47 protein-coding genes (1 of these 47 running past the window's edge) are annotated in these 57,671 nt (G+C 66.2%); 31 read left to right on the top strand and 16 right to left on the bottom strand.

The annotated features are described in order from the left end of the window. Window positions 1–15: 15 nt before the first annotated feature. A complete protein-coding gene (locus J7I89_RS11640; RefSeq protein WP_214970264.1) occupies window positions 16–963 on the bottom strand; it encodes a J domain-containing protein in 948 nt (315 codons plus the stop codon). A 421-nt stretch (window positions 964–1,384) separates the two neighbouring features. Between J7I89_RS11640 and J7I89_RS11645 the strand changes: the two genes are divergently transcribed. Further along, entirely contained in the window at window positions 1,385–1,981 is a 597-nt protein-coding gene (locus J7I89_RS11645) for a hypothetical protein (protein ID WP_308159879.1), read from the top strand. A gap of 61 nt (window positions 1,982–2,042) precedes the next feature. Here J7I89_RS11645 and J7I89_RS11650 read toward each other — a convergent pair whose 3' ends face one another. Beyond that, entirely contained in the window at window positions 2,043–2,459 is a 417-nt protein-coding gene (locus J7I89_RS11650) for a hypothetical protein (RefSeq protein ID WP_214970267.1), read from the bottom strand. Between the two features lie 90 nt (window positions 2,460–2,549). Between J7I89_RS11650 and J7I89_RS11655 the strand changes: the two genes are divergently transcribed. Beyond that, window positions 2,550–3,224: a metalloregulator ArsR/SmtB family transcription factor gene (locus tag J7I89_RS11655; protein ID WP_214970632.1), complete on the top strand. Its 675-nt coding sequence runs from the start codon at window positions 2,550–2,552 to the stop codon at window positions 3,222–3,224. Window positions 3,225–3,286: 62 nt separating this feature from the next. Here J7I89_RS11655 and J7I89_RS11660 read toward each other — a convergent pair whose 3' ends face one another. Continuing rightward, window positions 3,287–3,661 (bottom strand): DMT family transporter, encoded by a 375-nt coding sequence (locus J7I89_RS11660; protein ID WP_308159880.1) that lies wholly within the window; start codon window positions 3,659–3,661, stop codon window positions 3,287–3,289. A 115-nt stretch (window positions 3,662–3,776) separates the two neighbouring features. On the opposite strand from J7I89_RS11660, the gene J7I89_RS11665 reads away from it, so the two are divergent. After that, window positions 3,777–5,006: a cysteine desulfurase family protein gene (locus J7I89_RS11665; RefSeq protein ID WP_214970270.1), complete on the top strand. Its 1,230-nt coding sequence runs from the start codon at window positions 3,777–3,779 to the stop codon at window positions 5,004–5,006. Here the strand turns inward: J7I89_RS11665 and J7I89_RS11670 are convergent. After that, window positions 4,985–6,238, bottom strand: a complete 1,254-nt coding sequence (locus tag J7I89_RS11670) for an NAD(P)/FAD-dependent oxidoreductase (RefSeq protein WP_214970273.1) — start codon at window positions 6,236–6,238, stop codon at window positions 4,985–4,987. The two genes, J7I89_RS11665 and J7I89_RS11670, sit on opposite strands and share 22 nt — an antisense overlap. Window positions 6,239–6,487: 249 nt before the next feature. Here J7I89_RS11670 and mnmA point away from each other — a divergent pair, with 249 nt between their 5' ends. The 5 genes from mnmA to J7I89_RS11695 all read left to right on the top strand — a co-directional run bounded on the left by mnmA (window position 6,488) and on the right by J7I89_RS11695 (window position 13,470). Continuing rightward, complete coding sequence (mnmA, locus tag J7I89_RS11675; RefSeq protein ID WP_214970276.1) at window positions 6,488–7,627, top strand: tRNA 2-thiouridine(34) synthase MnmA; 1,140 nt, start codon at window positions 6,488–6,490, stop codon at window positions 7,625–7,627. A 253-nt stretch (window positions 7,628–7,880) separates the two neighbouring features. Continuing rightward, a complete protein-coding gene (locus tag J7I89_RS11680; protein ID WP_214970279.1) occupies window positions 7,881–9,506 on the top strand; it encodes an ABC transporter substrate-binding protein in 1,626 nt (541 codons plus the stop codon). 132 nt (window positions 9,507–9,638) lie between these two features. Next, window positions 9,639–10,730, top strand: a complete 1,092-nt coding sequence (locus tag J7I89_RS11685) for an ABC transporter permease (protein ID WP_214970282.1) — start codon at window positions 9,639–9,641, stop codon at window positions 10,728–10,730. Window positions 10,731–10,732: 2 nt separating this feature from the next. Beyond that, window positions 10,733–11,758 (top strand): ABC transporter permease, encoded by a 1,026-nt coding sequence (locus J7I89_RS11690; protein ID WP_214970285.1) that lies wholly within the window; start codon window positions 10,733–10,735, stop codon window positions 11,756–11,758. After that, window positions 11,755–13,470 carry an ABC transporter ATP-binding protein gene (locus J7I89_RS11695; RefSeq protein WP_214970289.1) on the top strand — a complete coding sequence of 572 codons (1,716 nt, stop codon included), beginning with the start codon at window positions 11,755–11,757 and terminating at the stop codon, window positions 13,468–13,470. Before J7I89_RS11690 ends, J7I89_RS11695 begins: the two co-directional genes overlap by 4 nt. Before the next feature lie 83 nt (window positions 13,471–13,553). Here the strand turns inward: J7I89_RS11695 and J7I89_RS11700 are convergent, their stop codons facing one another. After that, entirely contained in the window at window positions 13,554–14,210 is a 657-nt protein-coding gene (locus tag J7I89_RS11700; protein WP_214970292.1) for an NADPH-dependent F420 reductase, read from the bottom strand. 147 nt (window positions 14,211–14,357) lie between these two features. Between J7I89_RS11700 and J7I89_RS11705 the strand changes: the two genes are divergently transcribed. Further along, a complete protein-coding gene (locus tag J7I89_RS11705; RefSeq protein ID WP_251045211.1) occupies window positions 14,358–14,822 on the top strand; it encodes a chorismate mutase in 465 nt (154 codons plus the stop codon). Between the two features lie 3 nt (window positions 14,823–14,825). Beyond that, complete coding sequence (locus J7I89_RS11710; RefSeq protein ID WP_214970295.1) at window positions 14,826–15,872, top strand: hypothetical protein; 1,047 nt, start codon at window positions 14,826–14,828, stop codon at window positions 15,870–15,872. 25 nt (window positions 15,873–15,897) lie between these two features. Here the strand turns inward: J7I89_RS11710 and J7I89_RS11715 are convergent, their stop codons facing one another. The 6 genes from J7I89_RS11715 to J7I89_RS11740 are packed head-to-tail and all read right to left on the bottom strand — an operon-like array spanning window position 15,898 to window position 22,231. Continuing rightward, window positions 15,898–16,626 (bottom strand): DUF4166 domain-containing protein, encoded by a 729-nt coding sequence (locus J7I89_RS11715; protein ID WP_214970299.1) that lies wholly within the window; start codon window positions 16,624–16,626, stop codon window positions 15,898–15,900. Between the two features lie 48 nt (window positions 16,627–16,674). Continuing rightward, window positions 16,675–17,967, bottom strand: coding sequence for a DUF58 domain-containing protein (locus J7I89_RS11720; protein WP_214970302.1), 1,293 nt, complete (start codon window positions 17,965–17,967; stop codon window positions 16,675–16,677). A 4-nt stretch (window positions 17,968–17,971) separates the two neighbouring features. Next, window positions 17,972–19,009, bottom strand: a complete 1,038-nt coding sequence (locus tag J7I89_RS11725; protein ID WP_251045212.1) for a MoxR family ATPase — start codon at window positions 19,007–19,009, stop codon at window positions 17,972–17,974. Further along, window positions 19,006–20,229, bottom strand: coding sequence for a DUF4350 domain-containing protein (locus J7I89_RS11730; protein WP_308159881.1), 1,224 nt, complete (start codon window positions 20,227–20,229; stop codon window positions 19,006–19,008). Before J7I89_RS11730 ends, J7I89_RS11725 begins: the two co-directional genes overlap by 4 nt. Next, the gene (locus tag J7I89_RS11735) at window positions 20,226–20,936 is read right to left on the bottom strand and encodes a DUF4129 domain-containing protein (protein WP_214970304.1); all 711 of its coding nucleotides are present in this window, start codon (window positions 20,934–20,936) and stop codon (window positions 20,226–20,228) included. The genes J7I89_RS11730 and J7I89_RS11735 overlap by 4 nt, the downstream gene beginning before the upstream one ends. Further along, complete coding sequence (locus J7I89_RS11740) at window positions 20,933–22,231, bottom strand: hypothetical protein (RefSeq protein WP_251045213.1); 1,299 nt, start codon at window positions 22,229–22,231, stop codon at window positions 20,933–20,935. Before J7I89_RS11740 ends, J7I89_RS11735 begins: the two co-directional genes overlap by 4 nt. A 247-nt stretch (window positions 22,232–22,478) precedes the next feature. Between J7I89_RS11740 and mtrA the strand changes: the two genes are divergently transcribed. The 7 genes from mtrA to secA all read left to right on the top strand — a co-directional run bounded on the left by mtrA (window position 22,479) and on the right by secA (window position 32,861). Next, complete coding sequence (gene mtrA, locus J7I89_RS11745) at window positions 22,479–23,153, top strand: MtrAB system response regulator MtrA (RefSeq protein ID WP_214970307.1); 675 nt, start codon at window positions 22,479–22,481, stop codon at window positions 23,151–23,153. Next, window positions 23,125–25,203 carry an MtrAB system histidine kinase MtrB gene (mtrB, locus tag J7I89_RS11750; RefSeq protein ID WP_308159882.1) on the top strand — a complete coding sequence of 693 codons (2,079 nt, stop codon included), beginning with the start codon at window positions 23,125–23,127 and terminating at the stop codon, window positions 25,201–25,203. Before mtrA ends, mtrB begins: the two co-directional genes overlap by 29 nt. Then, entirely contained in the window at window positions 25,200–26,918 is a 1,719-nt protein-coding gene (locus tag J7I89_RS11755; RefSeq protein WP_214970310.1) for an LpqB family beta-propeller domain-containing protein, read from the top strand. Before mtrB ends, J7I89_RS11755 begins: the two co-directional genes overlap by 4 nt. Window positions 26,919–27,024: 106 nt before the next feature. Continuing rightward, window positions 27,025–27,858, top strand: coding sequence for a phosphoribosyltransferase family protein (locus tag J7I89_RS11760; RefSeq protein ID WP_308159883.1), 834 nt, complete (start codon window positions 27,025–27,027; stop codon window positions 27,856–27,858). Window positions 27,859–28,062: 204 nt separating this feature from the next. After that, a complete protein-coding gene (hpf, locus tag J7I89_RS11765) occupies window positions 28,063–28,788 on the top strand; it encodes a ribosome hibernation-promoting factor, HPF/YfiA family (protein WP_214970313.1) in 726 nt (241 codons plus the stop codon). A gap of 29 nt (window positions 28,789–28,817) precedes the next feature. Continuing rightward, a complete protein-coding gene (locus J7I89_RS11770; RefSeq protein WP_214970316.1) occupies window positions 28,818–30,044 on the top strand; it encodes a winged helix-turn-helix domain-containing protein in 1,227 nt (408 codons plus the stop codon). Between the two features lie 84 nt (window positions 30,045–30,128). Continuing rightward, window positions 30,129–32,861, top strand: coding sequence for a preprotein translocase subunit SecA (secA, locus tag J7I89_RS11775; RefSeq protein WP_214970319.1), 2,733 nt, complete (start codon window positions 30,129–30,131; stop codon window positions 32,859–32,861). A 75-nt stretch (window positions 32,862–32,936) separates the two neighbouring features. Here the strand turns inward: secA and J7I89_RS11780 are convergent, their stop codons facing one another. Then, complete coding sequence (locus tag J7I89_RS11780) at window positions 32,937–33,365, bottom strand: Rv3235 family protein (RefSeq protein WP_251045214.1); 429 nt, start codon at window positions 33,363–33,365, stop codon at window positions 32,937–32,939. A 68-nt stretch (window positions 33,366–33,433) separates the two neighbouring features. Beyond that, complete coding sequence (locus tag J7I89_RS11785) at window positions 33,434–34,231, bottom strand: LysM peptidoglycan-binding domain-containing protein (RefSeq protein ID WP_251045215.1); 798 nt, start codon at window positions 34,229–34,231, stop codon at window positions 33,434–33,436. Window positions 34,232–34,381: 150 nt separating this feature from the next. Here J7I89_RS11785 and J7I89_RS11790 point away from each other — a divergent pair, with 150 nt between their 5' ends. After that, entirely contained in the window at window positions 34,382–34,945 is a 564-nt protein-coding gene (locus J7I89_RS11790; RefSeq protein WP_214970322.1) for a hypothetical protein, read from the top strand. A 15-nt stretch (window positions 34,946–34,960) separates the two neighbouring features. On the opposite strand, the gene J7I89_RS11795 is transcribed toward J7I89_RS11790, so the two are convergent. Then, complete coding sequence (locus J7I89_RS11795) at window positions 34,961–35,176, bottom strand: helix-turn-helix domain-containing protein (protein ID WP_214970325.1); 216 nt, start codon at window positions 35,174–35,176, stop codon at window positions 34,961–34,963. Window positions 35,177–35,330: 154 nt separating this feature from the next. Here J7I89_RS11795 and J7I89_RS11800 point away from each other — a divergent pair, with 154 nt between their 5' ends. From J7I89_RS11800 to J7I89_RS11815, 4 genes are read left to right on the top strand one after another with little or no spacing between them, the layout of a single operon-like run. Further along, complete coding sequence (locus J7I89_RS11800; RefSeq protein WP_214970328.1) at window positions 35,331–35,975, top strand: SAF domain-containing protein; 645 nt, start codon at window positions 35,331–35,333, stop codon at window positions 35,973–35,975. Continuing rightward, a complete protein-coding gene (locus tag J7I89_RS11805; protein ID WP_214970331.1) occupies window positions 35,972–37,315 on the top strand; it encodes a chromosome partitioning protein in 1,344 nt (447 codons plus the stop codon). Before J7I89_RS11800 ends, J7I89_RS11805 begins: the two co-directional genes overlap by 4 nt. Window positions 37,316–37,372: 57 nt before the next feature. Further along, window positions 37,373–42,226, top strand: a complete 4,854-nt coding sequence (locus tag J7I89_RS11810; protein ID WP_214970334.1) for an NAD-glutamate dehydrogenase — start codon at window positions 37,373–37,375, stop codon at window positions 42,224–42,226. A gap of 32 nt (window positions 42,227–42,258) precedes the next feature. Then, entirely contained in the window at window positions 42,259–43,728 is a 1,470-nt protein-coding gene (locus J7I89_RS11815; protein WP_214970336.1) for a sensor histidine kinase, read from the top strand. Window positions 43,729–43,820: 92 nt separating this feature from the next. Here J7I89_RS11815 and J7I89_RS11820 read toward each other — a convergent pair whose 3' ends face one another. After that, window positions 43,821–44,069 carry a WhiB family transcriptional regulator gene (locus tag J7I89_RS11820; protein ID WP_003804966.1) on the bottom strand — a complete coding sequence of 83 codons (249 nt, stop codon included), beginning with the start codon at window positions 44,067–44,069 and terminating at the stop codon, window positions 43,821–43,823. A 245-nt stretch (window positions 44,070–44,314) separates the two neighbouring features. Here J7I89_RS11820 and J7I89_RS11825 point away from each other — a divergent pair, with 245 nt between their 5' ends. Next, window positions 44,315–44,812 carry a hypothetical protein gene (locus J7I89_RS11825; RefSeq protein WP_214970339.1) on the top strand — a complete coding sequence of 166 codons (498 nt, stop codon included), beginning with the start codon at window positions 44,315–44,317 and terminating at the stop codon, window positions 44,810–44,812. Window positions 44,813–44,818: 6 nt separating this feature from the next. Here the strand turns inward: J7I89_RS11825 and J7I89_RS11830 are convergent, their stop codons facing one another. Beyond that, window positions 44,819–48,910, bottom strand: a complete 4,092-nt coding sequence (locus tag J7I89_RS11830; protein WP_214970341.1) for an FtsK/SpoIIIE domain-containing protein — start codon at window positions 48,908–48,910, stop codon at window positions 44,819–44,821. Between the two features lie 242 nt (window positions 48,911–49,152). On the opposite strand from J7I89_RS11830, the gene J7I89_RS11835 reads away from it, so the two are divergent. The 8 genes from J7I89_RS11835 to J7I89_RS11870 form a co-directional block, all read left to right on the top strand. Continuing rightward, a complete protein-coding gene (locus tag J7I89_RS11835; protein WP_214970343.1) occupies window positions 49,153–50,442 on the top strand; it encodes a nucleotide sugar dehydrogenase in 1,290 nt (429 codons plus the stop codon). 63 nt (window positions 50,443–50,505) lie between these two features. Continuing rightward, a complete protein-coding gene (locus J7I89_RS11840; protein ID WP_214970345.1) occupies window positions 50,506–51,105 on the top strand; it encodes an acyltransferase in 600 nt (199 codons plus the stop codon). Continuing rightward, on the top strand, window positions 51,102–52,193 hold the full coding sequence (locus J7I89_RS11845; protein WP_214970347.1) for a DegT/DnrJ/EryC1/StrS aminotransferase family protein: 1,092 nt from the start codon (window positions 51,102–51,104) through the stop codon (window positions 52,191–52,193). Before J7I89_RS11840 ends, J7I89_RS11845 begins: the two co-directional genes overlap by 4 nt. Further along, window positions 52,193–53,188 carry a Gfo/Idh/MocA family protein gene (locus J7I89_RS11850; RefSeq protein ID WP_214970349.1) on the top strand — a complete coding sequence of 332 codons (996 nt, stop codon included), beginning with the start codon at window positions 52,193–52,195 and terminating at the stop codon, window positions 53,186–53,188. The genes J7I89_RS11845 and J7I89_RS11850 overlap by 1 nt, the downstream gene beginning before the upstream one ends. Continuing rightward, window positions 53,185–54,363, top strand: coding sequence for a glycosyltransferase family 4 protein (locus J7I89_RS11855; protein WP_214970352.1), 1,179 nt, complete (start codon window positions 53,185–53,187; stop codon window positions 54,361–54,363). The genes J7I89_RS11850 and J7I89_RS11855 overlap by 4 nt, the downstream gene beginning before the upstream one ends. A 10-nt stretch (window positions 54,364–54,373) precedes the next feature. Next, entirely contained in the window at window positions 54,374–55,444 is a 1,071-nt protein-coding gene (locus tag J7I89_RS11860; RefSeq protein WP_214970355.1) for a glycosyltransferase family A protein, read from the top strand. Window positions 55,445–55,640: 196 nt separating this feature from the next. Then, window positions 55,641–56,825, top strand: a complete 1,185-nt coding sequence (glf, locus tag J7I89_RS11865; protein WP_214970358.1) for a UDP-galactopyranose mutase — start codon at window positions 55,641–55,643, stop codon at window positions 56,823–56,825. Continuing rightward, window positions 56,822–57,671, top strand: partial view of a glycosyltransferase gene (locus tag J7I89_RS11870; protein ID WP_214970361.1) — the beginning only. It continues 1,184 nt past the right edge of the window; only the first 850 of its 2,034 coding nucleotides appear in the window; it begins with the start codon at window positions 56,822–56,824; its stop codon lies off the right edge, out of view. The genes glf and J7I89_RS11870 overlap by 4 nt, the downstream gene beginning before the upstream one ends.

The following is a 57,671-nucleotide window of genomic DNA, read 5'->3' on the forward strand; positions in this document are numbered from 1 at the left end:
ACAGGGCATGCCCTGTCAGTGCATGCCCCTGAGCAGCCGGGCCAGCACGGGCACATTGACGGTATTTGGCGCCGGGCCCGCCGCCAGGAATTGTTTGAGGCCCCTTGCCAGCCCCGCTGCATTGACCACCTGTACAACGTCCGATGCGCCGCGGGACCGGCGGTGGTGATCGATGACCGGTTCATGAAGGTTGCCGTCCGGGCTGTGGACCACGGTCCATCCGGTCACGTTCAGTTCCGGGAAAATGTCCTGCATGCGCCTGACCACGGGGGCGAGCTGCGGGGGAGCGATGGACCTGCCGCCGTGGTTCAGCGTGTTGCCGTCCCACGCGTAGGCACCCTTGGGCAGGAGCATGGATCCGATCAGCGCCAGCCGGTAGCCGGAGAGCAGGGCGTGGTCGATGTGGCTGTTGTCGGCGGGAGACTGCAGTCCATTGATCAGCCGGGCCGCCGGGATGGCCGGGAGAACCTGCCTGTCGATGAGCTGAACGGTACGCATCTCGCGCTGGATCCTGGCTTCGGCGCCGAAGATGCCGCGTTTCCTGGGCATTCCATGGACCTGTTGGCTGGCCAGATCGCGCGGGATCAGCGGCACGGTGCCCGGAACGTCAAACGGCGGCACGTAGATCGGTGCGTCACCCGAGGTATTCCGGGGAGTCCCGGGCCGGTGGATCGTGGCGGAGGCATGGCTGCCGGCGGCCGGAGCGTCGAAGTGCGCCTCGTCAGCGCCCGGCGGGTTCCTGTGGCGCGGCCCGCCCGCATAGGAGCGGTCGTAAGCAGCCCGTCGCCGGGGATCGATCAGCGTTTCGTAGGCCAACGTAACCTGTCGGAAGGTTGCGGCGTCGCCGCCGTGATCCGGGTGCGAGGCGCGGGCGGCCCTGCGGTAGGCCACCTTGATCTCCTTTTCCGTGGCAGTCACGGCGACGCGGAGTACCTCGTAGTGGGAACTGCTGCCCTCGGTCAAGCACGGTCCTTCGGTTGTCGTTGCCAGCGCAGTCTTGCTGCCCGGCATGCCCAGCATATCGGCCGTTTCGCCGGGCTAGTCAGACAACGTCCGGGGCGGTGTCCCGGGTTCCCGGTGCGCGGCTGCCGGGCCCGGACGGCACGCCGTGTGCCCGGCGGTCCGGCGGAGCAGCCCGGACGTCTAGACTTTTCGGGGGACCGGGGCCGGCTTGGCCGGGTGTCCCACGGGCGTCCCGGTGATTGCCCGGTGTTTGAATGACTGGCCAGTGTCCAATTAACTGCATAGTGTCCAATCACCGCCCAGTGTCCGCGTTTCAAGTAGTGAGGTGTGTATGGCTGCCCGAACCCGGAGTGGAATGCGCCGTCGCGGGCTGCCGGCCGTGGCCGCAGCGGCGGCAGTAGCCTTCCTCGGAGGTTGCAGTGTGGGGATCCCCGATCCGGCTGTCCCCGACACGCAGCCCGCCACCCGGCAGCTCGCCACTCCCACCATCACGCCGGGCCACGACGCCGCGGCGGTCGCCGCCCGCAATATGACTTTCTCGGCCGGGACCGCGCTCGCCCGGGGTGTTCCCGTGGGCCTATCGGAGGGCCTGGCCGATGCGCCGAAGTGGAGGCAGACGGGCAACAATGCAGGCGGCACTACTCTTTACCTGAAGTCCGACGGCTGCCAGGCTGCGGCGAAGGTCCGGGTGAATCAGTGGCCGCTGGCCAAGGGTGATGACCAGGAATCCACGGCCGGGCTGTTCGCCTACCTCGACCCGACGATCCTGCCCAAATACCTCAAACGGGCGGCACTGCGATGGGGCGGAGAACCGGGCAAACCCGGCCCGATGGTGGACGTCCTTGTACTAGAACGGGCGGCCCGGCCCGCAGGCAAGGCCGCCGTTGTGCTGGCGAGGGTATTCGGAACAGCCGGTTCCTCCGTGTATGTGTCAGTCTCGTGCCCGTCGGCCCCAGCGCTCGCCGCCGCAAGGGCCGACGTCGAGCGCTGGCTGACCGTGGTTCCGCCGCCTAATTAGCGGCACGCGCCCGGCCGGCGCATGCCGGTCCTGTGCGCGGGCGTTGGAAGCTACTCTGCTGCTACCGTTTTGCCGCCGTCGCGAGCCGGTTGAGGGCCAGTGCGCCCACGAGCAGCCCGAAGTCCCGCAGGGCTACGTCGTAAAAACTGCCGAGGATCATCAGGTTCACGATGATCCCGAACAGCCAGGCGGCGACGACCAGCGAGCCGATCCGCGGGCGGAACGCGACCAGCAGCCCGGCAAGTATTTCGATGACGCCGACGCCGTACATGATGGTCTGCCCGGGCAGCGGAATCACGGACGGCACCACCGGGGCAAGGTAGCTTGTCCAATCCGTGAGCATGTTGGTGAACTTGTCCAGGCCGAACAGGACGGGGGCCACCGTGAAGACGGTGCGGAGGAGAAGGAACGCCTGTCGGACCGTTTCCGGAGCCAGCGTTTCCGTGCGTCCGGGCTCCTTCAATGCTGAGGTTTTCATGATTGCTCCTTCTAAAAGTGGATATCTTGATTTTAGACCCGGCCAGGCTTCTTTAGCAACGAATCTTGTTTTTAGAGATAGGCTGGAGTCATGACCCGTCAACCCGGCACCAGGCTTTCGTGGCCAGGCCGCCTCGCCGCCCTCGCGTCGCTGGGGGATGACACCCGGCGGCGGCTGTTCGAATTCGTCGCCGCATCGGCCTCTGCGGTGGGACGCGACGACGCCGCGGAAGCCCTGGACCTGCCGAGGAGCACTGCCTCATTCCACTTGGACAGGCTGGTCCGTGAGGGTCTGCTTGCCGTTGAGTTCAGAAAGCTTGGCGGGAAGGGCGGCCCGGGTTCCGGCCGGCCGGCGAAGCTTTACCGCCCGGCACTGGAGGAAGTGGGGGCGTCAGTCCCGGAGCGGAGTTATGACCTGGCCGGCGAGCTCATGGCCTCCGCGATCGAAGAATCGATGTCCGGCCATGGGCCTGTCCGTGAAGCGCTGGTGGCCACGTCCTACGCCCGCGGCCGCTCTGCTGCCGCCGGGGGAGCGTCGTTCGAGGAACTGCTCTACGGGATCGGGTACAGGCCCGCGCCCGACGGCAACGGCGGACTCGTCCTCATGAACTGTCCCTTCCACCGGCTGGCGGACGGGCACGCAGACGTGGTGTGCGCGATGAACGGCGCCTTCCTGAGCGGGGCCGCCGCGGCCTGCGGCGTGCCTGAAGACAAAGTGGAAGAGGACCGGACCGCCGGACGCTGCTGCGCCCGGATTCGGCCATAGCTGGAGAACCTGCTGCATGTCGCCACCGGTGAGCACAAGCAGCACACCGAACAGGCCCAGCGCTATCCCAGCATGCCCACTGGGCCGGGCCTGTCTCCGAGCATGAACATGGCCATCACCACGATCACTGCCGGATTGGCTGCCGTGATCAGGGACGCGTTCAGGGCAGACGTGTGGGCCAGGGCGCTGTAGAGCAGCAGTGTGTAGCCACTCAGGCCCAGGGCGCTCAGGAGCAGCAGGGTCGGCCAACGCCGCAGCACGGCCCCCCAGTCCGGCCGTTCCACGCACTGGGCAAGGAGCAACAGCGGCACGGCCACGAGGGCCCAGCGCCAAAAGGTGAGCTCCAGCGGCGTCATTGACCCCATCGCCGCCTGGCCGACGACAAAGTTGCCCGACCAGAACAGGGTGGCCATGACGAGGTAGATGGAGGCTTTCACCGCCCGAATCTACCTGAGGCGCGGCAACAGGAGGCATTGGGGCAGGCGGGCACAGCAGTAGCCGAGGGAAGAAGCTAGCCTCAGGGGGAATTTGGCCGCGGGTAGAATTTTAACCGTGCCTGCTTACCTGGATCATGCCGCCACCACGCCCATCGCCGCCGAGGCGCTGGCCGCGCTGACCCGTGAACTGGCCCGGACCGGAAACCCGTCGTCCCTCCACGGTGCGGGCCGGCGCGCCCGGCGGTCCGTGGAGGACGCGCGGGAGACCATTGCCTCGGCCGCAGGAGCCCATCCGTCGGAGGTCATCTTCACCTCCGGCGGCACCGAGGCGGACAACCTCGCCGTCAAGGGTCTCTATTGGTCCCGGCACGGCGACGATCCGCGCCGGCGGCGCATCCTGTGCACCGCCGTCGAACACCATGCCGTTCTGGACACGGTCGAGTGGCTGGAGCGCCACGAGGGGGCGGAGGTGTCCTGGCTGCCGGTGGATCCAGAAGGCGTCCTGGACCTCGAGGCCTTTCACGCCGAGCTGCTCCGGGATCCCGAGTCCATTGCCCTGGTGACCGTCATGTGGGCCAACAACGAAGTGGGCAGCATCCAGCCCGTCCGGCGGGTGGCCGAGCTTTGCCGCGCGGCAGGTGTGCCGGTGCACTCCGATGCCGTGCAGGCGTTCGGGTCCGTTCCTGTGGACTTCAGGGCTTCCGGGCTGGACGCGATGTCCATTTCCGGCCATAAAATCGGCGGCCCCGTAGGCGTCGGCGCCCTCATCCTGGGACGCGCCGTGAAGCTTACTCCCGTGCAGCACGGCGGGGGCCAGGAGCGAGACGTCCGTTCCGGCACGCTGGACACCGCGTCCATCGCCGCCTTTGCCGCCGCTGCCGAAGCCGCTGCCAAAAACCTCCCGGCGGAGTCCGCCCGGATCGCCGCCCTGCGGGACCGGCTCATCGCGGGGGTGCAGGAAGCCGTGCCGTCCGCCGTGCTGCGCGGTGCGCCCGGGCCGGGCAGATTGCCCGGCAACGCGCACTTCACCTTCCCCGGCTGTGAGGGTGATTCCCTGCTCTTCCTCCTCGACCTGGCCGGTGTCGAATCGTCCACGGGCTCGGCTTGCACTGCCGGTGTTCCACGCCCGTCGCACGTCCTCCTGGCCATGGGACTGGATGAGGAAACTGCCCGTGGTGCCCAGCGTTTCACCCTGGGCCACCCGTCAACGGATAAGGACGTGGACGCTCTGCTTGCGGCCCTCCCCGGAGCATATGCCCGCGCCCGGCAGGCCGGAATGGCCGGCCACGAGTCCTCCATCCAGACTGCCGCCACCGTTGCCCGTCAGGGTTCGGAAATCAGCTGATCAAACGGGACTGCCGCATCCGCCAGGGTCGCTGCAGCCACCTCGGAGCGGGCCGAGATGAGGGCCTTGATGGTTTTCTGTGCGCTTGGCTTGCCGGAGCGCGGCCAGTTGACGCTCATGCCCGCCACCACACGCCCGTCCCGCTGCCAGAAGGCGACGAATTCCTTCGCTTCGAGGGACCCGCGGATGACGGGAGCCGTTTCCGCCGCGAGTGTGGGAAAGCCTGAATATTCCATGCTGACGTCAAACTGGTCGGTGTAGAAGTACGGAATCGCATCCAGCTCGGCGTCCTGGCCGAGCATGGCCTTGCCGGCCACCTTGCCGCCGTTCAGCGCGTTGGCCCAGTGCTCGCTGCGGTGGTGCTCACCCGTGAACGGATGAAGGGCGTTGGCGACGTCGCCCGCCGCGAAAATATCCGGGGCGCTGGTCCGCAGTGAGGCATCGGTGAGGACGCCGTTCCGGATCTCGAGGCCGGCTGAACGTGCCAGGGCGGTGTCCGGAACCACGCCGACAGCAATAACCACGACGTCGGCCGGCAGCTGCTCGCCCGAATCGGTCAGGACGCCGGTGGCGCTGCCTCCTTGCCCCGTAATCTCCCGGGCAGACGCCGGCAGCCGGAACTGTACGCCGTTTTCCTCGTGCAGGGACCGGAAGAACCTGCCCAGGTCCGGACCGATCGCCCCGCCGAGCGGAACCTCCTCGAGCCCCAGCAGGGTGACCTCGTTGCCGTAGGTGCTGGCTGCTGCCGCCAGCTCCATTCCTATCCAGCCGGAGCCGATGAGGACCACCCTCCTGCCGCCGGCCGCGAGCTGCTCCCTCAGGCGGCGGCTGTCATCCAGCGTGCGGAAGGTGGTGACGCCGTCGAGTCCGCTGCCCGGCAGGGGAATCTGCCGGGGCGTCGCGCCTGTGGCGAGCAGCAGCGCCCCGTACTGTTGCGAGACCCCGTCGGCGTAGCGGACCGTGTGGGCTGCGGGGTCGACGTCGGCCACCCGAGCACCGAGCCGTAGGCTGACGTTGTTTTCCTCGTACCAGGCCTCCGGGACTACCTCGACCGCGTCCTCCCCGGCTTTTCCCAGCAGGTATTCCTTGGACAGCGGCGGCCGGATGTAGGGATGATGCGGTTCGGCTGCGGCGACGGTGATATTCCCCTGGAACCCTTCGGTGCGCAGCGTGCGCGCCGCGGTGGCGCCCGCCAGGCCTCCGCCGACGATGATGATGCTCTCAGGAGTCATGACCTGCTCGATTCGTCCGGGCCCCGCATGGCCTGCGTTCTAAAACCAGTACGTTTGACTTTAGAAGGGGCGGCCGGCGCGGTCAAGGCAATTTAGGGCCTGAATCGGCCGGGCGCTAGAATAGACGGGCAAGCGGTGTGTCATCTGGCGCGCGTGTCAACAGGGGCTGGAACAAGGCTCCACACTGCGCTTCAGAATCCGGCGCCATGAGTCGCCGGCCGCGCCGCCATCAGACTACAGAAAGCCGAAATGCGAGTTCTAGCAGCCATGAGCGGCGGAGTGGACTCCGCCGTCGCCGCCGCCCGCGCCGTCGAGGCGGGGCACGACGTCGTCGGGGTTCACCTGGCGCTGTCCAGGATGCCGGGCACCCTGCGCACGGGAAGCCGCGGTTGCTGCACGATTGAGGACTCGCGCGACGCATGGCGCGCCTGCGACGTTCTGGGAATCCCTTACTACGTGTGGGATTTTTCCGAGCGGTTCAAGGAAGACGTTGTGCAGGACTTTATCGATGAGTACGCTGCCGGCCGGACGCCCAATCCCTGCATGCGGTGCAATGAGCGCATCAAGTTCGCGGCGCTGCTGGAGAAGGCCATCGCCCTGGGCTTCAACGCCGTCTGCACCGGCCACTACGCCAAGGTGATCAACGACGCCGACGGCAACCCCGAGCTGCACCGCGCCGCTGACTGGGCCAAGGACCAGAGCTACGTCCTCGGGGTGCTGACCCATGAGCAGCTGAAGCACTCGATGTTCCCCCTCGCGGACACCCCGTCCAAGGCCGAGGTCCGGGCAGAAGCGGAACTGCGCGGCCTGTCCGTCGCCAACAAGCCGGACAGCCACGACATCTGCTTCATCCCGGACGGCGACACCGCCGGCTGGCTCGCGGAGAAGATCGAAATGACCACCGGCGACATCGTGGACGAAACCGGGTCCAAGGTGGGCGAGCACCCGGGGGCCAATGCCTTCACGGTGGGCCAGCGCCGCGGCCTCAAGCTTGGCCGGCCCGCCGCCGACGGCAAGCCTCGGTTCGTGCTGGAGATCCGGCCGAAGGAAAACAAGGTGGTGGTGGGGCCGGAGGCGCTGCTCGCCATCGACGAGATCCGCGGCATCAAGGTTTCCTGGGCAGGGCTGCCCATCGCCGAGGTGGGCACCGGGGCCGAATTTGACTGCTACGCGCAGGTGCGCGCCCATGGCGATCCCGTCCCCGCGACGGCCCGCATCGAGCGGATTGCCGATGCCGCCGGAGTGCTTCGCGAGTGCCTCGTGGTGACGCTGACGGATCCACTGCGCGGAGTCTCGCCCGGACAGACGGTGGTCCTGTACCAGCGCAGCCGGGTCCTGGGCCAAGCCACCATCGACGCCGCGCGTTCGCTGCAGCGCGCTGAGCTGTAGTAAGGCGCACCCCTGATTTGACCTGAGTTTCGGACCACGTAACGGCCGGCGGATTCCCGCCGGCCGTTTTTCGTACCCGCGAGTAGGTCCGAAACATTTCCTAGGCCCCAATATGGTAAATTTTGTGTCTCATCTCACAAGATGCCACGTTTCACCGGGCAACCGTCTGGTTCAATCAAGGCATCAGGACAGCGTGCCGCCCGCACGATACATGCCGGGCCGCGCGCGCACTCATCGAACAGAAAGTTCACAGATGGCAATGAACAAAAAGGCCTTGCAGGGCGCTATCGCGCTCGCCGGGGTTTCCGCCTTTGCACTGACAGCCTGCACGGGCCCGTCCGGCGGCGGCGGGTCATCAGCCGCGGCCAGCGGCCCGATAGCCTACGGCACCACGGACAAGGTCACCGCCCTGGATCCAGCGGGCTCGTACGACAACGGTTCCTTCATGGTGATGAACCAGATCTACTCCTTCCTGCTCAACTCGAAGCCGGGCAGTGCCGATCCGGTCCCGGACCTGGCCGAGTCGGCCTCCTTCACCGCCCCCACCGAGTACACAGTCAAGCTCAAGTCCGGCCTGAAATGGGCCAACGGGCACACCCTGGACTCCAAGGACGTCAAGTTCTCCTTTGACCGGCAGACCAAGATCAACGATCCCGTCGGACCTTCCAGCCTCCTGGCAAATATTGAGAGTGTGGCCACCCCGGACGCAACGACCGTGGTGTTCAAGCTCAAGCAAGCCAACGACCAGACTTTTGCGCAGATTCTCACCAGCCCGGCTGCACCGATCGTGGACGACGAAGTTTTCCCGGCGGACAAAGTGCTCGACGACGACTCGATCGTCAAGGCTAAGGCCTACTATGGCCAGTACACGATTGAGACCTACAAGAAGAACGAGCTGGTGAGCTTCAAGGCCAACCCGGACTACACGGGGCTGCTGGGCAAGCCGGCCAACGATGCCGCCACGATCAAGTACTACGCAGATCCCACCAACCTGAAGCTGGACATCCAGCAGGGCAATCTCGACGTCGCAAACCGCAGCCTCAGCGCCACCGACGTTGATGACCTGAGGAAGGACTCCAAGGTCAAGGTGAACGTGGGCCCTGGCGGCGAAATCCGCTACATGACGTTCAACTACGACACTATGCCTTTCGGGGCCAAGACCGCGGATGCAAATCCGGCCAAGGCTCTGGCCGTACGGCAGGCCATCGCCAATCTGGTCGACCGGCAGGCCATCTCCGACCAGGTCTATAAGGGCACCTACCTCCCCCTCTTCTCCAACGTCCCGAGCGGCTTCGACGGTGCCAACACGTCATTCAAGGACGCCTACGGCGATGGCGGCAAGCCGAGTCTGGACAAGGCGAAGAAGGTCCTCTCCGATGCAGGCGTCACGGGCCCCGTCGCGCTGAATCTGCAGTACAACGCGGACCACTACGGCAAATCATCCGGCGACGAATACGCCTTGATCAAGGACCAACTGGAGAAGTCCGGTCTGTTCACGGTTAACCTGCAGTCCACCGAGTGGGTCACCTATAGCAAGGCCGCGCGGGCCGACGCCTATCCCATCTTTGATTTCGGCTGGTTCCCGGACTTCAGCGACGCGGACAACTACCTGTCGCCCTTCTTCATCAACGGTGGACACCTTGGCAACCACTACAACAACCCGGCCGTGACGGATCTGATCCACGAGCAGCTCACCACGGCAGACAAGAGCCAGCGCGAATCCCTTATCAAGGAGGCGCAGAACGCCCTCGCCAAGGACATTTCCACACTGCCGCTCTTGCAGGGCACCCAGGTTGCCATCTCCGGCAGCACCGTCAAGGGCGTCGATTCGACCCTCGACCCTTCCTTCAAGTTCCGTTTGGGAACTGTTTCCAAGTAAGGCTGCATCCCTGCGGTTCTGACCAGCCTAGTAGGCGGGGCACCCTCGAGGCGCCCCGCCTTTCCTGGTCATTGCAGCACCTGCAGTTCACGGGTCCGGCCCATGGCCGCGAAAGCACAATTTTAGGTACCAATGACAACACTGACAGAGGCGCCGCCAAGCGACGCCGACGGGCTCCTTCCGTCCAAGAAAAAATCTTCAGGCGGGGGGCTGGGAACTTACATCCTGGTCCGGTTCTTCCTGATCCTTCCGACCATGTTCATCCTGGTGACCATGGTCTTCTTCCTGATGCGGGTCATCGGCGACCCCATCACCGCCGCCCAGGGCGGCCGGCTTCCTCCAGACGTGCTGGCGCAGCGGATTCACGACGCCGGGTATGACCGGCCGATCCTGGTTCAGTACTTCGAATACCTAGGCCAGGTGGCGACGGGCAACTTCGGGACGACCATCACCGACCGCCGGCCCGTCGTTGCAATGCTGGCAACGTTCGGCACGGCAACCCTCGAACTGGCCATAAATGCCGTGATCGTGGCATTGCTGGTGGGGATCCCGCTCGGCATGATTGCCGCGCACCGGCGCGACAAGGCACCGGACGCCGTCTTGCGGTTCTTCGCCATTCTCTGCTACGCCACGCCCGTGTTCTTCGCCGGCCTCCTGCTGAAGCTGACCTTCTCGGTATGGCTCGGCTGGCTGCCCGTCGCAGGACGGGCCTCCACCCGGACCGAACTGGCCATGGGAAGCCTGGCCGCGCCCACCGGGGTCTACTGGCTGGACGCGTTGCGCAGCGGCAACATGACGGCGCTCGGCGACGTCATGGCCCATGCCGTCCTCCCTGCAGTTGCCCTCGGGCTGCTGACGGCCGGGGTCTTCCTCCGGCTGGTCCGCACCAACTTGATCGGCACGCTGGGCAAGGACTACGTCGAGGCCGGCAGGTCCCGCGGCGTCAGTGAATTCCGGCTCGTGACCAAGCATGCCTACAAGCCGGCGCTCATCCCGATCATCACGGTGATGGGGCTGCAGATTGCCCTCCTGCTGGGCGGCGCCGTCCTCACGGAGACCACCTTCGAGTGGAAGGGCCTCGGCTACCAGCTGGTCCAGTACCTGAACGCGCGCGACTTCGTCGCTGTCCAGGGCATCGTTGTGCTGCTCGCGGTCATAGTCGCGGTCACGAACTTCGTCGTGGACGTCTTTGCAGCCCTGATCGACCCGCGAGTGAGGTACTAGCCATGAACGCAACCACAGTAAGCGGGCGAAAACAACCCCTCATTTACCGGCTTCCGGTGATCTCGCACTTCAGGAAGAGCATCGGGCTGCAGCGCGGCATGCTCGTCACCGGCCTCGTGCTGACCATCGCCTTCCTGCTGACGACGGTGCTGGCGCCGGTCATCGCGCCCTACGGCTACTCGCAGCTCAGCGACGCATCCGGTACCTTCCCCGCACAGCAGGCCCCCAGCGGCAACCACATCCTGGGCACCACCGTGGGCGGCTATGACGTGTTCTCCCGGGTGATCTGGGGGTCCCAGACGGCCGTGGTCGTGATCGTCGTCGCGGTGGCCATGTCGATCTTCCTTGGGGTCGCGCTTGGCCTGCTCAGCGGTTACTTCGGCGGTTGGCTGGACCGGGTGCTGGTCGTTATCGCCGATGCGATCTACGCTTTCCCATCGCTCCTGCTGGCCATCGTGATGTCGATCGTCATCAGCCGTGGCCAGTCCAGTTTCTGGGGCGGCATCCTTGCCTGCTCGTTCGCCATCGCCGTGGTCTTCGTGCCGCAGTATTTCCGCGTGATCCGTGCCGAGACAATCAGGCTGAAGGCGGAGCCCTTCGTCGAATCAGCCAAGGTGGTGGGTGCTTCCAGCATCCGCATCATGGGACGCCACATCTTCAAGAACGCAACGCGCACGCTGCCGCTGATCTTCACGCTGAATGCGTCCGAGGCGATCCTGACCCTTGCGGGACTGGGCTTCCTCGGGTTCGGCATCGAACCGTCCTCCGCCGCCGAATGGGGCTTCGACCTCAACAAGGCCATGGCTGATGCCTCCTCCGGCATCTGGTGGACGGGTGTCTTCCCCGGTGCGGCCATCGTCCTGACGGTACTCGGGCTGACCCTGGTGGGAGAAAGCATGAACGACCTCAACGATCCAAGGCTCCGCGGGCGCAAGAGCGCGGGGGGCAAGGTTCCTGGTGGCGGAGGAGGCAGCGATGCCCGCACCGGTGCGCAGGCGGCCCTGGAAGCAGAAGCGAGAACGCTATGACCATCAATATTGATCCGGTTCCGGACCGGCAGCAGCCAACCGGACGCCCGGTTCTGGTCATCGACAACCTCAAAGTCACGTTCGCCACAGATGGCGGCGACGTATACGCCGTCAAGGACGTCAGCCTCGATGTAAAGGCCGGCGAAGTGGTTGCCATCGTGGGGGAGTCGGGCTCCGGCAAGACCGTCACGGCCAAGACCATTCTGGGGCTGTTGCCCGAAACGGCCACCAGCTCAGGCGTGGTGCTGATCAACGGCAACAACGTGGTCAGCGTCAGCGCGGCAAAACTTCGGCAGATCCGCGGCCGCGACGTCGCCATGGTTTTCCAGGAGCCGTCCACGGCCCTGAACCCGGTATTCACCGTCGGCTGGCAGATCGCCGAAGGCATCCGGGCGCATGCAGGCGGTCCCGGCGGCAAGCGGGTCTCCGCCAGGGACGCGAAGGCCAGGGCCATCGATGCCCTCCGCAAGGTGGGGATTCCGGATCCGGAAACGCGGGTCAACTACTACCCCCACCAGTTCTCCGGAGGGCAGAAGCAGCGCGTGGTCATCGCCGCTGCCCTCGCGCTGAATCCGGGCCTCATCGTGGCGGATGAACCCACTACGGCCCTGGATGTCACTGTCCAGGCCGAGATCCTGGAGCTGCTGCGGGATCTGCGGGACAAGTACGGGACTTCCATCGTGCTGATCACGCACAACATGGGAGTCGTGGCCGATCTCGCGGACCGCGTCGTGGTGATGTACCAGGGCGACGTCGTGGAGGAGGCGTCGGTAAAGACCCTGTTTGCCGAACCGCGGCAGGACTACACCAAGAAGCTGCTGGCGGCCGTCCCTCACCTCGGCCGGAATTCGGCCTCGGCAGGGATGACTGAACGGGCCCACCAAGGCGGCAAGGTATTGGTGGAGGCCAAGGGCCTGACCATCGAGTACCCGGGCCGGCTGGGCAGCCCCGCCTTCAAGGCCGTGGACGGGGTCAGCTTCACCGTGTCCGAGGGCGAGGTCTTCGGCCTAGTGGGCGAATCAGGGTCCGGCAAAACCACCATCGGCCGTGCCATTGCGGGGCTCAACCGCACAACCGGCGGAAGCCTCAGCGTGCTGGGCTACGAGATGCTCAACCTCAAGGAGCGGACCTTCAAACCGCTTCGCAAGGACATCGGATTCGTGTTCCAGGACCCGGCGGCGTCGTTCAATCCCCAGCTGACCATCGGGGACTGTGTGGCGGAGCCGCTGATCATCCACACAAATCCGTCGCCGGCGCAGGTCCGCAAGCGCGTAGGCGAGCTGCTCGAATCAGTCCAGTTGCCGGCGTCGTACGCTGACCGCTTTCCGCACGAGCTGTCCGGCGGGCAGCGCCAGCGGGCATCGCTGGCACGGGCCCTGATCCTCAACCCGAAGCTGCTGATCGCCGACGAGCCAACCTCCGCGCTGGACGTTTCGGTGCAGGCGAAGGTGCTGGAGCTGTTCAAGGAAATCCAGCAGGAGTTCGGGTTTGCGGCCCTGTTCATCAGCCACGACCTGGCCGTGGTGGACATGCTTTCGCACTGGGTGGGCGTGCTGTACAAAGGCAAGCTGGTTGAACAGGGGATCGGCCATCACGTCATGGGCGCTCCCCGGCACGACTACACCAAGCGACTCATCGCGTCGCTCCCGGTCCCGGATCCGGCCGAGCAGGCCAAGCGCCGGGAGGACCACCGCGCCCTCCTGGGCATCTAGCCGCAGCTCGGGTAGAACAGCCTGCCCATCCGCCACGCGTGGCGGATGGGCAGGCTGTCTGCGTTCAGGGGATTGTTCGCAGCTTATTCGGAGACCACCTTGATGTTGAACGCGCGGCCGCCCTGCAGGAGGAAGATGCGGAGCCACAGCGGAAGCCACATCTCCATCCCCCGCGCCGCTTCGAGCGGACCCAGATCCCTGATGTGCTCCGGCCGCCAGCCGAATTCCCGCAGGAGCCCGGCAACCACTTCCTTGGCCCCGGCGTCGTCACCGGCCAGAAACACGTCATGGTCGCCGCCGGCCAGGCGGTCCGGAGCCACCATGACGTCCGCCCGCATGGTGTTCAGGGCCTTGACCACGCGGGCCGTGGGAAAGGACCGCTGGATGGTTTCCGCCAGGCTGTCTGTATTAGAGATGGAGAGCGACGGCGGGAAGCCCGCCGTTTGGTCCAGCGGATTTGCCACGTCAATGAGCACCTTGCCGTCCAGGTTCTTCGTGCTGGCGGAGGCCAGTACTTCCAGCGACACAGTGCCGGGAGTCGCATTGATGATTACTTCGCCAGCCGCAGCGGCGTCGAAGAACGTGGCTACCTTCGCGTGCGGGCCGGCTCCGGTGGCCCACTCCAGTGCCGCCTCGTTGGTGGCACTCCGGGATCCGATGGTGACTTGGTGCCCCGTCTGGACCAGCTTTCCGGCCAAGGTCCTGCCCACCCTACCGGTGCCAAGAACTGCAATCCTCATGTCCGACCTCCATCACCGGTGTGTTGCGTAACACTTACATTGTCCGCCCTCCGGCGCAGTTGCGGACGCGCGGCTCCGGCCGTGCGGCCCTTGTTGCCGGCCGCTTAACACCGGCGGAGTTTCCGGCAGTGCCCATAGACTGGATCCATGACCGAGCTAAACCATGATCTGCCTGACACCGACTCCTACGACCCGGCCGCGAGCTCCCTCGCAGGGCACGTGGATCCTTCAGTGATGGCGGAGCTGCTCTCGATCCGGTCGAGCATCGACAACATCGATGCGACGCTCGTGTACCTCCTGGCGGAACGGTTCAAAGCCACGCAGAAGGTGGGCTTCCTCAAGGCGGCACACCGGCTTCCGGCTGGCGATCCCGGACGTGAGACCGCCCAGATCGCAAGGCTGCGGCGGCTCGCCGAGGATGCCCAACTGGACCCCGCCTTCGCGGAAAAGTTCCTGAACTTCATCATCGGCGAGGTGATCCGGCACCACGAGGCGATCGCCGAAGACCATAACGCCAACGGCAGCAACAGAGCCAGCAACAATAACGGGCCCGACGACGGCGGCGCGTCTGCAGGAGCCCCAGCAGGCCCGTCCGCTTCGCTCGGCGCCTAAACCGTGGCTGAAACGGCAACGTCACCGCAACGGCAGGTGACGGCCACCGCACTCGGACCATGGCCCGGGCAGGACCCGGTCGAAGCCACCCGGATTATCCGCGGGGAACTTGGCAGCCCGCATCTTCCGTTCCTGGCCGAGCTCCCCGACCGGGGAGTGGGCGCGGACGCCATCGGCCGGACGGCGTCCCTGCTCGTGGAGATGGCAGTGGATGTCCAGCCACATGGCTGGCGCATCGTCGACCGGCCCGGACGTGACCTCATCCGGGCCAGATCGGCGCTTTCCACTGATATCAACGTGCTCGCCGATGTTGCCGGAGAAGAGGACGGCCAGGCCGCCGCCGAATTCAAGGTGCAGCTGCGCGGGCCGCTGAGCCTCGCCGCCGGACTGCACCTCCACAACGGCGAACGGGCCCTGATCGACTATGGTGCACGCCGCGACATCGCAGCCTCCCTTGCCGCCGGCGTCGGCGAGCATCTCGCACGCGTGTCCGCTGCCGTGCCGGGTGCACGGCTCGCGGTGCAGCTCGACGAGCCGGACATCGCCTCCGTCCTGGCTGGCACCATTCCTACCTCCAGCGGCTACAGGACACTGCGGTCCGTCGCCGGTCAGGAAGTGACGGAGCTGTGGCGCGTGGTGATTGACGCCGTCCGCAGCGCCGGGGCCGCCGAGGTCGTCGTCGCGGTCCCGGAGATCGAGGCCCCTTTCGACAGGATCCTCGCGGCCGGCGCGGACGGCATCGCCGTTCCGCTGAAGGCACTGACATCCCGCCAGTGGGAACAGCTGGCCGAGGCGGTTGAAGCCGGCAAGAGGATCTGGGCAGGCGCCCTGCGAGTGGACAACCCCTCGGCGGAGCTGCCCAGGGTCGCCGACGTCGTGGACACGGTACGGCGACCCTGGCAGCAGCTGGGATTGCCGCTGGCAGAGCTGGGGACGATCCGGATCACGCCGTCGGGAGGGCTTGAGGGGTACACACCCAAGGCCGCGACGGCGGTGCTCACGCGCCTGACGCAGGCGGCCGACGGCCTGAATCAGCTGGCGCTCGGCTGAACCATCGCCCGGCCCGGAGGAGGCATCAGGTCCGTTGTTCCCAGCGGTCCGGGCTGGCATTCGACGGGAGGAATCCCGGTGCCGAATTCCCGCCCGGATATGACTCGAGCCGGTAATCGAAGTGCCCGGCATAGACCAGGACCAAGCCGACCTGCGGCTGGATCACCTTCACCTGGATCCGGTGCCTGCCGTGTGCTCCGGCTGAAGGGTCCCACCACTGCTCGGCATAGGCCTTGGCATCGAGCGGCGCCGGCAGCGGCACGCGCAGCGGTCCCAGGAAGAGCCGGGACGCCGCGGAGACCCCCCGGAGCCGGCCCTCCGCCGTCGCGCTCAGGTTCAGGTCGGTGACCAGCCGGCGGTACCTGCCCACATAGTCCACGAGCCGCGCCGCTCCGGAAGGATCGCCGGGGCCAGGGGGGCGCAGGCTGGTGGTGTCCTGGAAAATCCGAGTGCGGCCGGGAAAGAAGATTTGCCGGCGGGCGGTCAGGCTCGAGCGGCCGAACGGGTCCAGATGCGCATGGTTTTCGATCCGGAAAGGCACCCGCTCGCCGTACTCCGGAAAGAATGCCTCCTCGCTGGCGGTCAGCGCCAGCAGCGGCCGCAGCCAGCGTTGCCGGCAGCCCACGACGTCGAACACGCCTTCGCCCACGCCGTACCGACCGGATCCGGGAGCCAGCGAAAAGTAGTCCTGAAGTTCGGGCTGAAGGCGGGCGAAGCCGGCACCCATGGCCTGCTGGTAGATCGGCATGTTCACGGGGACCTCCTGATGGGCTGATCTGCTGAACTGAATCCTAGCTGCCCGTTACAGCCGGCCGGCTGCCTTGAGCCGGATGTAGGTGTCGGCCAGCGCAGGGGGCAGCTGATGCGGTTCCGCGTCCACAACCTCCACGCCCAGGTGGCGGAGCTGAAGGCTCACCGCCTCCCGCTCCAGCAGGGCGCGCTCCGCAGCCGCCGCACGGAACACTTCCGCCGCCGTCGTCCGTTCCCGCAGCAGTTCGCCCAGCTTGGGATCGCGGACGGAAGCCACCACGACGACGTGCTGCTGCGCCAGCCGTGCGGCCATCGGAATGAGCCCTTCCTCCGGAGCGCCGCCGTCGAGCGACGTCAGCAGCACCACCAGGGAACGGTGCGCGGAAACAGCACGGACCTGCCCGGGAATCTGTGCCCAGTCCAGTTCGATCAGTTCCGCTTCGAGGGGTGCCATGGCTTGAACGAGCTGTCCCAGCAGGTTTCCGCCGGCAGCCGTTCCGGCCCTGGCACGCATCCGGCGGTCGAAGGCGAAGAAGTCCACCCGGTCCCCGCCCCGTTCGGCAAGGACGGCCAGCAGCAGTGCCGCTTCGATTCCCGTGTCCAGGCGCGGCTCGTCGTTGACGCGCGCCGCAGCAGTCCGCGACGTGTCCAGCATGATCACCACCCGTCGGTCCCGTTCCGGCCGCCACGTCCGGACCACGACGGCGGACCGTCTCGCCGTGGCGCGCCAGTCAATGGAGCGCACATCATCGCCGCGGACATAATCGCGGAGAGAATCGAACTCGGTGCCGGCGCCGCGGATCTGGACGGCGGCTTTGCCGTCCAGCTCCCGAAGCCTCCGCAGCTTCGAGGGGAGGTGGCGCCGGGAGTTGAACGGCGGCAGCACGCGGACCGATCCCGGGCACTGCACCGTTTTTTGGCGCGCGGCCAGGCGGAGCGGGCCGAAGGACCGAATGGTGACGTGCGGTGCGTTGAGGTCGCCCCTCCTGACGGGCCGCAGCCGGACGGTCAGCCGCCGCCTCTCACCCGGCGGGACCTCTGTTTCCTGGACCGGGTTTACTGCCCCTGCGGACGGTTGCCAGGCATCGCGAACGAATGCCCTCAGCGTCCGTTTCCCCGTGTTGTTCACCGTGAGCACCGACTCGGCGGTGCCCGCCAGGGTGACATTGCCGGGCGAGGACCGCTCGATGGCAACATGCGCCACCGATGCGGCCAGGCCGAGGTCCAGCAGGGTCAGCGTGGCAAGGACAAGGACCACGGCCAGCGCAGCTTCCCACCGGGGGAAAAAGAGCACAGGACAAAGCCCAGCCAGTGCCAGGAGGACCAACCTCCCCGAAATTGCCATCAGCTCAGCGGGGGACGGGCACGGAAGTCAGGATGCTGCCCAGCACATCATCCGCCTGGACGCCGTCCATCAGTGCCTCGGGACGGAGCGCCACGCGGTGCCGGAGGCACGGAAGGGCGAGCGCCTTGACGTCATCCGGGGTGACGAAATCCCGGCCGGACAGCCATGCCCAGGCACGTGCCGCGTTCATTAGGGCCGTGGCTCCGCGGGGCGATACACCCAGCTGGAACGACGGGGCTGAACGCGTGGCGCGGACGAGGTCCACGATGTAGCCCATGACTTCGGGCGCAACGGCCACGTCGGCCACGGCCCGGCGGGCACGCTCCAGCTCGTCCGCGCCCGCCACCGGACGGATGCCGGCGGCGGCCAGATCACGGGGGTCGAAGCCCGTGGCGTGCCTCCGGATGACCTCGATTTCAGCGGCCCGGTCCGGGAGGGGCATGGTCAGCTTGAGGAGGAACCGGTCCAGCTGTGCTTCCGGCAGGGGATAGGTGCCCTCGTACTCCACGGGGTTCTGGGTAGCCGCAACGATGAACGGCACAGGCAGCGGCCGCGACACGCCGTCCACCGAGACCTGGCGCTCCTCCATGGCCTCCAGGAGCGAGGCCTGCGTCTTGGGCGGGGTCCTGTTGATCTCGTCTGCCAGGAGCACGTTGGTGAAGACCGGACCCTCGCGGAAACTGAAGTCGGAGTTCGCCGCGTCATACACCAGCGACCCGGTGACGTCGCCGGGCATGAGGTCCGGCGTGAACTGCACCCGCTTGGTGTCGAGGCTCAGGGCCGCGGACAGCGCGCGGACCAGCAGCGTCTTCGCCACACCCGGGACCCCTTCGAGCAACACGTGGCCGCGCGACAAGAGGGCGATCAGCATGCCGGTGACTGTGGCTTCCTGCCCGACGACGGCCTTGGCCACCTCGTGCCGCACATCGAGGAGCGCCTGGCGCACCGGGTCCGGAGCCCGGTAGGCGGGTGGTCCGGCCAAAGTGGTCACCGGGGCATCGCCGTAGCGCCCGGGAGCATCGCCGGCTGGTTGGTCGCTCATGTGGTGGATACCTCTTTCTCTAGTCCCGAAAGCTCTTGGGCCCAGCTGACGAGCTCGGCCTCAGTTTGCGGGCGGCGGTGCAGGATGTGAAATGTCTCGGCAGGGTCCCGTCCCAAGTGCCTTGCCGCGGCCGACGCCACGTCAGCGGACTCCGCGCCCGCTCCAAGCCGGAGGTGGCCGGCAAGGCGGACCAGGGTCCCTGCCCGGAGATTGTCCGCCGCCCGGTCCACTGCGTGGGCATCGTGGTAGAGGCGGGCCCTGCCCTCCGCCGTTTCGGCGGCCTTGACGATGACCGGCAGGGGTTCAAAGACCAGCGGCCCGAGGCGCCTTCCCCGCCAAATGACCGCCAGCAGCGCCACGAAGGTGAGCCACGGGCCCAGGACTGCTACCCACTCCGGGGCGAGGTCGTCCAGCGTCTTGGGGGACGACGTGGTGCCAAGGTCCGCCACGCCCGGCAGGTACCAGACAAGGTGCCCTTGGCTGCCCAAGGTCCGCAAGGTCAGGGCCGCGTTGCCGTTTTCGTCCAGCAGGCGGTTGCCGATGATCGCCGTGCTGCCGAGGACCACCAGCTTTCCGTTCTCCGCCGAGGAGTAAAGCCCGCGCCCGTTGCCGGCCACGCTGTAGCAGATACTGCCGCCGGTGTAGAGGAAGCCCTGGTCAGCGCTGACTGCCCCCGCCGCCTCGGCATCGGCAACGGCACAACCCGGCTCCAGGGTGGTCGCCGGTTCCGGAACCACACCGGCCTGGCGGACCGTGCCGCCCAGGCCGGTCAGAGTGGCGAGGCGTGGCGACACGACCACCAGGCGGTCGGCAGCGCCGAGCAGTTGGCGGAGACGTTCGCCCTCCAGGAAGCCGCGCTGGTCATAGAGCAGGACGGTGGATCCGCGGCCGTCCCGGCGGGCCGCAGCCAGTGACGCCAGCGTGTCCTCGAAGGACTCGGACTGCCGGACGGTGACGCCGTGGCGGCCCAGAATTTCAGCCGCGGCCCGGGCGCCGTTCGGCGCTGGGTTGTGGATGGACAGCTCGGTGGAATCAGCCCGCGGTGACAGTTGCACGGCAAGGAGCACGGCGAGGGCCGCGGCCATGGCCAGGCCGAAGGCTAGCCGCGCCCGGTGCCGCCGGATCCAGCCGGGCAACCTCCGCGCATCCACGCTGCGGAAGGGCCCGCCGCGGACAGGTTCTATGCCGCCGGGCGGGTGGACTTGCTGCGGCGCTGTCACTTCGGCACCGCGAGCCCGGCCGATGAGGTGTCCGCATAAGACGGCGTGAGGGATTCAAGGGCCGAGTCCAGGTCGGCCATGGCGGCATGGTCTGCTGCCTCGGCGCTGCTGCTTCCGTAGCGGACGGCGTCAAACACGCGTGCCGCCTCTGCCAGCCTCCCGGCGGCCGTCCGGAACACGCGTGAGAGCTGTTCGGCGGCTTCGTCCGCTGTGCGGCCCGGCTGAGGCTCAAGGACTGCCCGGTCTTCGGCGGAACGCACCATTGCGCGAAACTGATCGACGACGGCGGCCGGCCAGTCGCCGCGGGCCGCTGCGGCTGCCGCCTGGCGGCGGTACGCCGCGGCGGTGACTGCGTCGTCGGCGTCGAATACTTCCTTCGGCGCCCGGCGCCGGGTGTTGAGCCGCGGCCGGGCCAGGATGATGGCCACGCCCAGCAGGACAGCGATGCCTATGCCGATCAGAGGGGCCGTTGGAGTGCCCTCGACGGTTGCCTGACCGTCGCCTAGTGACTGCAGCCAGTCCAGGAATTGCCGCCAGAGATCGGCCAGCCAGCCCGGTTCAGCCTCCCGGTACTCGCGTTTGGACAGCTCCTCCATGGCCCAGCGCCGCGCCTCGTCCCGGTCGGGCTGCACCGGTGGTTCCGCGGGCAGCTGGATCAGCGTGGTGCCGTGCCAATCGAGGGCCGAAAGTGCCTGCGGGCCGTTCATCCGCGCATCGGAGGGGTGCCTGACGGCGGGGGCCAGCCGGCCGCGGGACCGGTGGAACCCGACCCGTAAACAGGCACTCCGCGGCCGGGGACGCCGCCGTCGTCGGCTCCGGCTTCCAGCAGCCGGAGCAGCGCGATATCCAGGCCGTCCCTGCGCATGCGCAGATCCATGTACAGCAGAGCCATGACGGACGTCTGGAAGGCGAATCCCACGGCACCGGCGACGGCAGAGACAAGGGCAGTTGCCGCGGCGACCGCGACCCCCATGGTCGCGGCCTGGCCCGCGGCGTCGTGCGGGGCCACCACCCCGGTGAACAGCCCGGAAAGGACGCTGACAGGGATCAGGACTATCTGGGCGATGACACCCACCAAGAGGGATACCACCAGGATGATGCCGAAGATGCGCCACCAGTTCCCGCGGGTGATGCTCCAAGAACGCCGGATCCCGTCCAGCGCGCCGAGCTCTTCAATGACTATGGCCGCCGGGGCGACGGTCAGCTTCACGGCAACCCACATGAAGGCAGCCAGGAACGCCAGCCCGAGTGGGAACACGATTGCGAAGGACAAGGGACCGGCAGTGCTGACCAGCAGTATGGCGACAGCGGCGAACAGCGACATTGCCAAGAGACCGGCTGCCGCCACGATGCCGGCCATGCGTACCAGCGCCCAGGCGCGCCCGCGCGCCAGCAACCACATCTGGCGGAAACCGGTGCGCCGGTTGAGGATGGACCTTGCCACGGGAACCACCATGGCACCTTGGAGCACCGCGGAAATAAAGAGGGTCACGACCGAGAAAACCGCGATGGCGCCGGCCACCGCCAAACCGATGCCGGCCAGTTCAGAGTTGCTCTGGGTCTGGAGCCAGGCGCCCATCGGCGCTTCGGAGGTGGCCCCCGCCGCCGTGAGGACACCGGCGGCGACCGCGCCCAGGGCCTGGGCAAGGAGCCCCGCGCCGAGCATGGCTTTGGGGTTACGCCTGATCGTCTGGAAAGAACCGTCCATGATCTCGCCGAACATCAGCGGCCGGAGCGGCACTACGCCCGGCTTCGGCGGTGCGGCATAGGCAGGGTAGCCGGAGGGCAGGTTCTGGGGCGCGCCCCAGGGCGGCTGGTTTCCGTACTGCGGGTTTCCGTACTGCTGGTTTCCGGGCTGGGGGCTTCCCCATTGGGGTGGTGCGCCCCAGGGCTGCGGGGGTCGTCCGCCCTGGTTTTGGTGGGAAGCCGGGCCCCAAGGCTGGCCTCCGGACTCCGGCGGCAAGTGTTCCGGCGGCGGGCTATTAGGGTCCTGCTGTGACAACCTGTTCCTCCCCAAGGTTCGCACCGGAAACGGCCGGGCCACTCCAGACTATAGTTCCGCCGTCGGGCATCCTAGCGTCCGGGAGATTTCACGGCAGGGCGGCCGCGCTGTCCGCTACTTCCGGCGCTCAGGCCGCATTGTCTTCCCCGCCGAAGCCCGGCGTTCCGCGCACGGGACCGCGGTGCTGACGCCTCGCCGAGGATGCGGCCAATAAGACAAAGCAACAGCAATAAGGGAATATGTAACTATGAAGGCACGCATTCTGGTAGTTGACGATGACGAGGCGCTCGCAGAGATGATCGGCATCGTCCTGCGCAATGACGGCTTCGAGCCCGTTTTTTGCGCCGACGGCGGACAGGCCCTGGAAATCTTCCGCTCGTCGAAGCCGGATCTCGTGCTTTTGGATCTCATGCTCCCCGGTACCGACGGCATCGAGGTGTGCCGGCAGATCCGCTCGGAGTCGGATGTTCCCATCGTCATGCTGACGGCCAAATCCGACACCTCGGACGTGGTCCGCGGCCTGGAATCAGGCGCCGACGACTACGTGCCCAAACCCTTCAAGCCGGCGGAGCTGGTCGCCCGCGTACGGGCGCGCCTCCGCCCGGGTGACCAGAAGGCGCCGGAGACGCTGCGCATCGCGGACATCATGATCGACGTCGCCGGACACCTGGTGAGCCGCGGCGACGAGCGGATTTCCTTGACGCCCCTGGAGTTCGATCTTCTCGTTGCGCTGGCGCGCAAGCCCTGGCAGGTGTTCACCCGTGAGCTGCTGCTCGAGCAGGTCTGGGGATACCGGCATGCGGCTGATACCCGGCTGGTCAATGTCCATGTCCAGCGTCTGCGGTCAAAAATTGAACGTGATCCGGAAGCTCCGGAAGTAGTATTGACGGTTCGTGGTGTCGGCTATAAAGCAGGTTCCTGAACCGCAGGGGCCCAATCCCTCCCATGCCCCGGCGGACTCCGCTCCCGGAGCCCTCCGGCCGGACCCTGCGACGCCGGTCAAGACCGCTGACACGTCCCGCAAGCCCGGTACTCATCCCGTGCCGGAACACACCGACGCCTTTGGCGCCAGCCTCGCCAGGTTGCCGTCGCAGGTCCGGATCTGGCGGCGGCGTGCGCTGATCGTTGCAGTGCGCGTCGGCCGCCTGGTGCGCACCGGCATGGACCGGTTCTTCCCGGGCATCCGCTACCTCCTATATTCCGTGCAGCGAAGATGGCGCCGGTCGCTGCAGTTCCGGACGGTCCTGACCACGCTGTTGCTGTCCATCAGCTCCTTTGCCATCGTGGGCGCCTACCTGTCCAACCAGATTGCCAACAACCTCTTCCAGGAGCGGCTGACCCAGGCGGAGTCGGAAACCCGGTACAACGTCAAACAGGTGCAGGACACGTTCGACGGCGCGCAGGTCACCGACCAGTCCAGTGTGATCACCCTCGTCTATGACACCTTGAATGCCGTCGAGGGGCGGGGCTCCGTTATCCAGCGCCGGTACGTATTCGAGGCGATGCCGGAGCAGACCAAGCCCCGCAACCGCTGGGTCGAGTCCCGCGCGTCCGACCAGCTGACCGTCAGCGTTATCCCGCCCGAACTCAGGGCCGCCGTGCAGGATTCCGGCAAAGAGCAGTTCTGGGCCTCCACGGAGTTCCCGGTGGGCACCGAAGACCGTCCGGGCATCGCCGTCGGAAACAAGGTGACGTTCAACGGCACCGTCTATGAGCTCTACCTGATCTACGACCTCAACACGGCACAACAGACGCTGGACGAGATCCAGAACGTTCTCTGGGCGGGCGGCGCAGCGCTGATCCTGATGATCGGCGGCATCGCCTGGTACGTCACCCGGAACGTTGTCAGCCCGGTGAGCCACGCCGCGGTGGTGTCCGAGAAGCTCGCGGCCGGACAGCTGCAGGAGCGCATGGTGGTCAAGGGAGAAGACGAAGTGGCACGGCTGGGGGCGTCCTTCAACCATATGGCCGCCAGCCTTCAGGAACAGATCACGCAACTGGCAACGCTCTCCCAGATGCAGCAGCGATTCGTCTCGGATGTGTCCCATGAGCTGCGGACGCCGCTCACCACGGTGAGGATGGCGGCTGAGGTGCTTTTCGACGCCCGCCACGAGTTTGACCCTATTAACAAGAGGTCGGCGGAGCTGCTCTACAACCAGGTGGAAAGATTCCAGTCGCTGCTGGCGGACCTCCTCGAAATCTCGCGGTTCGACGCCGGCGTCGCCATGCTGGACGCCGAGGCCACGGACATCGTGCAGCTCGTCTCCCACGTCATGGAAGGGGCCGCGCCCGTTGCAGAGGAGTACGGCTCGGGCATGACACTCAACGCCCCGGAGGGCAGCGTAGTGGTGGAAATGGACGCCCGCCGCATTGACCGGATCCTGCGGAACCTGGTCCTGAACGCCCTCGAGCACGGCGAAGGCCGGCCCGTCAACATCTCCGTGGCCTCCAACGAGACCGCGGTCGCCGTCACCGTCAGGGACCACGGAATCGGCATGAGCCCCGCGGAGGCTGCGCGGGTCTTCGACCGCTTCTGGCGCGCCGACCCTGCCCGGGCACGAACCACGGGAGGCAGCGGGCTGGGACTCTCCATCGCCACCGAGGACACCAAGCTCCACAACGGTTGGCTCCAGGCCTGGGGCAACACGGGCGTCGGCTCCAATTTCCGGCTGACCCTTCCCCTGAAGAAGGGCGGCACCATCACCAAGTCGCCCCTTCAGCTGGAGCCGGCGGACGTGGGCCTGCCCGGCCACGGCGATCGCACCGTTCTCGTCTTGGGCAGCACTGCCGCCGGGGTGGCCGACGCTGGTAAAGCGGGCGCCGGTGGAGAAGCCAACGGCGGTGGAGAGGCCGACACCACCGCGGAGGCTGAGGAAGCCCAGGTGGCCGGCGGAGCCCGCGTGCCTGGTGGAACTCACGTGCCCGGTGGAACCGGGGCTTCGAAAGCGGCCGGAACGGGGGAGCGGTCATGAGCGGCCGGATGCCGAACCTCCGCGGCGTGGTGGCGTGCATCCTCGCCGTCGTGCTGCTGTTCCTGGCCTCCTGCGCGCAGATCCCCAGGTCCGGACCCGTCGGCAAGAGCCGCGAGGAAGGCGCCGGAAATCCGAATGCGCCCGTTTTCTTCCCGCGGGCCCCCCTGACCGGATCAAGCCCTGAGGCGGTGATCGAGGACTTCTACAGCGCCGGCAGCGGGTACGAGGATGACTACGCGGTCGCGCGGCAGTACCTCACCCAGGCGTCTGCGGTTGCCTGGAAACCCGACCAGAGGACGCTCGTCTTCCGTTCGGAGCAGGTGGTGAAAACCGGCGTTGAAGGTGTTTTCAACTACGAACTCGACGTGGCGTATTCCGTGGATGCCGACGGCGTGGCCACCCAAATGCCGGAAGGAACCAAGGAAAGCATCCCTGTCACCCTGGTCCAGGTTGACGGCGAGTGGCGGATTTCGAAAATACCTGACGGCACAGCCATCCCCGAGGAAACCTTCAGGGTCATCTACGGGGCCTATCCGATCTATTTCTACGATCCGAGCTTCACGTATGCCGTTCCTGATGTGCGCTGGTTCATCAAGAAGAAAACCGTGAAGTCGATGACGAGTGCCCTGCTCGGCGGGCCTGCGCCGTACCTGAAGGGCGCCGTCGTCAGCGCGTTCCCCTCGGGAATGAAGCTGGCCCGCGAGTCCGTGCCGGTGGTTTCGGGAGCAGCCCAGGTGGACCTGTCAGCCAGGGAGCTGACCGAGGCCTCCACCGAGGACAGACTCCGGATGCAGACTCAGCTGGCACTGACCTTCCGCAGCCAGCCTGACGTGATCAACGTCGAGCTCAGGGCCAACCAGGACCTTGTGCGCGTGGAGGACAACGGCTCTGTGTTGCCCCCTGTCCAGAACAGAAACGCTCCGGCACGCCAGATCGCTGTGAGCAACAACGAACTTGTGCGGTACGAAAACAACAGAATTTCGCCGCTGCCCGACATGCAGTCGGTCGCGGCGCTGAAGCCCCGTTCGCCTGCCGAGTCGCCGGTCTCGCAGTCTGTGGCCTTTCTGAACGGCAGCCGCAGCACCCTGTATTCCATGGTCCCCGGGCAGCCCGCGCGTGCCCTGACAACACGCACCACGCTGACCCACCCTTCATTCAGCCTGCACGACTGGGTGTGGTCTGCCGGACCGGGCGCCCAGGGAGTCACCGAGCTGACGGCATTCCGTCCCACCGGAGTGGCGGCAGGCGCCACGGTGCCGTCCGTGACGCTGACGCCTTCCTGGCTTGCGGGCCGCTCGGTGAAGGATTTCCGGGTCTCCCGCGAGGGGGTCCGGGCGCTGGTCATTTCCGAACGGAACGGCCAGACACGCGTCCAGGTGACTGGCATCATCCGCAGTGCTGACGGCACCCCCAAGGAGTTGACAGCGCCAGTCACCCTGCAGGCAAGCGGCAGCCCGGATCAGGGCGTGTGGGTCAACGACACGACGGTTGTGGTGATGAAGGGCGCGGCTTCGGCGAACGTTACCCCGGAACTGCTTTCCCTCATGTCCGCCCAGCCGCAGAAGCTCGCCCCATGGCCGGGGCTGGTGGCTCTCAGTGCCGGCAACGGACCGGAAGAGATCTTTGCCCAGTCCGCCGACGGAATTTTCCAAAGGCTGGGGAATGGCTGGTCCCCGCAGCTGAAAGGTCCAGCAGACCCTTCGTTCCCGGGCTGACGCTTTCGGGGAGTTTTCCACATAGGGCGCTCTGGATCTTCATTCAGGCCGTCCGGCCCGGCACGCTTGGCGCGTGGGAATACAACGTGCGGCTCACGCTGGCAGGGTGCCAACAGATCCCGACCTGCTGCCGCAACCGGCGTGGTCCGCGAGGCACCGCGGCGAACACCGGCAACGGATCCTGAAGGCCGCGGACCTGCTTGCGGGGGCAGCGGCGGAGGTTCTGGCTTTGGCGCTGCCCGTAGAGTGCGTCTGCTGCGGCCGGGAGGACTTGGCTATCTGCGCCGGCTGTGAGCGCCGGCTCCGTCTCCTGACCCGGCATCCCTTCCGGGCAGAGTCTGCCGCACCTGCGCTCATGGACACGGACGGCTCTATCATCCTTCCGGTCGTGGCCGCCGGCATCTACCGCGAGGAACTGGCGCAGTCGGTCCTGGGCTTCAAACGCCACGGACAGCGGCAGCTCCGTTCTGTTCTGGCGAACGCCCTCGGACGGGCGATCGCCGCCGCCGCTGCCGGGGACCGCGGGATCGTTCTGGTGCCGGTGCCCAGCAGTAACAGCGCGTACCGGAAGAGGGGATTCAGCCCCGTCCATTTACTGCTGGCCACAGCCCTCCGCAGCAGCAGCCTCAACGGCATCAGCTGCCAGGACACCCTGCGGAAAGTCAGGATCACCGGGGTGCCGGAAGCCCTGGCCGGCGGACAGAAGGGTCTCGGACGGGGGGACAGGGCCAGGAGGGTCCGCGGATCCATACGCGCAGTCCGGAGGACCTCCAGGGGCGGGCTGCGGGGCCGTCCCTGCATCATCGTTGATGACGTCCTGACCACCGGAGCCACCCTCGCCGAAGCCGCCCGTGCGGTCCATCAGGCAGGGGGAATTGTCCGCGGCGCCGTGGTCCTGGCGGCTACCCGCGCCCCCGTGGCACCGCCCTCACCGACGTAGGACGCGGCGTGCGGGGCGTACCGGAGACATACAAAAAAATAAACAGCGAAAGGGTGAATAACTCGTTGCTATGAACTAACGTCGGGTATGGGTACCAAGATCAGTTGTACCTTTCGATAGCGGCTCGGAAAGGGGCTCGACTGTCAATCAGATCGTCCCCGGGAAGTGCCGCCGTCGTGTCACCGAAGTCATTTGGAGGGCACCATGGAGTTCATGATCAGCGGACGAAATCTGACGGTCTCGGACCGATTCCGCGAATACGCCGGCGAGAAGATCTCGAAGATCGAATCGCTTGGGGACAAGGTCCAGAGGGTGGACGCGAAGGTTTCCAAGGAAACGAATGCGCGTCAGACCGGTGACCAGCTCACAGTAGAAGTGACAGTCCTGGGCCGAGGCCCCGTGATCCGTGCCGAAGCAAGCGCCGCAGACAAGTTCGCCGCTTTCGACCTCGCCTATAACAAGCTGCTTGAGCGGCTGCGCCGGGCCAAGGACCGCAAGAAGGTCCACCACGGGCGGCACACGCCCAAGGCGGTACGCGAGGCAACAGCAACCCTGGAGCCCGCGAGCTCCAATGAGCCGATTTACGTCGAAGCGAGCCACCGCGCCGAGCCTGCTCCGGAGCCGGCCGAGAAGTCGCCGTACGACGTCGACAACGACATTCCTGCCGGCGATTCGCCGGTACTGATCCGCCGCAAGGTGTTCCCGGCCGCCTCCCTTACCCTCGATGACGCCGTGGACAACATGGAACTTATCGGGCACGACTTTTACCTCTTCGTGGACAAGGCCACGAACGCTCCTTCCGTCGTGTACCGCCGCCGGGGCTGGACGTACGGTGTGATCACCCTGGACCATTACTGCGAGCCCGGTGAGAACACGCATGAAGAGAAGATCCACGCGTACCGCTCGGACGACGCGGCCGCGACTGCCTAGGATGGTGCCCAAACAACGAAAGGGTTGACATGGGCGCATCGCTGAGCCTTTCACAGGCCCGGCGGATCGCCCTGGCAGCGCAGGGATTGGACAAAGGACGGCCCGCCGGCCCCGTGACTTCACGGACGGTGGGCCGGACCTTTGCCCGGATCCAGCTGGTCCAGATCGATTCTGTCAATGTCCTGGCAAGGAGCCATTTCCTGCCGTTCTTTTCCCGGCTCGGCAACTACGACCGCGCCATCCTCCAGCAGATGGCCGGAAAACATCCCCGGCGGATGATGGAGTACTGGGCGCATGAAGCCAGTTTCATCCGGCCGGAGCATTTCCTGGATCTCGTGGCATGGCAGAACCGGACGTGGGTGGGGGCGTCAGCCATGGATCCGGGTCTGCGCTCCGGGGTAACCGGCCGCATCCTTGAGGCTCTGGCCGACGGCAAGCCCATGACGGCAGCTGAGCTCACCGCCAGAATCGGGCATGTGGAGGACCGCAAGCACATTAATTGGGGCTGGAACTGGAATGCGGTCAAGCGGGTTCTGGAACACCTCTTTGAAGAGGGCGTAGTGTCTTCTGCGTCGCGGACGGAGCAGTTCGAACGCAGGTACGCACTGACGCGCAATGTCCTGCCCGGGCACGCGTTGGACACGGTGCCGGATCCGTCGGCGTCCATGGACAGGCTCATCGACGCCGCGGCACAGGCACACGGGATCGGTACGGTGCGGTGCTTGGCTGACTATTTCAGGACGCCGATCAAGGCCGCGGCGCTCTCGGTTGAGCACCTTGTGGACAGCGGACGGCTGGTTCCCGTCACGGTGGACGGCTGGGACAGGAAGCTGTACCGCCATGCAGATGCGCGGCTGCCGCGCTCGGCCTCAGGCAGGGCGCTGCTCAGCCCCTTTGACTCCCTGGTCTTCGAGCGGCGCCGGCTTGAAGAGCTCTTCGGCTTCCACTATCGGATCGAGATCTACACGCCTGAGCCCAAGCGCCGCTTCGGCTACTACGTCCTTCCCTTCCTGCTCCGGGACCGCCTGGTGGCGCGGGTGGATCTCAAGGCTGACCGGGCCAGCGGCAGACTCCTGGCCAAGGCATGCTTTGCCGAGCCGGACGCGCCGGGGGACACCGCCGTCGAACTGGCCGCGGAATTGCGGCTGATGGCCGACTGGCTCGGGCTGGACGAGGTGATCGTGGCCCCGGTGGGGGACCTGTCCGCCAGTGTGGCGGCTGCCGTTAACGGGGCGGGTCCGCCGTATCCGCTCTGAGGGAACAGGCGCCACGTGCTGTGCGTCTCTCCCGTAGACTGAACACGCCAGAATTCGGCAGCATGAGACTGGGAGCAACTTCACGTGGCATCACTAATCGAAAAACTTCTCCGCACAGGTGACAAGAAAACCCTGAGGCACCTGCGGAACTATGCCGATTCCATTAACGCCCTTGAAGACTCATTCAAAACTTTCACCGATGCCGAACTGCGTGAAGAAACAGACCGGCTCCGGGCCCGCCACCAGGACGGTGAAACGCTTGACGATCTGCTCCCCGAGGCCTTTGCCGCTGTCCGGGAAGCGTCCTCCCGCACCTTGGGCATGCGCCACTTCGACGTTCAGCTCATGGGCGGTGCGGCCCTTCACCTTGGCAACATCGCGGAGATGAAAACCGGTGAGGGCAAGACGCTTGTGGCCACCGCTCCGGCCTATCTCAATGCCCTGGCAGGCAACGGCGTGCATGTCGTCACCGTGAATGACTACCTGGCCGAATACCAGTCGGAGCTGATGGGCCGCGTGTACCGCTTCCTCGGTCTCAGCAGCGGCTGCATCCTTTCGAACCAGGACCCGTCAGTCCGCCGCGAGCAGTACGCCGCCGACATCACGTACGGCACCAACAACGAATTCGGCTTCGACTACCTGCGCGACAACATGGCCTGGGACAAGTCCGAGCTCGTCCAGCGCGGACACCACTTCGCGGTCGTCGATGAAGTCGACTCCATCCTGATCGACGAGGCCAGGACCCCGCTGATCATCTCCGGCCCCGCGCAGGGTGACACGAACCGCTGGTACAGCGAGTTCGCGAAGGTCGTCCTCCGCCTGCAGCCGGACCGCGACTACGAAGTCGACGAGAAGAAGCGCACCGTCGGGGTTCTCGAAAGCGGGATCGAAAAGGTCGAGGACTACCTGGGCATCCAGAATCTCTACGAATCCGCCAACACGCCGCTGATCGGTTTCCTCAACAACGCCATCAAGGCCAAGGAACTGTTCAAGCGGGACAAGGACTACGTCATCCTCGACGGCGAAGTCCTCATCGTCGACGAGCACACCGGCCGTATCCTCGCCGGCCGCCGCTACAACGAGGGCATGCACCAGGCGATCGAAGCCAAAGAAGGCGTCGAAATCAAGGCGGAGAACCAGACCCTCGCCACGGTGACGCTGCAGAACTACTTCCGCATGTACGAGAAACTCTCCGGCATGACCGGCACCGCGGAAACAGAGGCCGCGGAATTCATGAGCACCTACAAGCTCGGGGTTGTCGCCATCCCGACCAACCGGGACATGCAGCGGCTCGACCAGTCTGACCTCGTCTACAAGAACGAGGCCGTCAAATTCGATGCCGTGGTCCGGGACATCGCCGAGCGTCATGAAAAGGGCCAGCCCATCCTGGTGGGTACCACGAGCGTCGAGAAGAGCGAATACCTTTCGCGGCTGCTCGGAAAGGAAGGCATCCGCCACGAGGTTCTCAACGCCAAGAACCACGCCCGTGAAGCCGCCATCGTGGCTCAGGCGGGCCGCAAGGGAGCCGTGACCGTCGCCACCAACATGGCCGGCCGCGGTACCGACATCATGCTCGGCGGCAACGCCGAGTTCACGGCCATCGCCGAGCTGGCCCGGCGCGGCCTTGACCCGGAGGAGAACTCCGAAGAGTACGAAGCCGCGTGGCCAGCCGCCCTTGAGGCGTCCAAGCAGGCTGTCAAGGACGAGCACGAGGAGGTGCTGAATCTCGGCGGCCTCTACGTGCTGGGCACCGAACGCCACGAGTCCCGCCGGATCGACAACCAGCTGCGCGGCCGCTCCGGACGCCAGGGAGACCCGGGCGAGTCCCGCTTCTACCTGTCGCTGACCGACGACCTCATGCGGCTGTTCAACTCCGGGGCAGCAGAGCGCCTGATGAACAGCTCCGTGCCTGACGATGTGGCCCTTGAATCCAAACTCGTCTCCCGCGCCATCGCGTCGGCCCAGGGCCAGGTCGAGGGCAGGAACGCCGAGCAGCGCAAGAACGTCCTGAAGTACGACGACGTTCTTAACCGCCAGCGCGAGGCAATCTACGGCGACCGCCGCCGGATCCTGGAAGGTGACGACCTCCACGAGAAGGTGCAGTACTTCCTCGAAGACACCATCACCGCCCTGATCGACGAGGCCACGGCCGAGGGCAACGGCGACGACTGGGACTTCGACCAGCTCTGGACCAACCTCAAGACGCTCTATCCCGTCAGCATCACGGCGCACGACGTGATCGATGAGGCCGGCGGAAAGTCGCGCATCACGGTTGAATTCCTGAAGGAAGAAATCCTGTCCGACGCCCGCCTGATGTACCAGGCCCGCGAGGAACTCATCGGTTCGGAAAGCATGCGCGAGCTGGAGCGCCGCGTGGTCCTCTCCGTCATCGGCCGGAAGTGGCAGGAGCACCTCTATGAGATGGATTACCTGAAGGAGGGCATCGGCCTGCGCGCCATGGCCCAGCGTGATCCGCTGGTTGAGTACCAGCGCGAAGGCTTCACGATGTTCCAGGCCATGATGGAAGCCATCCGCGAGGAGAGCGTCGGTTTCCTGTTCAACCTTGAGGTTGAAGTCACTCCGGCGGAGGACGTGGTTATTGCCGATGCCGGGGGCGGCCACACCGAACACCATGAGCCGCAGATCCGCGCCGCCGGGCTGGAAGCGCCGGAAAAGCCGGCCCAGCTGCAGTACACGGCGCCGGGTGAAGACGGCGGAGCCCAGACGCGCATTGAGGGCAGGTCCGCCGGGCGCTCGGGAAATCCGGCCAAGGCCGCATCGCAGGACCGCCGTGATGCCAAGAAGAAGAAGCGCTAGGACGTAGAACGGCTGGATAGTGCAGGGTGAGGGACCGGAGCAGTTGCTCCGGTCCCTCACCGCGTTTGCGCCGGCTCATCCGATTTCCAGGGCGGTCACACGCCAGACCTGCTTGCTGCGTTCCAGCCGGACGGCGACGGCGCGTGTCCGAAGTTCGTCGGTCACCACCGCGCTGGCTTCGTAGATGTCCGGTGTCACCTCACATGCCCGAACCGACCTGACCGTAGGGTTCCGGTGCAGGCGCCCCAGCTTGTGGGGTGCCCTGGCTGACTCATGGCGGATCAGGGAGGCGCGATGCTGAAGCGCCGTCAGGCAACGCTGGTCCAGCCGGCGCGCCAGCTGATGGATTGGCCGCGTGCCGGCAAGGACTTCAATGGCAGCCTGGACTGTGGCCCTCGTAATGGCGCAGATTTCACGCTTTTCTTCCGTCCCCTCAACCCGGACGCAAGGGGTGGCCCGGGGCGTTGCGGTGCCCGCGCTCCGGACAGGAGTTAATGCAGTCATGATTCGGTCCTTAGGTTGCAGTGGCATTGCGGGAGCGTCGTTGCACGGACGGATCAGCCGGCCGTGGTTCACGGGACAGGCGGCCTGAGGACCTGGCCGGGGAGGAGAACGTTTGGGTCCGCGCCGATGACTTGCCGGTTGACCACGTACCAGCGCGGCCACTGCACGGCGATTTCGACGTCACTGGCCGCCGGGCCCAACTCCCGGGCAGCGATGGTCCACAGGGAATCACCGGCGCGCACCGCCACCTCCGGACCAGCTGGGAGTTCGCGGGCTGACCTGACAGGGACGGCGGCCACCAGTCGCGGTTCCGTGACAGGCGCGCGGGGCTTCCACTGGGGCTGGAGGTCTGTTGCCCCGGGGATCGGCCGGTCGACGGCCCCGGGCTCCGCGCCCCGCCGGGTCCGGCTGGCCGCGGACAGGCCCGCGGTCGGTGCCCAGGCGGCCGACACAGCGGCCCCGCTGTTTGATGACTGCGGAACTCCGGGTGCGGCGTCCCCGTGGGCGAGCGGAGCGCCCATCAGCTGCATGCCCAGGGCGGCGAGGGCGAGCCTGCGCATGAACACCGGGCTGAACCCTCCGGTGACCACGGCCGCACGCGTCCGCCCCGCGCGCTGCAGCAAAGCGGCTGCGAAAGCCGTGACCAGGGACAGCGCCCACCAAGACACGACCGCCAGCCCCGCGGCCGTGGCTAACAGGCCGAGGAGATCGTCGAACCCGAGGGATTGCCCGTGGGAGAAGGACCGCTGCCATTGCCCGAGCAGGCTGCCGCCCGTAAGGGCCAGGAAGAGTCCAAGTCCCAGAATGACCAGCGCAAGGGCTGCATCGGACCTGATCGGTCTGGCTGGATGCGGTTCCTCAGTCATTGCAGTCCCCCTGTTTAATCCATTTTGATGCAGTTTGATGGCGTTTGATAGCAATGACCACAGTTTGCATTACCTTTATGGTGGTTGTCTAGGGGTGCGGAGCCGCGTTGGTGAATTGACCCTCCCGGCAGGCCCGCCTACGCTGGCGCCATGCGATGGAATGCTCTCTTTGAGGACCTGGAGGCCCAGATGGCCGAGGCTGAGGTCCTGAACCGGGAATCCGAAGTGGCCGAACGTTCACGTGTGGAGTTGGCTTCCGTCGAACTGGCCGAGCGGCTCCGGGGGTCGCTGGGCCGGCGCATCAGTGTCCACCTTGCCTCAGGCACGGTCTTTGCCGGCATGTTGAGTCACGCGGGTGCGGAAAGTCTGGTCATAGACGAACCCGCGCACCAGGTGTTGATTCCGTACGCGGCTGTGGGGCACTACGTGGGCATTGGCAGGTTCGCTGTCGGCGAGTCTTCACCGGTCCGCCGGAAATTGGGTCTGGCCAGTGCGCTGCGGATCCTGGCGCGGGACAGGGCGGGACTGACTGTCGTGATGGCGGCCGGAGGCGTCCGCCTCACAGGTGTGATTGACAGGGTGGGGCGGGACTTTTTCGACCTCGCCATGACCCATGAGGGTGAAGCGCGCCGGGCATCCGGTGTCACGGATGTCGCAACGGTCCCGTTCCGGGCGCTGGGCGCACTGCGATCGATGCGGGGCGGAGAGATCTAACCCGCCACCGAGGATTCAGACCGACTTGGACTTGGCCTCTTCGATTATGCGGCTGGCCTCGGCATAGCGCTCTTCAATGTACTGTTCGAGCATTTTCTCCTCGACGCGCCACTGACCGCGGCCGCCGACCTGAATCGCCTTCAGCTCGCCGCTGCGGACGAGTGCGTAGGCAGCGGGCGCATTGATCTGGAGTTGCTCGGCTACATCTGCAAGGGTGAGGAAACGGGGCATGCTCCCATTCTGCCACCGGAGACCCCTGATGATGCCGTTATCCACAGTTTGATGATGTTTGGCCCTGTGACTTTCGGTTTGGCCAAGGATGCCGTAACAATGATCATGACCGGCGCGAACTGGGCGCCCGGCGCGTCAAGGGGGAGCGGTACGCATGAGTGTCAGCGCCACGGCCACGGGAGCCCGTCTCAAGAAGCCCTCCTGGAAGGACCCGCGGCTCCTGGTGGGCGTTCTGCTGGTTCTTGCCTCGGTCGTCGGAGTCATCTCGCTCGTCGGCAGCGCGGATCAGACCACCGAAGTATTGGCCGCCCGGGAGGCGATCGCCGTGGGCCAGAAGCTCACGCCGGAAAACGTTAGCCGGGTGAAAGTCCGGCTGGGGGACGTGGAACAGCACTACATTACGGCTGAGTCAGGGATGCCTGAAGGCATGGTCGCCGTGCAGCGGATCGGCAAGGACCAGCTGCTGCCCAGGGAAAGCCTGGGCAGCGTGGATGCCCTCGACCGGAAGCCCGTTGCCATTACTGTCCGGGAGGCGCTGCCTGAGCAAGCCGTGGCCGGCACGCGCGTCGATGTCTGGGTTTCGTTGCCAGACGCACGAAACGGATTTGCCGAGCCGCGGCTGCTGCTGCCGGGCGCTGAAATCGCCCAGGTCACGTCAGGTTCAACTGCACTGGGGTCCTCAAAGTCCACGGTTCTCATGGTCCTGGTGGGAGACGGACAGATGCCCGCAATCCTCGGGGCGCAGGCCAATGAGGCCAAGATCTCCGTCGTGTGGAATCCCGGCGGCGGCGCCAAGTGAGCATCCCGGTCGTAACTGTCGGGCAGGCCCGGGAGGATCTGGTCGGGGGACTGGAAAGGCTCCACGGGCCTGTCACCGTGGTCCGGCGGTGTACGGAGTTGGCGGAGCTGCTCGCTGCCTGCCAGAGCGGACTGGCCCGGGCAGCGGTCGTGGCCGAAGGGAGTGAGGACCTGACTGCTTCCCTCGTGGACAGGCTCGGCGCCGTCGGCGTGGCCATTATCGCCTTGACCGACAGCACCGAGGAAGCCGCCAGGCTTCGCGGCATCGGCGTGACTTCGGCGGTTTCCACTCTTGACTCGGCGGGGTTGGCCGAACGGATTTCCGATGCCGTTTCCCAGCTCACGGGCCGCGGTCTCACGGGCGACCGGCTGACGGGTAACGGGCTCGCCGGCGTGAAGCAGCGTGAGAATGGACTGGCAGAGACCGGTGCGGCCCTGCGGCCCGAGACCGACGACGCCGGCCCTGTACCGGCGGTGGCCGGAACCGGCAAGATAGTGGCCGTGTGGGGGCCCGCAGGATCCCCGGGACGGACCCTCGTGGCGGTGAATATCGCGGGCGAGCTTGCGGCAGCTGGAAAATCAGTTCTCCTCGTCGACGCGGACAGCTACGGGGCCAGCGTGGCCGCAGTTCTGGGGCTGATGGACGAAGCAGCGGGCCTGGCCCAGGCGTGCCGGCTGGCGGACCAGGGCCTGCTCGACCACGAGACGCTGTTGCGCATCGCAGCCCCCGTTGCTGCCACTTCGGGAAGTTTCCGCGTCCTGACCGGCATCACGCGGGCGGACCGTTGGACCGAGCTCCGTGCCGCCGCGTTGTCCATTGTCCTGCAGCGGGCCAGGGAAGTGGCCGAGGTCGTCGTCGTGGACACCGGCTTCTGCCTTGAAGCCGACGAGGAACTGAGCTTTGACACCATGGCGCCGCGGCGGAATGCCGCCACGCTCCGAAGCCTGGAAATGGCCGATACCGTTTTCGCCGTCGGAGCTGCCGATCCGATCGGCGTGCCCCGGCTGGTCAGGGGACTGGCGGAGCTCGAAACCGCAGTTCCGGGCGTTGCCCCGGACGTCGTGCTGAACAAGGTCCGTGCTTCTGCGGTCGGCCGCTCGCCGGAACGGCAACTCCGTGAGGCTTGGGACCGGTACGGGCCGGGAACCGGCATCAAGGCCTTCCTTCCGTCGGACCCGGGCGCCAGCGACGCCGCGCTGCTTTCCGGGTCGCTGCTCCTTGAAGCGGCGCCGGATTCGCGCCTGCGCGCCGCCATCGCCAATTTGGTTTGTGCACCTGCCCAGCAAAAACGCGGATCCTCTGTGTTCTCTTCCACAGCAAAGCGAAAGCTAAGGGGTTAGGCTCACGTTGAGGGCTGCAACGGTGCGGCCGTGAACTTGTGATGGAGGCGTTTGTCGATGTCGTCTGGGTCCAGCGTGGAGGATCAGTCCCGTCCAATGGAAGCCGAAGAGGGCTTCTTTGCGGACTACTATGAGCACCTCGCGGAGGAGGACGCCCGCGCGTATCCCCGTGAGCTTCTGACCGCCCGGGCTGACATGCACCGGCAGGTTGGAGCCATACGCCAGCCCGGAAGAGCAAACATCTCCATCGTCGATGACGCCGATCAAAGCGTGGTGTACATCGTCACCGACGACATGCCGTTCCTCGTGGACTCCGTCAACGCCGAGCTGGTCCGGCAGAATTCGGCCATTCACCTCGTACTCCACCCGATGTTTGTGGTCACGCGCAACCGCCAAAGCGGTGAATTGGTCAAGGTGAACCGGGTGCCGTCGAACATCGGATTCTCCAGTGGCGATACGGCGGCGCTGCCCAGCCTGTCGCACCTGATTGCACAGGGCGACAACGCGTCCCACATGGAGTCCTGGATTGCCGTGGAGATTGGCCGCGCGAGCGATGAAGCGAAGACGCAGCTGAGGGACGGCCTGGCACGTGTCCTCGGCGACGTCCGCGCAGCTGTGGAAGACTGGCCGAAGATGCGCAACAAGGCCCTGCAGATTGCCGAGGACCTGGACAAAGTGGCCCACAAGTCACAGATCGCTGAGATCCGGCAGGCCCAGGACCTGTTGCGGTGGCTTGACGAAGGCAACTTCACTTTCCTGGGCTACCGGGAGTATGACCTCGTCAACGACGCCGGCGAGGACGTTCTGGAACTCCGTGAGAGCAGCGGCCTCGGGCTCTTGCGCGCGCGCGAAGACACCCATCACGTCCAGCACCTCACCGATGCAGGCCGGCGGAAGGCGCGGGAGAAGCGCGCCCTGGTCATCACCAAGGCAAATTCGCGCTCGACCGTGCACCGGCCCGCCTACCTCGACTACGTCGGCGTGAAGAGTTTTGACGCCGCCGGCAACGTGAACGGCGAACAGCGGTTCATCGGGCTCTTTGCCACGAGCGCCTACACGGACTCCGTCAAGAACATCCCTATAGTCCGCGAAAAAGTCGACGCCGTTCTTCGCGGTGCGGGTTTTCCGCCCGATTCGCATTCCGGGAAGGACCTGCTGGGCATCCTGGAGACCTACCCCCGCGACGAACTCTTCCAGATCGAGATTCCCGACCTCGCCGCAACGGCCACCGGAATCCAGAGGCTGCAGGAACGCCGTCGGACACGGCTCTTCCTGCGCCCGGACATATACGGAAGGTTCATGTCCGCCGTCGTGTACCTACCGCGTGACCGGTACACAACGAATGTCCGGCTCCGGATCGAGCAGGAGCTTCGCGAGACCTTCCACGCTGAGTCCATTGACTATGAGGCGCGGATGACGGAATCGGCGCTCGCCCGCCTCTTCTTCCGGATCCGCCTGCCCAAGGGTGCCGATGTCAGTCATGTCAACGCCGATGCCCTCGAGAAGCGGCTGGTCCGGGCCGCCCGCTCCTGGAGCGAAGGAATCAGCGAGGTGCTGCGTGACCGGCGCGCTGACGACGGGACCAAGGAGCTTGCCGCCATCTGGGCGGAGGCCTTCCCTGCCAGCTACCGGGTGGACTACGAGGTTGAGGACGCGCTCGAGGACATCGCCCGGTTTGAGAAGTACGGGGCCGCAGCCGAGCGGATGACCGGGGCAGTACAGGAACGCCCCGGCGTCCATGTCTATTTGCCCGAGGGCGCGGGCGCAACACTCGAAGAGGACGCCCGGGTCAAGCTCTACATGCTGGAGCCCAAGAGCCTGAGCCAGATCCTTCCCTACTTTCACAACCTCGGTCTCGAAGTGCTGGATGAGCGGCCCTTCGAGATCGAGACCGCCGATCGCAGGGACTTCTTCCTCTATGACCTGGGGCTGAAGTACCCGGCCGGCGTAGAGCCGGTTTCCACCGGGCAGCTGCTGGCGGATTCGTTCGGCGCGGCCGTTTCGGGGGCCGTTGAATCCGACAGCTTCGACCGGCTGGTGCTGCGCGAAGGCATGACGTGGCGGCAGATTGTTGTCCTGCGGGCCTACGCCAAATACATGAGGCAGATGGGCAACACCAACTCCTTCGAATTCATGGCAGACACGCTGCTCTCCAACCCGGAGGTCACCCGCGGGCTCAGCGCCCTGTTCGAAGCACGGTTCGATCCGGCGCTGACGGACCTGGAGCGGGCAGAACGGCAGGAAAAAGTCCGCGCTGAGCTGTCGTCGTCCATCGAAGCGGTGGCGACGCTGGATGCGGACCGTGTCCTCCGGACCTTCACGAACCTGATCGAATCGACGCTCCGCACGAACTTCTACCAGGACAAGCCGTACGTGAGCTTCAAACTGGACCCCGCCAATATTGACGGCCTGCCCTTTCCCCGGCCCAAGTTTGAAATCTGGGTCTACTCGACGCGGGTCGAAGGCGTGCACCTGCGCTTCGGCAAGGTGGCGCGCGGTGGCCTCCGCTGGTCGGACCGGCGGGAGGACTTCCGGACGGAGATCCTGGGGCTGGTCAAGGCCCAGACCGTCAAGAACGCCGTGATCGTTCCGACCGGTGCCAAGGGAGGCTTCTTTGCCAAGCGGCTGCCCGATCCCGCCGCGGACAGGGCTGCGTGGATGGCCGAGGGGATCGAAAGCTACAAGACGTTCATCCGCGGACTGCTGGACCTCACCGACAACCTGGTCACGAGCGCCGAGGGTGAGCGGCTCGTCCCGCCCACGAACGTCGTCCGCCACGACGACGACGACTCCTACCTTGTGGTCGCGGCGGACAAGGGCACGGCCACGTTCTCCGACATTGCGAACGGGCTCGCGGCAGAATACGGCTTCTGGCTGGGCGATGCCTTCGCCTCCGGCGGATCGGTGGGGTATGACCACAAGGCGATGGGCATCACGGCCCGGGGCGCCTGGGAATCGGTCAAACGCCACTTCAGCGAACTCGACCTGGACACCCAGTCCGAGCCCTTCACGGTGGTCGGCGTTGGCGACATGTCCGGTGACGTCTTTGGAAACGGGATGCTGCTCTCCAAGCACATCCGGCTGCTGGCAGCCTTCGACCACCGGCACGTTTTCCTGGATCCCAACCCAGACGAGGCCAGTTCCTTTGCCGAACGGCAACGGCTTTTCGAGCTGCCGAGGTCGTCGTGGGATGACTACGACAAGGGGCTGATCAGCGAAGGAGGCGGTGTCTACCCGCGCCAGGCCAAGTCCATTCCGGTTTCCCCGCAGGTCCGCACCGCCCTCGGCCTTCCGGAGGACACCACCCAGCTCAGCCCGCCTGAACTCCTGCGGGCCATCCTGCTTGCGCCAGCCGACCTGCTCTACAACGGCGGCATCGGCACCTACGTCAAGGCCAGCACCGAGACGCACGCCATGGTGGGCGACAAGGCCAACGACGCCATCCGGGTTGACGGGCGCGACCTTCGCGTCAAGGTGGTGGGCGAAGGCGGAAACCTTGGCATGACCCAGCGGGGGCGGATCGAGGCGGCACTGCAGGGCGTCATCCTGAACACGGATGCCATTGACAACTCCGCAGGCGTCGACTGCTCGGACCACGAGGTCAACATCAAGATCTTCGTGGACCGGATGGCAGCCGCAGGCAAGCTCGACGCCGGCGACCGTGCCGGGTTCCTTTCGTCGATGACCAACGAAGTGGCGCGTCTCGTCCTGCAAGACAACATCGATCAGAACATCCTGCTGCTCAACGACCGTCAGAAGGTGGCGGAATGGAGCCCGAGCTACGAACGGCTGATGGACTGGCTGGAAAAGAAGGCGGACCTCAACCGCGACCTTGAAGCCTTGCCTTCGACCGCCGCCCTCCGAGAGCGGCTCGAACAGGGGCAGGGGCTAACCTCTCCCGAGCTGTCCGTGCTCGCTGCTTACGCCAAGATCGAGCTGGCGACGGCGCTCCGCGACAGTGATCTGGCCGACGACCCCTGGTTCCGGCGCACGCTTCGGGAATACTTCCCCAAGCAGCTCCGGGAACGGTTCGACGCCGAACTGGACACCCATCCGCTGCGTCGCGAAATCATTGCCACGGTCGTCGCCAACGACATGATCAACATGGGCGGCATCACCTTCGCGTTCCGGACCATGGAGGAAACGTCGGCGAGTGAAGTCGCGGTGGCCAAGGCCTTCGTAGCGCTCCGCGAGGTTTACGAGCTGGACATCATGGTGTCCGAACTCAATGACCTTCCGGCGTCATTCCCCACCGAACACTGGAGCACGGTCCACCTCGACATCCGGAGGCTCCTGGACCGGGCCGTCCGCTGGGTTCTGGGCCAGGGAACCGCCTCCCGCCCCATCGCCGACATCGTCGACGAGTTCAAGCCGCTCATGGATCCGATGCGAGCCCGGCTCCTGGACTATGTGCGCGGCGACGACCGTGACCGGGTGGCCGGGTGGCTTGAAAAGGCACGGGCGTGGGGGCTTCCTGAAGACCTTGCCCACCGCTGGGCCGAGCTCTTTGAGAGCTTCGTGCTCCTGGACATTGCGAAGATCGCCCACACCCGCAAGGAATCGGTGGAAGACATCGCCCACGTGTACTACACGGTGTTCAACCGCTTCCATGCCGACTCCCTGCTCGAAAGGATCAGTTCGCTGCCGCGGGCGGACCGGTGGCAGGCGCTTGCGCGCGCCGCGTTGCGCGACGACCTGTACTCGACGGTGACGGACATGACGACGGCGGTGCTTGAGTCCACTGACCATGGCGTGCCCGCCGAGGACCGGCTCAGGGCGTGGGAGGCACTGAACGCGGAGCAACTGGGACGGGCGAAGACCATGTTCGACGAGGTCAACGCCCTCGAAGCGGACGATATGGCGTCGCTGTCGGTAGCATTGAGGCTCTTGAGGTCAATCGTCCGACGCTAGGCATTGGCCCGGCGTCGAAATCTGGAGGTGCAGTGGCAATCTTTACGGACCCCATCAGGGAACATGCTGATTTCGGGCCGGGGGATGCCGAGTGGCTGCACCTCCTGGTGGGCGACTGGCAAATGGTGGCCGACCTCGCTTTTGCCGACCTCGCCCTGTGGTTTCCGCATCCGGATTACGGCTACGTGGCTCTTGCCCACGTGCGGCCCTCCACGACGCACACGGTGTTCCATGCCGACTTCGTCGGGGAGGGCATCCGGTCCGACCTTCAGCCACTGGTCGACAAAGCGTGGGCCAGCCGCACCATTGAGCGTTCCAGTGAGACCAACTGGAGCAGCGACATGGCGTTGCGGGTGGAGGCGGTGCCGATGGTCAGGAACGGCCGCACGCTGGCCGTGGTGACCTCCCACATGGACCTCTCCAGTTCGCGGATGCCGTCCCGGCTTGAGCTGACGTACCGCCAGTGCGCCTATGACCTGCTCCGGATGGGCACCCTGGGCCTGTGGCCCGACTTTGCCTCACCCACGGGCTCCCGCCGCGGGGCACCGCGCGTGGGCGACGGACTGATCCGCCTTGATGCCGAGGGGATCGTGCAGTATGCGAGCCCGAACGGAGTGTCCGCGTTCCGGCGGCTCGGCGACGGCGAATCGTTGGAGGGCCGGTCGCTGGCGGAAGTCACCGCAGGATTGCTGAGGGACCGGCGCATGGTGGACGAGACTCTGCCGCTTGTTGTCACCGGGCGGATGCCGTGGCGCAGCGAGATTGAATCCCGCGGCGTCAGCCTGTCCCTTCGCGCCATTCCGCTCCGCGATGAGCAGCAGCGGTTCGGCGCTCTGGTCCTGTGCCGCGACGTGTCCGAACTCAGGCGCCGGGAGATGGAACTCGTCACCAAGGATGCCACCATCCGGGAGATCCACCACCGAGTGAAGAACAACCTGCAGACCGTGGCCGCGCTGCTGCGGATGCAGTCACGCCGGATGGTCAGTGATGAGGCAAAGCAGGGGCTCGAGCAGGCGATGCGCCGGGTGGCGACCATTGCCCTGGTCCACGAGACGCTGTCGCAGGGCCTGGCACAGAGCGTTGATTTTGATGAGCTGATCGGACGGCAGTTCCGTCTATCGGCCGAGGTCGCCTCGCCGTCCCAGCAGGTCAGGACGCAACGGTCGGGAGTTTTCGGCGAGCTTCCCAGCGACTTCGCCACTCCCTTGGCGCTCGTGATCAACGAACTGGTGACGAACGCCGTCGAGCACGGACTGGAAGGGCGCACCGGGACGGTCTGGCTTCTCGCCGACCGGTCGGCAGGCGACGACGGCGAGGAGTTGCTCACCGTCACCGTGGCCGACGACGGTGTTGGCTTGCCGGACACGCCGCACGCGGAGGGACTTGGGCTTCAGATCGTCCGCACTCTGGTCACCAGCGAGCTCGGGGGCACCATCCAGTGGAAGGCCCGTGAGGGCGGCGGTACGGCAGTCCAGATAGTCCTCAGCCTCGCAAGCCGCTGAGGCGCGTGCCTCACGGCGACTAAGAAGACACAAAAAAGCGACGGCCGCGGACCTTGGGTCTGCGGCCGTCGCCGAATCTGTGAAATACCGCCTTAGGAAGCGCGGCGGGCGCGGGCCGCCCGGCGCTTCAGCGCCCGGCGCTCGTCCTCGCTCATGCCGCCCCAAACACCGGCGTCCTGGCCTGACTCCAGTGCCCACTGCAGACATGTGTCCACGACGGGGCACCTGCGGCAAACACTCTTGGCCTCCTCGATTTGGAGAAGCGCCGGCCCGGTGTTGCCGACCGGGAAGAAAAGCTCCGGGTCCTTGTCGAGGCACGCTGCGCGGTTACGCCAATCCATGCTGATCAGTCACTCCATTCCTGGGAAGTCATTTGCCACTTGTGAAAATATTCACTAGGGCCTACATAGGAAAGGGGCCCTGAGGGCCCCCTTGGTCATCTGGATCAAGCGTTTCATGTTAACGCCGTGTAAACAAGGGGTAGTGGTGCACGAAATCCCCCGGAAACGTGAGCGATGCATCACACCTGGATTACACCGGAGGGCTGCCCCCACCGTCAGTCGACTATGTCGGGTAGTGTGCCAGTGTGTCAAGACCCCCAGCCGGCCCCTCCGATCCGTCCCCCGAGCCCGAAGGCAGCGGCCTTCCCGACCGTGACAGCGGCTCGGAGCGGCCCGCGCCCGCCGGGGCAAGGCCCCGGGCGGTCGCAGTGATTTCGGCAATTGTTGCCGCCGAGGCCACCGCGCTGTTGGCCGCCGCCGCCTGGTACGGTTTCCAGCTCGTGGTCGGCGCGCCGGTCCTGTCCTTCTGGGGAGCCGTGTTTACGCTGGCCCTGCTGTTGGCATTCGCGTCCTGGCTGTCTGCAGTGGCGCTGTTTCTGTACCGGGGCTTCCGCTGGCCGAGGGCGGGTGCACTGGTGGCCCAGCTGTTCGTGCTGACCATCGGCTTCCCTACGCTTACAGGCGGCTATCCGCTGGCAGGAGCCGCCATGCTCATCCCGGCGGCTGCCGCCATTGTGCTCCTGTTCGACAAGCGCGTCATCCGCTTCGCCTCCCGCGCCGCCGGTATGCCTCCCGCGCTTTGAGCCCGGTCACGGCACAGCAAGCTGAACGGCCATTGCCCTGCCTTCCGCGAGGAGGACGGCGCGGCCAGGGGGAGGATTCGGTTCCAGTTCATACCTCAGTCCGAAAAGGTCGCCGTCCATGGGACTGCGCGGTGCAATCAGGATGCCGCTGCCGCAGTTGCGGGCGGCCAAGGCAAGCGGGACGCGTTGCACCAGGGCAGAGCCGAAGCCGGCAGTCAGGATGACTGTCCAGCCCAAGGCGTTCAGGTCCAGCAACAGCTGGTGTGTGGCGGCGGGCAGCAGTTCTGCATCGTCCACGAGCAGTACCGCATCCTTGGCGAGCCGGCCGTGGACGGCCTCGGCGTGGGTTTCCGCCCAATAGTCGGACTGGTTCGCCTCCGGAGCCGGGAACAGCCAGCCCGCCGTCGGGTTGAGGGCCCGGACCGTACCCAGAAACGACGACTTCCCGGAACCGGCGGCACCCAGGACGGCAAGGACGCCGCCGCACGGAACGCGCACGGAGACGGGAGCCAGATCGTCCCCGCCCACGCCGATACACAGCTTCAGGTTTCGCCTGCGCCCGTGCCCTGTTCGCCCCGCGTCAGGATTGTCCTGACCGGTGCTTTCCTCCGGGCTGCGGATCCGGGCGAGCAGCTCCGCCAGCGGAACCTGCAAGGGCAGGGGATCCACCCTGAAAGGCCTCGTGCGGCCAGATTCCTGCGGCGGGACTTCAGGGGCGGGCAGGCCCTCCCGGGCGTAGAGCTGGCACACGCCCTGTCGGTTCCCCGCCAACGCACCGATCGCGACAGCGCGGCCGGGGACCGCGGGAATTTCAGGCATCTTCGGCCACGCCAGCCTGCTCTCTTCGCTGGCGCCCCTCGGAAAGTAGATCCGGTTGGGGACGGCGGAAAAGAAGCGTGCGGTCACCAGCTCACGGTCTCCAGAAACGATGACGGCAATGCCGGCGCCGTGCCCGTCCCGGACTAAGCCGTGAACCAGATCCTCAGCCCACAGCAGCGGGCCCGCCCGCACCGCGGAAACCCACGAGCCCCACCCGGAAATGGCCAGCACCAGGGGAATTGCCGGTGTGGTCGCCGGCCGGCTCAGTCTCCGTGACATTTCTTCGCTCAGCCGTTCCAGGACCCGCACGCCACGGCGCAAGTCATGGAGATTGACGACCGCGCCGGCCCGGGACGACGACGCCAACGCGGCGAACGAGCCGTCGGCATCGAGGACGTAGAGGTGCGACTCCGTGGAATGCGCCAGGAGCTGATCCAACGTGATGGATAGTGCTTCGGCGGGATCCGCGGAGCTTCCGCCGATCAAGGCCAGGTGTCCGTCGGTCCCGGGACGCCAGTTGAGCCGGGCGAGGCGCTGTTCCTCAGGCAGATCCAGCCACCCCAGCTCCAGGCGCCAGCCGTCACCCGGCGCGGCCGCGGCGTCCGGCAGGTCACCGGTGGGCTCCGGCAGATCACTGGTCCGGTCCGGCAGAAGACTCTTCGGCCCGGCGGCCGTCGGGGCCGTTGCCCGGTGCGGACAGGGCAGTACGTCGGGCAGCGGCATCGCCACGGGGCTGTGCACCGCGGCACCGCCCAGCGACTCCCACAGTGAACACGTCAACGCCGCAATCGGCATCGCCGCGGCGGCCGGAGTCTGCGGCGGCGCATGCCCATCGCCGGCAGCCGCGGGCGCCGGCATTTCCAGCGTCTCGCAGGTCCGCAGCACGGTGACTTCGCAGGTCCCCACTTCCGGGAGAGTGCCGGAGAGGCTCGCCGACTGAAACACCTCCGGGGCTTCGGTTCCGCGCGCAAGAAACGCCCGGCCCGGCGTTTCGACAGCAATGCGGGAGGCGGCGTTGGTTCCTATGACGTCGGCAGACTCGTGGGCGGACTGCACGCGGAGGGCGATGCTGGTTGTGACGTTGGCACGGATATCTGCCGTGAGTGCGCCCTGCGGCCGCTGGGTTGCCATGACCAGATGAATCCCCAGCGACCGGCCAATGGCGGCGATCCTCATCAACTCACTCAGCGACTCCGGCGCATCCTCCACGAGTATCCGGAACTCGTCGATGATCAGGACCAGTTGGGGAAGCGGGTGCTCGTCGCCGGCTTTCGACAAGCGGTAGGCGGCCAGGTCGGGGGCAGCGGCCGCGGCCAGCGCCTGCTCACGCCGGCGGACCTCGGCACGCAGCGACACCAGCGTGCGATCGAGTTCGCTCCTGGTGAGGTCCGTGAGCATGCCCACACAGTGGGGCAGGGCCGTCAACGGACCCAGCCCGGACCCGCCCTTGAAGTCGAAGAAAAGGACGTTCACCCGGTCCGGCGGGAAGCTGAGGGCCAAAGCCGCGGCAAGGGTCCGGAGCAGTTCCGACTTCCCGGAACCGGTGGTGCCCGCGATGAGCACATGCGGACCGTCAGCCTCCAGATCCAGGAACCTGACGCCGTGGGCGCTGCGGCCTATGGGAACGGCCAGACCAGGCATCAGCCTGCCGCTCGCCCAGCGCTGGGCCGTTCCGGCTGCTGACGCATCCAGGATGTCGGTGAGCAGACAGATGGCCGGCAACGACGCGGCGGGACGTGCGGCATCCACCAGGGCGTGGCCGGATTGCCGGCAGTAGCGGTCGAAGACATTGAGCGGAACAAGATCGGGAAAGAAGCTCCGGGTTGATGCGGGGGAGTGAAAACGGGCCCGGCGCTCGCCGAGTTCGATATCGGTGTCCGCCGGGTACGCATCGCGGTCCGTGAAGTGGATCACCCGCCAACCGTGCCGCCGTGCGCCCTCGATCAGCCCGGCGTCGGCAGTGCTGGCCGCCGTGCTGCCGGCGATCAGGAGCACTCCCGGAACGCCTGCCGCTGTGGGGTCCTCAGCCAGGAGCGCCGCTGTGATCCCGGCCGCCCCGTGCAAGGTGACGGCAGGCAGGTACCGCGCCGTCAGCGGCAGGACGGAGGGCGGTCCGTGAACCACAATCCGGGTCCCCCTCGCCAGCGGATATCCGGTGAGCTGCATGAGGATTGAGCGCATCATCCCCTGTGTTTCGTTGTCCGGTCCCCGAACGGTGACTAGGGGAAGCTCAGGATCCAGAACCAGCGGCACAGCTCCGAGGCCGGGGAGCCGGAAGTCCGGATCCTCGGGTTCAAACCGGATATTCGCCAGTTGGTCTGCTGTTCCCAGCCGGAGCCAGACGCCGGAGGCTGCCTGCTCGGCGCCTTCCGGCTCCACCATGCCGGGCGAGTACAGAGCCAGCTCCGCGGCCGACGGCGCGGACCGTCGTCGTCGTTCCTTGTCTCTTGCTGCTGCCGCCAAAACTGCCGACCGCAGACCGCGGCGCCGCCGGCTGCCCGCGAGGACGGGGACCATCACCGCCATCGCTGATACGGCAGCGAAGGCCAAAAACAGCCACATCCCGGTCACCAGCGCCAATCCCAGTCCGAGGGCGACAGGCAGCAGGGCGCCGAGGAGGAGTGCTGCCCGGCTGCCCTGCTCGGCGGTGCGCGGAATGTTCAGGGGCTCCGCCACGGACAGTCCTGCGGAGCCCAAGAGGGAGATTCGTGAACCCGGCGTACCCGCAACCAGGACTGACAGGGTCGAGTTTCCGCACCGGATGAGCGAGCTGGTGGAAATGACGGCGTTCCTGACGCGTTTGCCGTCCACTTCAGTGCCGTTGACGCTGTCAAGGTCCAGAATTGTCATGGCCGTGTCCGAAACCTCGATCCTCGCGTGTTCCCTGGACAGGTCCGGATCCGGGATTGTCAGCTCGGCGTTGGTTCTTCCGATCCGGTAGCTTCCGCGGCGCAGGGGCAGAACCGTTCCTGCACACGGACCGCTGTGCACGGCCAGCAGCAGGGCTGCGGAAGGATCTGACGCCGGCCGGGGCCTAGGCCTCGCCCGCATCCGGCCGCCGTCGACGAGGACCGCCCCGTTGACGAGGGGGACCTCGCCGACCGTCATGGTGTCCAGCGGCAGACCGTTCACCGTCAGCTCGCGCGTTCCGAAGGCGCCGGACACCGCACGGTCCAGTTCGGCGCCGGGGCAGCCGGGCCGTACCCGGACGGTCAGCTCCACAGCCGCATCCGGGCGCGCAGCCCCCGGGCCGCGGACCAAAGTGCAGTGCAGGGTCACCGGCTGGTCCTCCGTTCTTCGGGGCAACTTAGGCCCCACGCTAGCGCCGGCGCCGCCGGGGCGGCTCGCCTGAATCCGGCTATGTGGATAACCGCGCGCGGCCCCCCGCAGCAGCCAGCGGGCCCCGCCGACGGGGAGTAGCGGAGTCGGCGTAAGGACTGGACAGCGGATAGTGTTAAGCAAAACCGGGTGCGGCAGCGTGGCTGCCGCCTGCCAGTCATGAGAGAAAAGGCATCAGAATCGTGAAGATTGCTGTAATTGCGTTGGGGAAAATCGGGCTGCCGCTGGCTGTCCAGTTCGCTTCCAAGGGCCATGATGTTGTCGGCGTCGACGTCAACCAGCAGGTGGTGGAGCTCATCAACGCGGGCACGGAGCCGTTCCCCGGTGAAGCCCACCTGCAGGAGAAGCTTTCGGAACTCGTGCCGGCAGGCAAACTCCGCGCCACCACCGATTACGCCGACGCCGTGCCCGGCGCGGACGCCGTGGTGCTCGTTGTGCCGCTGTTTGTCGACGCTGATGCCAAGCCTGACTTTGGCTGGATGGACGGTGCAACGGCTGAACTGGCCAAGCACCTGACGCCGGGAACGCTGGTGTCCTATGAGACAACCCTGCCGGTCGGGACCACCCGCTCACGCTGGAAGCCTGCCCTTGAAGCCGGTTCCGGGCTGGTCGAGGGCAAGGATTTCCACCTGGTGTTTTCCCCGGAGCGGGTCCTGACCGGGCGGGTGTTTGAGGATCTGCGCAAGTACCCCAAGCTCGTCGGCGGCCTGTCCGAGGCGGGCGCGGCGAAGGCCGTTGAGTTCTACGAATCCGTGCTGGACTTCGACGCGCGCACCGACCTCCGCAGGCCCAACGGTGTCTGGGACTTGGGGTCCGCGGAGGCATCCGAACTGGCCAAGCTGGCCGAGACCACCTACCGTGACGTCAACATCGGGCTGGCCAACCAGTTCGCGCGTTTCGCCGCCACGGCCGGCATTGACATCTACCAGGTCATCGAAGCCTCCAACTCCCAGCCCTACAGCCACATCCACCAGCCGGGCATCGCCGTCGGGGGCCACTGCATCCCGGTATATCCGCGCCTGTACCTCTGGAATGATCCGGAGGCGACCGTGGTCCGCGCGGCCCGCGCTGCCAACGCCGACATGCCCGACTACACGGTGGGCCTCCTCGCAGGTGCGTACGGGGACCTGACCGGCGCCCGCGTCGTCGTCCTGGGTGCCGCGTACCGCGGCGGCGTGAAGGAGACGGCGTTCTCCGGCGTCTTTGACGCTGTCACGTCGCTCGAGAAGCGCGGCGCCGAGGTATTCGTGCACGATCCGCTGTACAGCGATGCGGAACTGGACAAGCTCGGCTTCGCGGCGTATCACCTCGGCGAGCCCGTTGACGCGGCCGTCGTCCAGGCGGACCACGCCGAATACCGGGAACTGCTGCCCGCTGACCTGCCGGGCGTCAAGGCGTTTATTGACGGCCGTCGCGTGAGCTCCGCTGACCGGTGGGACGGGGTCACCTACCGGGTCATTGGCAAGGCCTGAGACCGTCTCGCTGCTGCGGCCCTGGCGGGCTGCGGCGTCAGCACTTTTGAGAGGAACCAAAGTATGACGACGACCATTGCTCCGAGCGCCGACGTTTCGGATCAGGCAATACTGGGCGAGGGCACGAAGGTCTGGCACCTTGCCCAGGTGCGCGAACAGGCCAATCTTGGCAAGAACTGCATCGTGGGACGCGGCGCATATGTCGGCACCGGCGTGCAGATCGGCGAGAACACGAAGATCCAGAACTACGCCCTGGTGTACGAGCCGGCCGTACTCGGCAAAGGGGTTTTCATCGGCCCGGCCGTGGTGCTCACCAATGACACGTACCCCCGTTCAGTCAGCCCTGACGGCTCGCTGAAGAGCGCCCACGACTGGACGCCTGTCGGCGTGACCATCGAGGACGGCGCCTCGATCGGTGCCCGCGCCGTGTGCGTCGCCCCGCTGACGGTCGGGCGCTGGGCAACGGTCGCGGCCGGCGCCGTGGTCACCAAGGATGTTCCCGCCTTCGCACTCGTTGCGGGCGTCCCTGCGCGCCGCCTCGGATGGGTCGGCAAGGCCGGGGAACCGCTGCGGCAGGAGGGCGGCTTTTGGGTGTGTCCTGCCACCGGCGCCAAGTACATTGAAGACGGAAATTCCCTGAAAGAATCTGAGGAGAACGCATGAGCTACGACTTTATCCCCGCCGCGAAGCCGATCATCGGCGACGACGAGCGGGCCGCCGTCGACGCCGTTCTGGCAACAGGAATGCTCGCCCAAGGCACGCAGGTCGCCGAATTCGAGAAGGAGTTCTCCGACGTTCTCCTGGACGGCCGCTCCTCGGTAGCCGTGAACTCCGGCACCTCCGGACTGCACCTGGGCCTTCTTGCCTCCGGCGTCGGGCCCGGCGACGAAGTCATCGTTCCCTCCTTCACCTTTGCCGCAACCGGCAATTCGGTCGCGCTGACCGGCGCCACCCCCGTGTTTGCCGACATCGAGCTGGACCACTACACGCTGGACGTGGACCACGTGGCCTCCCTCATCACGGACAAGACCAAGGGCATCATGCCGGTCCACCTCTACGGCCACCCGTTCGACGTCGAAGGCTTCACCAGGCTCGCTGACGAGCGCGGCATCGACCTCTACGAGGACGCCGCCCAGGCCCACGGCGCCAGCTTCAACGGACAGAGGGTCGGAACGTTCGGCAAGTTCGCCATGTTCAGCCTTTACCCGACGAAGAACATGACCTCCGGTGAGGGCGGCATGGTCTCCACCCCGGACGCCACCGTGGAACGGAACCTGCGCCTCCTGCGGAACCAGGGCATGGAAAAGCAGTACGAAAACGAACTCGTCGGCTTCAATGCCCGGATGACGGACCTGCACGCCTCCATCGGACGCGTGCAGCTCAAGAAGGTCCTGGGCTGGACGGAACAGCGCCAGAGCAATGCCGCGTTCCTGACGGACAACCTCGAGGGTGTCGGCACGCCCACGGTCGCCGAAGGTGCATCGCACGTCTACCACCAGTACACGATCCGCGTCACCGAGGACCGCGACGGCCTCGCCAAGGCCCTGCGCGAGGAGTACAACATCGGCACCGGCGTGTACTACCCGGTCCCCAACCACCGTCTTCCCTCGTTCAACCGCACCGAGGACCTGCCGAACACCGAAACCGCGGCCAAGGAAGTGCTGTCCCTGCCGGTCCACCCGTCCCTGAGCCAGGCCGACCTGGAACGCATCGTGACGGCGGTCAACAAGCTCGTCCAGGCAGGCGCCTGATGGGAAACCTTCGCGTTGGCCTGATCGGCCTGGGAATGATGGGCCGTCACCACGCCCGCGTGATCCGGGAGCTCGACGGCGTTGACCTGGTGGCCGTCGCGGATTCCTACGGGGATCCCCACGGAGTTGCCGGCCAGCTGGGCGTGCTGTCTTCCGTTGAGGAACTCATCGCCGCGGGCATCGACATGGCAGTGGTTGCCGTGCCCACCGGACTGCACGAGGAGGTGGGGCTCGCCCTCGCCGAGGCCGGCGTCCACACGCTGGTTGAAAAGCCCATCGCCTCGAGCACCGAAGCGGGGCAGCGGATGGTTGATGCGTTTGCAGCCAACGGGCTGGTCGGAGCCGTCGGGCACATCGAACGGTTCAACCCAGCCCTGCAGTCCCTGCGCAAACGCATCGAGGCCGGCGAACTCGGCGAGGTCTACCAGATCGCCACCCGGCGCCAGGGCCCGTTCCCGGCCCGCATCGCCGACGTCGGCGTGGTCAAGGACCTCGGCACGCACGACATCGACCTGACGGCCTGGCTGGCCCAGAGCCGGTTCACGTCCATCTTCGCCCACATCACCACCCGCAGCGGCCGCCCGCACGAGGACATGGTCGCGGCCACCGGGCACCTCGAAAACGGCGTGATCACCAACCACCTGGTCAACTGGCTTTCCCCGATGAAGGAACGCCTGACGATTGTCACCGGTGAGAAGGGCGCCTTCGTGGCCGACACCATCACCGCCGACCTGACGTTCTTCGAGAACGGCACCGTCGCCACCGAATGGGAATCGATGGCCGCATTCCGGGGAGTCTCGGAGGGCAACGTCACGCGCCTTGCGATCCCCAAGCCCGAACCCCTGCGGACCGAACACGAGGCCTTCCGGGACGCCGTACTCGGGCTGCGCAGCGACGTGGTCACGATGCAGGAAGGCCTTGACACCCTGCGGGTAGCCGAAGCCGTGCTGGAATCAGCCACGAGCCGGCAGATCGTGCAGATTGCCGCTTCGTGACTGACAAGAGACCCGTCAGGGTCACCGTGGCCTCACGGCTGTTCACGCCCGAGGTGGGCGCGGCATCATTCAGGCTGCAGGCGCTGGTGGACGGACTGGTGGCAAACGCCGCGGAGGTCAGTGTCTTGACCACGCGGCCGCCACACGGTTCGCCTGCCTTCACGGCGCCGTACAAGCTTTCCCGGTGGCCGGTGCTGCGCGACGCGGGCGGCAACGTTCGCGGCTACGTGCAGTACATGAGCTTCGATCTGCCGGCATTCTTTCGCCTGTTGTTCTCCCAGGCGGATGTCGTTGTCTCCGAGCCGCCACCCACCACGGGGGTCATGGTGGCCTTGAGTTCAGCGATCAGGCGCAGGCCGTTTGTGTACTATGCCGCCGACATCTGGACTGAGGCACTGTCCGCCACGGACGTGCCCGGCATTGTCATCCGGGTGATGAGGGCGGCCGAAGGCTTCGCGCTGCGCCGCGCCGCCAAGGTCATCGCCATTTCCGACGCCGTGGCGGAAAAAGTCCAGCATTTTGGCGTCCCTGCGGCGCGTGTAGTTGTCGTGGGCAATGGCATCGACACGTCCGTCTTCGGTCCGGACGGCGAGTCAGCCGGGTCCGGCGATCCCTACTTCGTGTACACCGGAACCATGTCCGAGTGGCAGGGCGCGGACATCTTCATCCGTGCGCTGCCGGCGGTGTTGGCCGAGCACCCCGGCACCAGTATCCGGTTCTTCGGGCAGGGCTCCGATGAGCCCCACCTGAAGGAACTCGCGGCGACGACAGTTCCGGGCCGCGTGCACTTCGGCGGGGTCATTCCTCCGGCGGAGGCGGCGCGCTGGATCCGCGGGGCATCGGCGGCTCTGGTCAGCATCAAGCCGGACCAAGGCTATGACTTTGCGAAACCGACCAAAATCTATGCCGCCGCCGGGTGCGGAACCCCCGTGATCTTCGCGGGAACCGGAGAGGGCGCGGCGCTGGTCGCGGACAACGGACTCGGCGAAGCGGCAAAGTACGACGTCGACAGTGTTGCCGGAGCCATGGCGTCGGCAATCAGCCGGCCCGATCCGCAGGGCCCGGCCCGTGTCGCATGGGTGCGCGACAACGCTTCGCTTGCTGCATCGGGCCGGCTGGCCGCGGCGGAAGTGCTGGCTGCCCGCCGGCGACGACTTGGAGAAATCAATGACTAGCGACTATGCCGTGACCGTCGTGATCCCGGTTCATCAGCTGAACCGTCCAATCAAAAGGGCTGTCGAGTCGGCGTTTGCCGCCGGACATCCCGGTCAGGTAAAGGTCCTGGTAGTCTGCCATGGGCTGGCCGCCAACGATGTCCAGGCGCAACTGTCAGGCCCCCCGCAATCAGATATTGAATTCCTGGAATTCGTCGACGGGGTTCCATCCCCGGCCGGGCCTCGGAATGCAGGGCTTCGGCGAGTTACCACCCGCTACGTTGCCTTCTTGGACTCCGACGACTATTTGGAGGGTGATGCCCTCTCCAGCTGGATTGACCAGGCGGACTCCAGCCAGGCAGACGCGGTGGTCGCCCGGATGCGGCTGCAGGGCGGATCGACGGTCCGCACGCCGCGGTTGCGTCTGCTACGCGGCGGGCCTCTGCACCCCATCCGCGATCGGGTTGCTTATCGCACGGCGCCCCTGGGCCTGCTGAGGCGCTCCGCGGTTGAGCGGCTCGGCATCCAGTTCACAGCAGGCCTCCGTAGCGGTGAGGACATGGAATTCGGCCTTCGTATGTGGTTTGGCGGTGGCCGGATCGAGATGGGGCGTGCCGGTGGCAATTACGTCGTGGGAGAGGACGCCGTGGAGCGTGTCACCGGCGATATGCTGCCGTTGACCGAAGAGTTCCGGGCGCTTCATCACGTGGTCAAGGCGGCTTGGCTCAGGGAGCTGCCGAGCCGTGCCCGGCACGCCATTGCGGTCAAGCTCCTCCGCGTGCACCTGTTGGCGGCTATGCACAGGCGACGGAACGGCTTTGCTTGGACCGCGGATGACCGGGCAGCCTTGGCAACGGCAGTGGAAGCTCTCAAGGCACTGGCTCCTGCGGTTGAACGGCCGCTCAGTGTTGCCGAGCGCGAGCTGCTCCGGCTGGCTGAATCGCCTCAGGTCAGCCTTGAAACCTTTGCCGAAGCATTGAACCGGTGGCCTTCCGGGGGCTACCGGACGCAAATCGTGACGCCTCGCCTGTGGGACAACCTGCGACTTGAAAGCAACTTCAGGTACTACGGCGCGGAAAAGATCGTTTCAATCCGCAGGTAGCGCATGCCTCCGGCACGGCCCGTTGACCGCACATGCCATGGGCGGCCAGTCCATGTCGGCATGGAACCCCTGGCCCTTCGTGGTCCGGAAGGCGCTGCTGCCGCCCCCGCCGATACCGGCCCCGGAAGCCAGATCGGGTAATCTTTACCAGGCGGACAAAGGAATTTTGGCTGCCCCCAAAACACACAGGAGAGTTGTGAACGCTGATCTCGTCGTAGTCGGTTCGGGTTTTTTTGGCCTGACAATCGCGGAACGCGCCGCCACGGAGCTTGGACTTAAGGTTGCGGTCCTGGACCGCCGCCACCACATCGGTGGAAACGCGTACAGCGAAAATGAGGCCAAAACAGGCATCGAAGTCCACCGCTACGGCGCCCACCTCTTCCACACCTCGAACGAGCGCGTCTGGGAGTACGTGAACCGCTTCACTGCGTTCACCAACTACCAGCACAAGGTTTACACCAGCCACAAAGGCGAGGTGTACCAGATGCCCATCAACCTCGGCACCATCAACCAGTTCTTCCGGGCCTCGATGGGGCCGGCGGAAGCAAGGGCACTGATCCAGGAGCAGGCCGGGGAGCTTGCGGGCACTGATCCGCAGAACCTGAACGACAAAGGCATCCAGTTGATCGGCCGGCCCCTGTACGAGGCGTTCATCAAGTACTACACCGGCAAGCAGTGGCAGACGGACCCGAAGGACCTCCCGGCGGAGATCATTTCCCGCCTCCCGGTCCGCTACAACTACGACAACCGCTACTTCAACGACATTTACGAAGGCCTGCCGGTGGACGGCTACACCGCGTGGATTGAGCGGATGGCCGACCACCCCAACATTGAGGTTCACCTCAACACCGACTTCTTCGACGGCGGCGAGTTCGGCCAGGCGTCGGTGCGGGGCCAGGTTCCGGTCATCTATACGGGGCCGGTTGACCGCTACTTCAACTACGCCGAAGGTGACCTCTCGTGGCGCACCATCGACCTTGAGGAGGAGGTCCTGCCCATGGAGGACTTCCAGGGCTGCGCCGTGATGAACTACCCGGACGAAGAGGTTCCCTACACGCGGATCCATGAATTCCGGCACTTCCACCCGGAACGCGACTACACGAAGGACGCCACGGTGATCATGCGGGAGTTCTCCCGTTTCGCCGAAAAGGGCGACGAACCGTACTACCCGGTGAACACCGCCGTCGACCGTTCGAAGCTGCTGGCATACCGGGATCTGGCCCGTGATGAGGATTCAGTGCTGTTTGGCGGCCGGCTGGGCACGTATAAATACCTCGATATGCATATGGCCATTGGATCGGCCCTGAGCATGTTCGACAACAAGATCAAGCCGCACTTCAGCGGCGGTGCGAAGCTGGAAAGCGGAGGAGTAGACGCATGAGCGTAGCGACAGAGTTCCGGCAAGGAGCCGAATCAGCCACGGACGGGACCGTCTGGAAGACAGTGCACCGGGTGGTTTTCCCGGTTGACGGCGACACCGACACCCTTCCGCTGTACGTTGACTTCGACGCAGCGCGGAGAGTCGTGGACACTCAGGACTCGACGTCCAAGCGGAGCGCGGCAGCGTCGACTACTGTGGTCTCGCAGCGAAGCCAGGTTCGCGCGGACTTCATCCTTGACCGCCGCCGGCTGTCACTCCCCGCGCACCGCAGGGTTTCCTTTGGAACGTATTTCAATGCCTTCCCCGCCAGCTATTGGCGCGCCCACACGGACGTCCAGAAAGTCCGGCTCAGCATTGAAGTGAATGCCGAGGCAACGGTCATTGTCTACAAGTCCAGCCCCCGCGGCAGCTCAAACCGTGTCCAGAGCATGCATGTCACCGGCGGGGCCACCGCGACGTGCGAGCTGTCCCTGACCAGCTTCGCCGACGGCGGCTGGTACTGGTTCGACCTCGTCGCGCACGGAAGCGACGTGACGCTGAAGCAGGCCGACTGGTCGGTTCCTCAGCCCGAAGGCTTCAGCCCCGGGACACTCTCCATTGCCGTGACCACGTTCAACCGCCCCGACTACTGCGTCAAGCACCTCCGCACGTTCGCGGAGTCGGAAGACCTGGTGGCGGTCATGGACCGCCTCATTGTCACCGACCAGGGGACCCAGAAAGTCCGTGACGAGCCCGGCTTCGAGGAAGCCGCCGCCGTCCTTGGCGACAAGTTCAGGCTGATTGAGCAGGGCAACCTGGGCGGTTCCGGCGGCTTCGCCCGCGGAATGCAGGAGTCCGTGCAGGACG

The sequence above is a fragment of the Arthrobacter sp. ISL-5 genome, assembly GCF_018613835.1.
GTDB lineage: Bacteria > Actinomycetota > Actinomycetes > Actinomycetales > Micrococcaceae > Arthrobacter.

Coding starts and splice junctions, on each gene's coding strand:
- J7I89_RS11650 (WP_214970267.1), bottom strand. CDS start 2,459: ATGAAAACCTCAGCATTGAAGGAGCCCGGACGCACGGAAACGCTGGCT.
- J7I89_RS11655 (WP_214970632.1), top strand. CDS start 2,550: ATGACCCGTCAACCCGGCACCAGGCTTTCGTGGCCAGGCCGCCTCGCC.
- J7I89_RS11670 (WP_214970273.1), bottom strand. CDS start 6,238: ATGACTCCTGAGAGCATCATCATCGTCGGCGGAGGCCTGGCGGGCGCC.
- mnmA (WP_214970276.1), top strand. CDS start 6,488: ATGCGAGTTCTAGCAGCCATGAGCGGCGGAGTGGACTCCGCCGTCGCC.
- J7I89_RS11680 (WP_214970279.1), top strand. CDS start 7,881: ATGGCAATGAACAAAAAGGCCTTGCAGGGCGCTATCGCGCTCGCCGGG.
- J7I89_RS11685 (WP_214970282.1), top strand. CDS start 9,639: ATGACAACACTGACAGAGGCGCCGCCAAGCGACGCCGACGGGCTCCTT.
- J7I89_RS11690 (WP_214970285.1), top strand. CDS start 10,733: ATGAACGCAACCACAGTAAGCGGGCGAAAACAACCCCTCATTTACCGG.
- J7I89_RS11695 (WP_214970289.1), top strand. CDS start 11,755: ATGACCATCAATATTGATCCGGTTCCGGACCGGCAGCAGCCAACCGGA.
- J7I89_RS11700 (WP_214970292.1), bottom strand. CDS start 14,210: ATGAGGATTGCAGTTCTTGGCACCGGTAGGGTGGGCAGGACCTTGGCC.
- J7I89_RS11705 (WP_251045211.1), top strand. CDS start 14,358: ATGACCGAGCTAAACCATGATCTGCCTGACACCGACTCCTACGACCCG.
- J7I89_RS11720 (WP_214970302.1), bottom strand. CDS start 17,967: ATGGCAATTTCGGGGAGGTTGGTCCTCCTGGCACTGGCTGGGCTTTGT.
- J7I89_RS11725 (WP_251045212.1), bottom strand. CDS start 19,009: ATGAGCGACCAACCAGCCGGCGATGCTCCCGGGCGCTACGGCGATGCC.
- J7I89_RS11735 (WP_214970304.1), bottom strand. CDS start 20,936: ATGAACGGCCCGCAGGCACTTTCGGCCCTCGATTGGCACGGCACCACG.
- mtrA (WP_214970307.1), top strand. CDS start 22,479: ATGAAGGCACGCATTCTGGTAGTTGACGATGACGAGGCGCTCGCAGAG.
- J7I89_RS11755 (WP_214970310.1), top strand. CDS start 25,200: ATGAGCGGCCGGATGCCGAACCTCCGCGGCGTGGTGGCGTGCATCCTC.
- hpf (WP_214970313.1), top strand. CDS start 28,063: ATGGAGTTCATGATCAGCGGACGAAATCTGACGGTCTCGGACCGATTC.
- J7I89_RS11770 (WP_214970316.1), top strand. CDS start 28,818: ATGGGCGCATCGCTGAGCCTTTCACAGGCCCGGCGGATCGCCCTGGCA.
- J7I89_RS11780 (WP_251045214.1), bottom strand. CDS start 33,365: ATGACTGCATTAACTCCTGTCCGGAGCGCGGGCACCGCAACGCCCCGG.
- J7I89_RS11785 (WP_251045215.1), bottom strand. CDS start 34,231: ATGACTGAGGAACCGCATCCAGCCAGACCGATCAGGTCCGATGCAGCC.
- J7I89_RS11790 (WP_214970322.1), top strand. CDS start 34,382: ATGCGATGGAATGCTCTCTTTGAGGACCTGGAGGCCCAGATGGCCGAG.
- J7I89_RS11795 (WP_214970325.1), bottom strand. CDS start 35,176: ATGCCCCGTTTCCTCACCCTTGCAGATGTAGCCGAGCAACTCCAGATC.
- J7I89_RS11800 (WP_214970328.1), top strand. CDS start 35,331: ATGAGTGTCAGCGCCACGGCCACGGGAGCCCGTCTCAAGAAGCCCTCC.
- J7I89_RS11810 (WP_214970334.1), top strand. CDS start 37,373: ATGTCGTCTGGGTCCAGCGTGGAGGATCAGTCCCGTCCAATGGAAGCC.
- J7I89_RS11820 (WP_003804966.1), bottom strand. CDS start 44,069: ATGGATTGGCGTAACCGCGCAGCGTGCCTCGACAAGGACCCGGAGCTT.
- J7I89_RS11840 (WP_214970345.1), top strand. CDS start 50,506: ATGACGACGACCATTGCTCCGAGCGCCGACGTTTCGGATCAGGCAATA.
- J7I89_RS11845 (WP_214970347.1), top strand. CDS start 51,102: ATGAGCTACGACTTTATCCCCGCCGCGAAGCCGATCATCGGCGACGAC.
- J7I89_RS11850 (WP_214970349.1), top strand. CDS start 52,193: ATGGGAAACCTTCGCGTTGGCCTGATCGGCCTGGGAATGATGGGCCGT.